Raw genomic sequence first — 57,671 nt, forward strand, 5'->3', positions numbered from 1 at the left:
GCTCGACACGGGCATCGACGTCACACATCCGGATCTGGCAAATAACATTTACACCAACCCAAACGAAATTCCGGACAACGGCATCGACGACGATGGCAACGGTTATATGGACGACGTGCACGGCTATGACTTCGCAAACGGCGACGCCACCGTCTTCGACAGCGCGACAGACGACAAACATGGCACGCATGTGGCGGGCATTATCGCGGCCGAAGCGAACGATATCGGCGTAAGAGGTGTGGCGCCAGGCGTAAGCCTATTGCCGCTCAAATTTATCACTGGCGGCAGCGGCTATACGTCAGATGCGATCGAAGCGATTGAATATGCCCAAACTATGGGCGTCTCGATCCTTAACGTCAGCTTCGGGGGACCAGACAACAACCCGGCACTGCGCGACGCGCTGGCCCAAAGCGGCATGCTCATCGTTGCAGCCGCAGGTAACCATGGCGGCAGCGTCGACACGACGCCGGTTTATCCGGCTTCCTACACGCTTGCGAACTTAATTTCGGTTACCGCCATTGACAACCAAGGCAAACTGGCGTCCTTCGCGGGTTATGGCAGCACGGTGGACGTCGCTGCACCGGGCGTGGGCATCGTGAGCACGCTCCCGAACGAGAGCTACGGTGCACTTAGCGGGACAAGCATGGCCGCGCCATTTGTAACCGGCATTGCCGCATTACTCAAAAGCAAATACCCTGACCTGACGAATGCCCAAATTTTCTCCCGTATTCGAGCCAATGTCACGTCGGCAACAGCCCTGAAAGGCAAAGTGTCTTCCGGTGGCTTCGTCAGTGCCTCCGCAGCGCTGACTGGACAAGCTGTTGTTACACCGCCAGAACAGCCGGAAACACCGGAACCGGACAAAGGGAACACCAAAGGCGGCAGAATGGTCGTCACGCTAGCGGCGGACATCTCGGCGAATCTGTTAGAACAACTGCACTATGGTGAAGAGGGCGTTAACCTGTTTACCGGTAACTACGGCAAGACGGTCACTGACCTGAGCGTCTCTTCGCCTGGCTTTATGGTCAACATCAGCCGGACGTATAACTCTAAAGACGACCGTACGTCAAGCTCCATGGGTCGCGGCTGGACGTTCGGGTTTGAAGGCAGCGTGAAAGACGACACGACCAACCCGTCGGGACTCAAAGTCGTGAAACTGCCAAATGGCGGCGCGCAAGTGTTCGTCAAAAACGGCAACCTCTATACGGCCAATGACTCTCACAGCACGCTCGTGAAGCTCGCGGATAATACACATGTGCTGACGACGAAAGATCAATATACGTACGGTTTTAACGTTGCCGGTTTTTTAAGCTGGATGCAAGATCGCAATGGCAACCGACTCACGATTGAGTCTGACGCACAAGGCAAAACGCGTAAAATCACAGACACGGCGGGCCGCGTGTATACAGTTGGCTACAATGCGACGGGCTACATCACAACAGTGACTGATCCCATCGGTCGCGTTGTCACCTACAGCTACGACGCCCAAAACCGTCTGAGCACCGTCACCGATCCTAACGGTAAAGTGATCAGCAAATATGGATACGACAGCTCGAACTATTTGACGAGTGTACAAGATGGCTCTAGCACAGTACTGGAAAGTGTCACGTACACCCATGCAGCAGGCGTCGATCAGCACAAAGTCACCACTGCGACAAATACGACGGGCAATGTGCTGGTTTACACGTACGATGCCGCCAATCGCAAAACAACCGTCAAAGATGTGGCAGGACTCACCACTATCAAATGGTACGATACGGCGGGTTATGTCATCAAAAGCCAAGACCCGGAAGGAAAAATAACGCTTGCCGAGTATTTCCTTGATGCGAACAGCTACAACAAATTTGGCGAAGAGAAGAGCATCACAGACCGTTATGGCAATAAAACGCAGTACGAACGCGACAACAACGGCAACATCACAAAGATCATCAACCCGGATAACAGCTTCCGTGCGTATGAATACGACAGCAATAATAACCTCATTGTCGAGAAAGACGAACTTGGCAAACGCACCGAGTATATTTATGACACGAGCAAAATCAGACTGCTGAAAAAAGTACAACCACTCAACGGCACGGACGTGTACAGCGAGTCTGTGAATCAAGACGCTTTTGCGATTACAGCTTATCAATACGTCTCGGACGCGGATGCAGCAAAGCTTGGCTACAAAGCAAAAGGGCTGCTGCAAGCTGAAACTGACCCGGAAGGCGGCTTGACGCAGTACGGCTATGACGCCGACGGCAACAAGACCTCCATTACAGACCCGGCAGGCAATGAAACGACTTCGACTTTTAACGGCATCGGGTGGAAAACAAGCGACACATCGCCGCTTGGATTTGTGACGACGTACGACTACGACAAAAACGGCCGCCTCGTCCGAATCGTTGAAGAAGGCGGCGAGACAACGGTAAACGTGTATGACAACTATGGCCGTGTCATCCAAACCGTATCGCCGCTTGTGTACAACGCAGCCGATGATGGGCTGAACGATGCATCACCGACAATTGTCTATCGGAAAACGAATGTCGGCACAAGGATCACCTACGAGGCGAATGGTCTCGTGAAATCGAAAACGGATGCGCTAGGCAATGTGACTGCGTTCACCTACGATGTCTACGGCAATGTCGCTTCGGAAACGAAGCCAAACGGCGCTGTTTATCTCTATCAGTACGACGTGATGAACCGCCTGAAAAAAACGCAGTTTAAGACCGATGAAGCCGCCATTCCGGCGACGCTGGATACAACGGTGTACGTCGCGCTTGCTGACGGCAGATCCCAAAAGAAACAAACGGTTTATGCCAGCGACACGAACACGTCCACAACCACGTGGACGTACGATGCACTGGGCAGAGAAGAAAGCGTGCTTCGTGCGGACGGCACGATGACGTCGACCGTGTACAATGCAAACGGAACGATCAAGTCTACGAAGGACGCGCGCGGAAACGCGACGCTGTACCGCTACGATGGACTAAATCGCGTAACCGGAACGTGGACACCGCTGGAAGGGTCCAAGTTTACGTACAAGGGCATTTCGTACGATCGCACTGGACGCAAAACAGGCGAGCAAGTGGGCAAAGACGCGGTAAGCGCCATGGCTACGCCAAGCGTCGATCGCTTGATCACGACGCAGACGAGTTATACGATAAATGGACTCATTGCGCAGACACTAACGAGCGCAGGCGGTAAAACCACATTTGAATACGATGCATTAGGCCGTGTGACTCGGGAAGACGTGTATACGTCAAGCAGTGAAGCCATCACAACCGAATATACTTATGACTACCACGCAAAGCCGATTGAAGTGAAGAAACATGTGCGTAGCGGCGACCTCGCCGGAAATGACTTTACCGACGACAGCGATACGGTGCTTGTTTCGTCGTACACGTTCGATTCTGCAGGCAACATCGTAAAAGAAGTGCGTCCAGATGGCGTTGTGAGCCAATCGACGTACGACTTGCTCGGTCGCGTACTTTCAACGACCACCGAGGGCATCGATGAAAAAGGGTTGCCGACAGAACTGAAAACGTCTCAAACGTATGACAGCATGGGCAGTATCACCACAAACACCGATGCGATCGGGAATGTAACGACGTTCGCGTACGACAAACGCGGCCAACTGCTTACGCAAACGGACGCGCTCGGAGGCGTGACGGCATATGCGTACGACCGCGCAGGTCGCAAAACGCTGGAAGTGTCGCCGCAAAACTACGACGCGACCAAAGCGCTCACGGAAGTGAGCCGTACAGAATACGTTTATGACAGCATGAACCGCGAACAAGCGGTGAAGACATTCTTTACCGACAAAAATCTGAACCCAACCACGTTTGCTTGGAGCGATACGCCAACGGAGCGTGTCACGAAAGCGTACGCGTACGATGAGAACGGCAATATCGTCAAAGAGCTAGACGGCGAAGGCTATGCCGCAGGTACAGGGGCGAGCCTCTCGGCACGGATTCAATCCGGCTATGGCACAGAAATGACGTATAATGCCGCCAACTTGCCGGTGACAGTACGGGATGCGGTATCCAAAGAGCGTGGACTCAAATTCACGACGAAAACGCTCTATGACGGCGCAGGCCGCGCGATTGGCGTGATCAATGCAAACGGCAACGTGAACGGCACGCGTTATGACGATGCGGGTAACGTCACGGCACAGACGGTGCGCGTTTCTTTGAACGCGCCGGAGAAAGTGCTCAAAACAAACGTCTACGATCTTGCAGGACGTGCGATCAGCGAAACCGATGGCAACGGCAACACGACAAAGATCACCTACAACGCCTTCTCTCAAGTGGCGCGTAGCGAAGACCCGGGTGATGTGTCATTGCCGGCGTACAGCGTAACGAAGCAATACGACCTGATGGGGCGCCTCATCCAAACCGAAGACGTTGAAGGTGCCGTAACACTATACACCTATGACCCCCAAGGGAAAACGCTGAGCATAACCAATCAGCAAAAAGACGGTTCGCAGGCGATTACCACTTCGACGACGTACGATAAGAACGGTCATGCACGCTTTGTGACGGATGGCAACGGCAATGTCAACGAGTATGTATACGACGCTCTGGGTAGAGCCGTCGAGTCGAAAGTGAAAGTGACGAATGCGTCCGGCACCACATCTTCGCAATCGACGAAAACCGGCTACGACAGAAACGGTAACAAGCTGTGGGAAGAAAACTGGTTCGGTAACCGAACAACGTATACGTACGATGAGCGGAATCGTCTGGTGGCAACGACGGATGCAGCAGGTGTAGTCATCTTAAAAGCGGTCTACAACGCCAACGACGCGCAAATCGCTTCTTATGATGCACTCAACCGCGTAACGGCGTTTACATTTGACCACAACAACCGGCAAATCGGCAAAACCGATCCGGAAGGGCATACAACTGCACAAACGTATACGAACAATGGACTACAAGCGAGCCAAACCGACGGCCGAGGTAACACAACGCGTTATGCGTACGATGAGCGTGGCCAACTCACCTCCGTTATGAATGCACTCGGTGAAGTCACTTCCTATACGTATGACTTAAACGGCAACAAGCTGACGCAAAAAGACGGTAGAGGTTTTGTGACGACGTTTGAGTACAACGTTGCAAACTTGCTGCTTCGCCGGATCGACCATGGCGGACGTACAGGTAAACCAGGTAACTATCAGTACAATTCATCGAAAGTAGAAAGCTACGCGTACACCGCAAGCGGACAACTCAAAACCCAAGTCGACCGCAACGGCAACACGACGACGTTCCTCTACGATGCGCATAACCGCCTCATTTCGAAGTCGGTTGACGGTAGTGGTCTAGTGCTGAAAGACAATGCCATTTTCTATACGTACGATAACAACGGCAACCAGCTCAGCATGAAGGATCCTTCGGGCCTGACGACACGCTCGTATGATGAACTAAACCGCGTCATTACGAAATCCGTACCGGGTCTGGGGACAACGACGTTTCAACTGGATCAAACGGCGGGACTGACATCGGGTTTTGTTGCAGAAATATCGACCGATCCGAAGAACAACGTCACGACCAAAGTGTATGACAAAACGAACCGGCTCGTGGAAGTGAGAGACGGTGCGGCGCTGCAAGCGTCGTACACGTACTACGCGGACGGCACGCAGCAGCAGGTGACCTATGCGAGCGGCGCGAAGGAGAAGTACACGTACAACAAAAACAACAAGCTGACGAAGCTCGAAAACTATCAAGGTGCGACGCTGCTCGACGTGTACACATATGACTATGACAATGCGGATAACCAGAAGTGGAAGAACGAAACCGTAAACGGTGTCGTGAACGGCAAGACGGACTATACGTACGATGCGCTGAATCGTTTGCAAATGGTGCAAGAACCAAGCGGAAAGAAAACGGAATACACGTTTGACGCCGCAGGCAACCGTTGGAACGAGAAGACGATGGTAAGTGGCAGCGTGTCAATGATCTCGTATACGTACAACGAGCAGAACCGTCTGCTGAACACGGTTGAAGTGAAATCGAATGGCGAGACACAGCAAGTGAACTACGCCTACGACAACAACGGGAATTTGATCAACAAATCAACGGAAGTACGCAAAAAGATAGACCCGAGTAACTTGCCGACACCAACGTTTGGCCTATTTATTTACGGCCAGACGAACCCGAACCCGCGTATCTCGGATGTGCTGGAAGGCGTAGCACGCTATGAGTACGACGGATTTAACCAACTGATTAAAGTAGCGACAGGGAACAGCGGGGCGACTTACCAGTACAACGGTGACGGGCTTCGCGTGAAGAAAACGACGAGTGATGGCATTACGACGAACTACTTGTACGAGTACGACAAAGTGGTGCTGGAGACGGACGGCAAGAACAAGCAAACGGCACGCCATTTGTATGGGCTCAATCTTATCTCGCGTACGATGGGGTCTGAGACGTACTTCTACTTGTACAACGGCCATGCGGATGTTACGGCATTGTTGACGCCAACGGGTGTGGTAGCTTCCTCTTATGTGTACGATGCATATGGGAACATTACGAATCAAGTTGGTACGGTGAAGAATCCAATTCGCTACGCAGGGTACCAGTACGACGAGGAGAGCAAGCTCTATTACTTGAATGCTCGTTACTACGATCCGAAGTTGGCGCGGTTTCTGACGGAGGATACGTATAGAGGGCAAGGACGCGATCCGTTAAGCTTAAACCTATACACCTATGTGCATAACGAGCCGATTATGTATTGGGATCCTTCGGGGCATGCGGAAACAAATGCAACAGTGGCCTTACGAAATGTAGTTGAAAATGGCTACGGTGGATCCATACAGTCTTGGAATAATACAACCAAGACTGTTACATTTGAAATCAATGGACAATCTGTTTCAATCAAAGCGGATGGTGTTAATGCGGGAATTGTAAACGGAAAAATTATTATTAAACCCGAAACCTTAGATAAGATCTTCAATAATAATAACGATAAGATTAAGGGAAATACACTAATAAGCACGTCTGCTAATAAAGAGACCATTGACACGAAGCTTATGGTAAAAGGTGAGAAAACAGAGAAGAAAACGATAAGTAATGACTACAAGCCTACCAATGAACTGGTAAGTATAGCGAAGGAGGTCATTGCATCAAAGAGTATTAATTCAGATCAGATCAGTTCTCTTTATACGATCTTAAAGTTTGAATGCACAGGATCTGCTTGTGTTCAAGCCTCGAATATGACTACGGCACAATTTGCAGATTATCTGCAAACAACAGATAATAAAGTGAATATTAAACTTGAATTGACCAGTGCGGGAGCAGACCTAACGCCATTCGTAGGGAATGGAAAGTCAATCATAGAAGTGCTTTCCGGTCATGATCTAATCACCGGAGAGAAATTAAGCACGACGGATCGCTGGATCGCCGCAGCCGGGATTATTCTCCCTGAAGTGAAGCTTATCAAGAGAGGCAAAGCTGCAAAAAGGCTTCTAACAGGTGCAGAGGATGTAGCTAAGGGTGCGGGAGATATTCCAAAAAGGATTTATGAGCCTAGTCCTAAGCATGACCCTCAAAGTGGATGGGGAAGCCCTAATCCAATACCTGATGCGAAAACTGGGCAAGAGCTACTAGATGGCGCTTATTCGTCCTCAAAGAACAAACAACTTTACAATATTTATGAAGGCAAGTTAGTTAAGTTTCAACCTGATGGTGAAGCAGGATGGCATCCTTATGAAGTTGTTAATCCTGCTAAGGAAGTACCTGCTGATGTGCTGAGACAAATGGTTAATGACGGAAAAATTTCTAAAGCAGATTATAATAAAATGATAAAAAATAACAAATGAGGTGATTAGGCTTGAGAGTGTTTGGCGATACTCGTATATTTTCAATTAAATATGACTTTACAAAGAATCCTTTTAACGAAAAGGGATTGCTTGCTGAATCGTGGGGGAAGTTTGAGCTCTGGGTCAATGGGAAAGAACTTTGTAAGTTTTCTAGGAACAATCAAGATACCACTTATGAATGGAACTTGATTCACTTAGTAGAATGGTTAAGTGAGAATCTGCCGACCATTTTAACTGATGAAGAGTTTCCTTTACCTGTTCAAGGTAATACCTCGATAGAACTATTAGCTAGCAGTTTGGAATTTGATTCAGACAACGATGATGAATTTGATGAGTGGTTTAGCACAAAACAAGACTGGGAGTTCAAACATTCTTGGTTCTCTAGTAGGGGAGGCTCATATCTGTCTGAGGTTTATTTCAGGAAAATTGGTAATCAAGTGGAAATATCGTGGGATAATGAAGGTGTATATTCAGAGGAGATTTCTTTTCAATATTTGACTGGATTAGAATATGTCCCAATTCATGTGTTTGAATCAGTCCTTAAGGATTATATTCATGACTTTTTGCAGACACTGGGATTAAAAACTGAATGTAATGATGAATATGTGAAATTTTCGGAACAAGTATTGAAAGTTAGATAATGTATTTTGCTCTCTTCCTTACCTTGATTGGCTTCGTGCCTTTCAAGGTTTTTCTTTGGTGGTCACGAACGAGAACGAAACGGTAAGCAACCCGATCCGCTACGCCGGCTACCAGTACGATAAAGAGACGAAGTTGTATTATCTCAATGCGCGTTACTATGATCCGAAGCTGGCGAGGTTCTTGACGGAGGATACGTACAGAGGGCAGGCAAATGATCCACTGTCACTGAATATTTATTCATATGTCAGCAATAACCCAATTAAGTATACCGATCCGACCGGTCATGTTCAGAAGGGGGATGAAAAGTACAATAGCCTTGTACAAGCCGAGCTAATCGCACTAACAAATGCCTATTATAGTGCGGCAAGCCCTGCGGAGAGGACAGCAATTGCCGAACAAGCGAAACTGATCAGAAAAGATGCGGATAAAGCACCGAACGCCGTGGTCGTTACCCCTTTAAATGATGAAAAAAGCAAAATGCAAAGCCTTATCACAAGTGCGACGGCTGGTAAGTCATTGTCGGCAGACCAGTGGAGCACAGAACTTGCAAAAGTTAATATTACGACGCCCGTAGCGCCAAAGATCAATTACGATGGCAGAACCGGCAGCACTGCAACAACGACAGTGATCACAATCGGCAGAACGAATGTGGAAGTAGCCACTAAAAACGAAGTTTCGACCAATAAGCAGACGAATGAAGTAACAAACAATGCAACATCAATGATCGATTTTTCGTACAATGTCAACAAGAAGGAAATGAAGTTCCTGACGTACACTGCTGACATTTTCCCATCCGTAGAGGTTGCAATGGTAGCCATTGATATGATGGAAAAGGGTAAGGGCAAAGTTACAGAAGCACAGTTAAAAAGTATTGGTATGGAAGTTAGTGGGGGTGGTTTCTTTAAGATTTCGACGGTAGACTGGATGAAAACGACATACCACTGGAGCTTCGATTTAGGAATATCCGCTTCTGAACTAAACAAGATGTACCAAGAGCAAGTGAATGCACGAATGGCGGAAGGGTTTGGTCTCTTAGTCGCCGGCTACGTGGCTGGCTCGCTCCGAATAGGGTCTGCTCGGGGGGCTTTAGCTACTGAGGTTGAGGTTAAGGCTGCTGAGAAAGGTAAAGTTCCAAAAGTACAGGTTATCACTAATGGAGGTGAATACCTGTCTAGAAAGGCACTCAATCAAGTTACCCCTGGTACCCGTGAATTGAGTGGGCAATATATAGACGATTTGGGGCGAGTTCAGCCGTGGAAAGCTTATTATGATGAATATGGTAGGCTAATTGCGAGAACTGGCTATAATGCCGGTAATAAAGCACAAGGAATACCCGATACCCATTATCATACCTACCAATGGGGACCTGGAAAAACTCCGTATGAATCAGGAAGTCACATTGAAGGGGAATATAAGCCATGAAAAAAGCTGAGGATTTCATATTTAATTTTAACCAAAGACAAAGAGATTTTGGTTATTTACAATCCCTCCATGTAAGTCGCAATATCGGCAGTGAAGATGGTTTGCTCAGAATACTTGTTAAACATCGTTTTGTGTAATTATCTTTTCATGAAGGAGATCAAAAGTTAGTAATTTCCTTTTTGGGTGTAAGAAATTTGAAAATTGGCGAGTTAGAGGGATTGTATAAATTGTTAATAAATATTAACGATGTATCAGAAAATCAAATCGAGGGTATCAACTATAAAGTAAAAGAGGATGAAAATGAATTATTTTCTTTCTACTGTGCTGAGTTTGATTTTCAAATTATGTAATACAGGTATTGGAACGTTCGGCGAGAACTGTATCACGATTGAGCGGCATGTAAGTCGCAGTATGTCTCCTCTCGTGTGAGATGGACTGACGTCGTACCCGACATTTTGCCCTACTGATTTCATTGCCTTGCGGGCCCAACCCTGGTTCGCCAGCGTCACCGCCAACCGTTCCCCGGCTTCTCCATTCCTTCTTGGGGATTTCGCTGCAGAATGAGAGGATGTGCCCGGGCATGGATGCAGAACTTTCTTTACCGGAAGAGGTTGCCGATAGTCACACCAATCGGTGGATATGACGAGGAACCGAATTACCTGTGAACGAAGTCAGGACTTATTCGCCGCTATCTATTTTTCCTGTCGCTGCTGCCTACAGTAAGTGAGTTCGGGAAGGTGAGGATAGCGACAATAAGCCTGTACGTTCTAATCGGGCAAGGATTCGGCTTCTTCATGCCCCTTGAATGGTAACAGGACAAATATTAACTATGAACGGAAGTCAGGACTTATTTTCGCTATCTTTCATTTTTTACTGTTCGCTCCTACAGCAGCGTGATCGGGAGATGGAAGATAGCTGGTGATAAGTCCTTTCGTTTTGTTTGGGAAAGGGTTTGTCCTGTTTCCGTTCAACACCGATTGGCGTTCCTAGCGACAAAGTCTTGGTAAACCGGTATTAAAAGCTGAACATCCATCAGGCTTTCAACACCGCCGTCCGACACCCCCAAAAAAGTGCCAATGGTTTTTCCACCCCCCCATAAGACGTCTTTCCTCTTTTCGAATTAAGATACTCCATGCCCTGGATGGCTTGTTCTTCTTGCTTCTTTTTTGGAGTGGTTAAACCGCTTGCCCTCTTTTCGATTCAATAGCTATCCTGACGATCTTGTCTTTCAAAGCGATTTTTTTATTCCCCGAGTGGCTGCCAATTGGAGTTCCGAGGTGAGGAGCTAGTGCCGAAAGTGCTCATCATTCAACCAAAAACACATCTAACCCATGTAATAACCGTATAACGATTTTTCTATCTTGTTTGTACGCACGTCAATGCTGCTTTACTTTTATAACCTAAATAACGCTAAGCGGATGTAATCGTCAATGTCACTCTTAACTGTCTCTCTTTAACTGCTCAAAGGTACGGTGAATGTGTAAATAATAATTCTCGCATTTTTCGTTCCCCAGAAGGATTCCATGGGTCCGTTATAAATGCAACGGAAAATTCTAGACACCTTTGCTTTTGATTAGACTTGTCCAATATCTCCTAAAGCCTAAGTGACGTGTATTGGTATCCCCGATCGCTGTTACCTTCCGATTGTCTTGTTTATGAGCGAAGCAAAAAAGAGTGAGGTCGATTCGTTTCTGTAAATTTTCGAAACGCCGAAAATACTTACTGCAGATTTCACACCAATATCTCCGCGCTCAAACTGCTAAATTATTGCGAACTTCTCAGATGTCGTATGCTCAGTTTTAGAGTGAAATGCTCCCCTCACGCAAAATAGGTTTTATTATCCACCTGTCTACCGGATGGGGAGTATAACAGAATCTCGACATTCTGGGTTCTTTTATTTTTATTAGAACGGTCATTATAAATACAGATTTTGAGAATGTGATATCTAAAATGTAACTTTTTTGAAAAAATAAGCCCTGGATCAGCGGATTCGACATTATGTGACATTTTCAAACAAAACTTGTCAAGGACAAGTACCTCCATAGGTAATATGATGTGTAGTGGATTTTGTTGAAACATGATAAAAGTCACTAAACTGAGGGAGCGTTTGTCGAATGTTTCAGAAGAAACGTAAATGGATTCTGCTCATGATTTTCAGTTTGATTATTCAAGGATTTGGGGGATTTGCATGGTCAGCACGAACGGTTGAAGCCGCTTATGATCCTGCGCTTCAGCCGGCTGTTATTGCATCGGGAAATTATCACACCTTGTTTGTGCAGACAGATGGAACTGTCAAGTCTAGCGGGTACGATGGCGGAACAGGTGCTTTGGGACTAGGGAGTACGACATCAAGCTACGTTACGCCAACTGTAATTAACGGGCTAACAGGTGTCAAGCAAGTCACGGCCTATGGATACAACTCGTATGCCCTATTGCAAGACGGAACAGTCAAAAGCTGGGGGCAAAATGCCAACGGTCAGTTAGGTCTAGGAGGTACTTCGAATACATACACGCCTACCCTTATTTCTGGATTGACCAATGTCAAACAAATTGCGGCAGGGAACGGGTTTGCCATTGCCTTGTTGACGGATGGCACGCTTAAGGGATGGGGAACCAATACGTACGGGGAACTTCTGGGCGCTGGGGTTTCCACGACACCTGTTACATTATCCGGGATTTCGAGTGTTAAGCAGATTGCCGTGGGGGATAAGTTTGTCCTTGCTTTGTTGACGGACGGCACCGTTAAGTCGTGGGGTTATAACAATCTCGGGCAACTTGGCTCTGGAAGTACGGTGAATAGTTCGATAGCGACTACGGTTACAGGTTTAACGAATATCGTTCAAGTCGCAGCTGGGCAATCTCATGGACTTGCTTTAAATAAAAATGGTGGAGTTCAATCGTGGGGATATAACGTCTTTGGCCAGTTAGGCGACGGCAGTGCCATGGATTCGAGAATTCCAGTAGTAGCTTCCTCTCTGACAAATGTAAGATCGATCGCGGCAGGGTACCATGGTTCAATGGCTGTTCTGAAGGACGATAGCCTAAAAGTATGGGGATACAATGGTAATGGACAACTCGGAACCAACGATGTAGTCAACAAATTACTGCCAACAACCGTAAACGTAGACTTTCGAATTGCGCATGGCTATGTTGGCAGCAATGGAAATGCTTTTGTAGTGAGCTATGAAAATAAAGTGTATGGCACAGGTCAGAACAGCAACGGTCAATTGGGGATAGGAGATTCCTCGAATAAATCGGTGTTTACTTTAGCTTCGACGCTTCAAACATCGGCTTACCAGATGGATATGAATTTATTGGTTGATGCAGTCAGTTTAAAGGTAGTCACAAATCCTACATCCAGCTCATCTTTCCTGATTCAAGATGGGCGGGTTTGGTCCTGGGGCTATAACGTTTATGGTCAATTAGGCTTGGGAGACACGACAAACCGAACGACGCCAACATTAGTGCCAGGGCTAACCGGTGTGAAGCAACTTGTTGCTGGCCAGTATCATACGTTAGCCCTGATGGAAGACGGAACGGTGAAAGCCTGGGGCTATAACGTTTATGGTCAATTAGGCTTGGGAGACACGACAAACCGAACGACGCCAACATTAGTGCCAGGGCTAACCGGTGTGAAGCAACTTGTTGCTGGCCAGTATCATACGTTAGCCCTGATGGAAGACGGAACGGTGAAAGCCTGGGGATTTAACTATTATGGACAATTAGGCTTGGGAGACACGACAACTCGAACGACGCCAACGCTGGTATCGGGGCTAACCGGTGTGAAGCAACTTGTTGCTGGCCATTCTCATACGTTAGCCCTGATGGAAGACGGAACGGTGAAATCATGGGGTTACAACTATTATGGTCAATTAGGCTTGGGAGACACGACAAATCGAACGACGCCAACGCTGATATCGGGGCTAACCGGTGTGAAGCAACTTGTTGCTGGCCAGTATCATACTTTAGCCCTGATGGAAGACGGAACAGTGAAAGCCTGGGGATATAACAGTAATGGTCAATTAGGCTTGGGAGACACGACAAATCGAACGACGCCAACAATAGTGACGGGACTAGCCGGAGTCAAGCAACTGGTTGCTGGGGGTTCTCATTCATTAGCCCTGATGGAGGAAGGAACGGTGAAAGCCTGGGGCTATAACTATTATGGTCAGTTAGGCTTAGGAGATACAACAAACCGTACGACGCCAACACCAGTGCCGGGGCTGACCGGTGTAAAACAACTTGTTGCTGGGGCTTCTCATACGTTAGCCCTGATGGAAGACGGAATGGTGAAAGCCTGGGGCCATAACGGTTCTGGTCAATTAGGCTTGGGAGACACGACAAACCGAACGACGCCAACATTAGTGCCAGGGTTAACCGGTGTGAAGCAACTTGTTGCTGGACAGTATCATGCGTTAGCCCTGATGGAAGACGGAACGGCAAAAGCTTGGGGCAATAACGGTTCTGGTCAATTAGGCTTGGGAGACACGACAAGCAGAACGACGCCAACGTTGGTATCGGGACTAACTGGTGTGAAGCAACTTGTTGCTGGGGCTTCTCATACGATAGCCCTGATGGAAGACGGAACGGCAAAAGCTTGGGGCAATAACGTTTATGGTCAATTAGGCTTGGGAGACACGATGGACCGAGCTGCGCCAACGCTGGTATCGGGACTAACCGGTGTAAAGCAACTTGTTGCTGGCGGTTCTCATACGTTAGCCCTGATGGAAGACGGAACGGTGAAAGCCTGGGGATATAACAGTAATGGTCAATTAGGCTTGGGAGACACGACAAATCGAACGACGCCAACACTGGTATCGGGACTAACCGGTGTGAAGCAACTTGTTGCTGACCAGTATCATACGTTAGCCTTGCTGGAAGACGGAACGGCAAAAGCTTGGGGATATAACGTTTATGGTCAACTAGGCTTGGGAGACACGACAAATCGAACGACGCCAACGCTGGTATCGGGACTAGCCGGTGTAAAGCAACTTGTTGCTGGCCAGTATCATACGTTAGCCCTGATGGAAGACGGAACGGTGAAAGCCTGGGGAAATAACCTTTATGGTCGATTAGGCTTGGGAGACACGACAAATCGAACGACGCCAATGCTGGTATCGGGGCTAACCGGTGTAATGCAACTTGTTGCTGGGGCTTCTCATACGTTAGCCCTGATGGAAGACGGAATGGTGAAAGCCTGGGGATATAACAGTTTTGGTCAATTAGGCTTGGGAGACACGACAACCCGAATGACGCCAACACTAGTACCAAGACTATTAAATGTGAAGGAACTGGTCACGGGTTATTATTACTCGTTAGCTCTGATGAACGACGGAACGGTGAAAGCCTGGGGAAATAACGACTATAACCAACTCGGATTTCCTATGCATCCATCTACCCCGACGCAAGTGGATCAATTCTTTTACAAGGGAATTGGCATTCAAGCAACTGTTAACGGACCTGTTGGAGAAACACTGAATGCAAAGTACTATTTAGATACTGAACCTGAACCTAGAGAACAACAAACGATTAAGCTCACAGATGGTTCTGCCTTTGTGAAATTCCAATCTATCGCCAATGCTTCGCTTACGAAAGGATCGCATACAGTCCGTGTTGTCATGAACACCATGTATCAATCAATCGAGAAAACAGCGACGTTTACAGTACAAGACAGCGCAATCAATCCAGATACATTGGAGGTTACGCCGGGGACCACAAGCATCCAGCTTAAAGGCAGTACGCCAGACTCGTCTGCCCAGCTAGCTGTAAGCCCGTATCAGTATTCGCTGAATGGACAATCGAGCGGCTGGCTCGTGCCCGGGACGCAATTAAGTGCAGCGGTCAGAAGCCCGAGCCTTGATATGCCCGGCGCAGCGGACAACAAAATCACACTCCTTTCCAATGGGTGGTGGCTCGTTGCTGGATATTCGGGATCTTCGAGTACTGGCGTTCTCTTCTATGTCTCCAAAGACCAAGGCAAAACATGGACACAACTTGCAAGTTTAGTAGATGCATCTAATATTCAATCTGCACCGGTCATTACGGCGAATGGCACGAAAATCACAGGTCTCGTGCGCTACGGTGCAACCACCATACGCGCATTTACTTTTGATGCTGTCACACAAAGCAATGTGAATCTTATTAACCAAACCGTTAACGTGACAACCGCCCACACAGACATTCCGTTAACGAAAAGTTTGGCGATCGCGGCAGATAGTAGTGGCGTTGTGCATGCGGTATGGACTGGGAAAACGGCAACCTATTCTCTTTCCAACGATCTCTATTATGCCAAGAGCACGGACGGCGGTTTAACGTGGTTGACGGTTTCACAATTAACGACAGACAACACAGCAGCCTATCAATCGTCCAACCCGTCGCTTGTGCTCGTGAACAACCAACCGGTCATTTTTAACGAGTACGTAGATGGCTCAGCTTACTATGTTTATAACAGAGTTTGGAACGGTAGCAGTTGGGCGGCCTATGCCCCAGTTGCCGTGTCGAGTTATCCGCAACTAGACCCTAGTGTCTATGCGGAAGGCAGTAATTTGTATTTGGTATGGTCTGGTACGGATAGCGGCGAGCCATCGGCCAGAAATATCCGATATCTGAAATCGACAACGGGCGGCACGTCATGGTCATCTGCCGTGAAGCTGACGACAGGCAACACGTATCATCAGGATTTCCCTGTTATGACGTCAGATGCGTCGAATAAACTCTTCGTTGTCTATAGCGGCATTGATTCCGCAATCAGCACAACGACGAAAAATATACGTGTTCTCACCTCGACAGACGGTACGTCGTGGTCAGCGCCTGCTTCACTCACAAGTGCAACCACGGGGCAAATGGATCAGCCCATTGTTCTGGTGGATAAGCAATTAAAAGTACTGAATAACAAACCGGTTGTTCTGTACAAAGATACGGCAAATAACAGAACCTCAGTGCTTGGCAGTTTTGAATCCGGCACGTCCTACACGGCGACGGGCCTTACGCCAAACACAAAGTACACCGCAAAGTTTGAAGTCAAAGACAGCAGCGGCAACGTACGTGCCACGACGAAAGACGTGTACACGTTAGCAACTGTCCCGACAGTCGCGCTGCAACAAGTCACAGATCAACCGGCGAAACTGGTCATCACAGACAGCAACCCGAATGAAACGAAATACCAAATCACCACTGGTAACAAGTATCTCACCGCAGAAGGCCAGCTTGTGAATCAGCCGGTTAACCTGATCCTGTCTAGCAAGACAGTTTCGCTAGTCAAGTTGGACAGGAAGAATACGTATAACTTCAAAGTCCGTGCCGCCAACGAAGAAGGCGTGTATACGGCTTGGTCAACAGCTATTCGTGTCGGCCCGCCTGCTTTGCCGCCTGCGATGCCGAAAAACGTCAAAGCGCAGCCAACAAGCAACAGCATTACGCTGAGTTGGTCGCCGGTATCGGAAGCGACTACTTATGAAGTTGAAGTGGACAATCAGGTCGTACCGGTTGCGGTAGGCAGAGTGCTCTCGTATAAACATAGTTCACTTGAAGCTAACACCCTGCATCAGTATCGCGTTCGCGCTGTTAAAGACGGCACACCAGGCGCGTGGAGCACGCCCATCATTTCACGCACGCTTATGCTCGCACCTGTGTACCCGAACACCATCGTGCCTGCGACTACCGCGAAGACGGTCTCAGTGACATGGAATGCCGTAACGGGCGCAGTTGCTTATGAAGTCGAGTGGGATGGGCAGCTCTTCACTGTAGGCAAACAGCTCACGTTTAAGCAAACGAACTTGCCGATGGGCAGCCGTCATACGTTCCGCGTGCGCGCGATTAACGCTGGGGGCAAGAGCCCGTGGAGTCCAGCGCAGCTCATCAGCACGACAAACACGCTGCCAGACGTACCGGTACCAAACGAACCGCTCGTAGGCGACAAATCTGTCTCCTTAAGCTGGCCGCTTGTAGCGGACGCTCTAACGTACGACATTGAAGCAGACGGCGCAATTGTACCACTCAACGATACGACAACGGCTTCGTTCAGTGGCTTGACGCCAGGTTCATCGCATACGTATCGCATCCGTGCAGTCAATGAACTAGGCGAAGGGACATGGAGTGCTCCGGTCGCCATTACTACGTTTAAGCTAGCGACACCGGCAGGCCTTGTCGAAACGCTATCGGACACGTCAATCGCACTTCAGTGGGAAGCGGTAGTTAACGCAGCCTCCTATGAAGTCGAAGTAGACGGGCAAGTGACGGGCGTGTCATCGCCAACTTTCACGAAGACGGGACTCACTCCAGAATCGGCCCATACGTTCCGGATCCGTGCGCTTGGCGTTACAGGAGAGAGTGCGTGGACGAAGCCGTTGCTCTTCACGGCGCTTCCAGTGAAGCCTGCTGTACCGCTCAATGTGTCGGCGACCGCATCCAGAGACCAAGTGTATTTGAACTGGAGTGCAGTAAATGGTGCGCTCGGGTATGACGTGGAACTCGACGGCGTCGTTATCGTGGATAACTTCGATGGGACCAGCTACGTCGATACGTTGCTGAATCCGTTTACGACGCATCAATACCGAATTCGCGCTAGAACGGACGCCATCGAAGGGGATTGGAGTGCGGTTGTAACACTGCGTACATTGCCGGATCGCCCAACGATCCCAAGCAACATCGCCGTCACTTCTACCGCCAACATCGTCACGTTGAAATGGGACTGGGATCCAACGGCGACGAAGTACGAAGTCGAAGTGGACGGACAAGTGTTCAGCACAAACCTGAAAAACGAGTACAAACACCGTCGGGTAGAACTCGGTTCAGAGCATAAATATCGCATCCGTACAACCAACGTTAGCGGTGTCGGCGATTGGAGCGGTTATATCATTAACAACACACTCGTCGCGAAGCTTACAAAAGCCAAAACAGTCGACATGGGTATGGTCGGCAAAGACATTATGGACTTCAGCCGTTATACGCTCAAAGTGACCTATGATCCGAACGCCATTGAAATTGTTGACTTGTCAACTTTAACAAGCAAGAAGGAACTCACAACCGGTCGCATCGCAGGTACGGATGTCGTAGTCACTTCTTTCCGCCCAGGCGAAGCCGTGTTCACGTGCGACAAAGCGATTGCACTTGATGAATCGTGGACTGGGGTCATTAACAGCATTCAAATGAAAGCCAAAGTATCCGGGGGTTCCTCGATCACGTACAGCGTGGTCGAGCGCCCGGAGACGGCTATTATTCTGCAACCGTAACAGATCTCGTCATGTTAATAGATTAATTGATTCATAGATATACCAATAGCCGATTTTATCCATTACATTTTCCTTTGGAGGCCCTTATGCGCCGATTGATGCGATATGTGGCAGTGTTCAGCTTACTGACACTGCTTGCCAGCACCTTGCTTTCCGATTTTAGCGTGTACGCCGCGCAAAATGCACAGCAGCCAAAAGCCGCACCTCGCCACAAAACCGAACTGCTCGTCAAATACAAGAGCGGCGCGCAAAGCCAGACGATTAACAGCAAAGTGAAAACAAAGCTCAAGCTGGGGAAGCTTGAGTCCAAGCGTAAGTCGAAAAAGAACCGCATCGAAGTGCTGCAAGTCGGTGACGGAGACAACCTGGATCAGACGATCGCAGAACTCAAAAAAGACCCGAACGTGGAGTACGCACAACCCAACTATCAGCTAACGATCAGCGAAGCGCCGCAAGATGAGCGCTTTGCCGATCAGTGGGGCTTAGCGAATGTCGGGCAAACGGTAGGTTCGCAAGCCGGCACAGCCGGTGTCGATATCGATGCGAACACGGCATGGGGGCTGACGCTGGGCTCACCGTCCGTGCTCGTAGGTGTCTTGGATACGGGCATCGACATCACGCATCCGGATCTAGCAAACAATATCTATACCAATCCAAACGAAATTCCGGACAACGGCATCGACGACGATGGCAACGGCTATATCGACGACGTACACGGTTATGACTTCGCGAGCGGCGATGCCACCGTCTTTGACAGCGAGACAGATGACAAACATGGGACGCATGTCGCGGGTATTATTGCTGCCGAAGCAAACGACATCGGCGTAAGAGGTGTGGCGCCAGGCGTAAGTCTATTGCCGCTCAAATTTATCACTGGCGGCAGTGGCTATACGTCAGATGCGATCGAAGCGATCGAATATGCCCAAAGCATGGGCGTCTCGATTCTTAACGTCAGCTTCGGGGGACCAGACAACAACCCGGCGCTGCGCGACGCACTTGGCCAAAGCGGCATGCTCGTCGTTGCAGCCGCAGGAAACCAAGGCGGCAGCGTCGACACAACGCCGGTATATCCGGCTTCCTACACGCTTGCTAACTTAATTTCGGTTACCGCCGTCGACAACCAAGGCAAACTGGCGTCCTTCGCGGGTTATGGCAGCACGGTGGACGTCGCTGCACCAGGCGTTGGTATTGTGAGCACGTTACCTAACGAAAACTACGGCGCACTTAGCGGGACAAGCATGGCCGCGCCGTTTGTAACCGGCATTGCCGCATTGCTCAAAAGCAAATACCCAGACCTGACGAATGCGCAGATTCTCTCCCGTATTCAAGGTAATGTCACGTCTGCAGCAGCCCTTAAAGGTAAAGTTGCTTCGGGCGGTCTCGTCAGCGCATCAGCAGCGTTGACCGGACAAGCCGTTGTTACAACTCCGGATCCGCAAGAAACACCTGCACCGGACAAAGGGAGCACCAAGGGCGGCGGAATGGTCGTAACGCTTGCGGCGGACATCTCGGCGAATTTGTTAGAACAATTGCACTACGGTGAAGAGGGCGTGAACCTGTTTACCGGTAACTATAGTAAAACGGTGACTGACCTGAGTGTTTCTGCACCGGGCTTTATGGTCAACATGAGCCGAACATACAATTCCAAAGACGACCGTGCGACCAGTTCCATGGGGCGCGGCTGGACGTTTGGGTTTGAAGGCAACGTTAAGGACGACACGACCAACCCATCAGGGCTTAAAGTTGTGAAGCTGCCAAACGGCGGCGCACAAGTGTTTGTGAAAAATGCCAACGGAACGTATACCGCTAACGATTCGCACAGCACGCTCGTGAAGCTGGCGGACAATACGCATGTGCTGACGACAAAAGACCAATATACGTACGGCTTTAACGTCGCTGGCTTCTTAAGCTGGATGCAAGACCGTAACGGAAACCGGCTCACGATTGAAACAGATGCGCAAGGCAAAACACGTAAAATCACAGATACTGCGGGCCGTATCTATACGATGGGTTATAATGCCACGGGTTACATTACAACGGTCACTGACCCGATTGGCCGCGTAGTGACGTATGGCTACGACGCGCAAAATCGGCTGAGCACGGTTACCGATCCCAATGGCAAAGTGATCAGCAAGTACGGATACGACAGCTCGAACTATTTGACGAGTGTACAGGATGGTTCTAGCACGGTGCTGGAGAGCATCACGTACAACCACGCCGCAGGCGTAGATCAGCACAAAGTTACCACAGCCACAAATGCGACGGGTAATGTGCTCGTTTACACTTACGATGCTGCAAACCGTAAAACAACCGTCAAAGACGTGGCAGGACTGACCACGATCAAGTGGTACGACACGGCTGGGTATGTCATCAAAAGTCAAGACCCGGAAGGGAAAGTGACGCTAGCGGAATATTTCCTCGACGCCAACAGCTACAACAAATTTGGCGAAGAGAAAAGCATCACGGACCGCTATGGCAACAAAACGCAGTATGAACGCGATAACAACGGCAATATCACGAAGATCATCAATCCCAACAACAGCTTCCGCACGTACGAGTACGACAGCAACAATAACCTCGTCCTCGAGAAAGACGAGCTCGGCAAGCGCACCGAGTACATCTACGACTCGAACAAAATCAGACTGCTGAAAAAAGTACAGCCAACCAATGGCACGGACGTGTACAGCGAGACCGCGAACCCTGATTTGTTTGCCATCACGTCCTACCAATACGTCTCAGACGCGGATGCTACGAAACTTGGCTACAAAGCCAAAGGCTTGCTGCAAGCTGAAACCGATCCGGAAGGCGGCCTAACGCAGTACGGCTATGACGCCGACGGCAACAAGACTTCCATAACGGACCCGGCGGGTAATGAAACGACGTCGACATATAACGGCATTGGTTGGAAGACAAGCGACACATCACCGCTTGGATTTGTGACCACTTACGACTACGACAAAAACGGCAGACTCGTCCGTACCGTCGAAGAGGGCGGCGAGACGACGGTAAACGTATACGACAACTACGGCCGGGTTATCCAAACCGTTTCGCCGCTGGTGTACAACGCTGCAGACGATGGACTGAACGACGCATCACCGACCATTGTCTATCGGAAAACGAGTGTCGGCACCCGAATCGCTTACGAGGCGAATGGTCTCGTCAAGTCGAAAACGGACGCACTGGGTAATGTGACTGCGTTCACCTACGACGTCTACGGCAATGTCGCTTCGGAAACGAAGCCTAACGGCGCTGTCTATCTCTATCAGTTCGACGTGATGAATCGCCTGAAGAAAACGCAGTTCAAGACGGACGAAGCCGCAATCCCGGCGACGCTGGACACAACGGTTTACGTCGCGCTTGCTGATGGCAGGTTCCAAAAGAAACTAACCGTTTACGCCAGCGATACGAATACATCTACAACAACGTGGACGTACGATGCACTCGGCAGAGAAGAGAGCATTCTTCGCGCGGACGGCACGACGACGTCGACTGTGTACAACGTAAACGGCACCATCAAGTCCACGAAGGACGCGCGTGGAAACGCGACGTTATACCGTTACGATGGACTGAACCGCCTAACCGGAACGTGGACTCCGCTTGAAGGCGCTAAGTTTACGTACAAGGGCATTTCGTACGATCGCACTGGACGCAAAACAGGCGAGCAATTGGGCAAAGACGCGGTAAGCGCCATGGCTACGCCAAGCGTCGATCGCTTGATCACGACGCAGACGAGTTATACGATAAATGGACTCATTGCGCAGACACTAACGAGCGCAGGCGGTAAAACCACATTTGAATACGATGCATTAGGCCGTGTGACTCGGGAAGATGTGTATACGTCAAGCAGTGAAGCCATCACAACCGAATATACTTATGACTACCACGCAAAGCCGATTGAAGTGAAGAAACATGTGCGTAGCGGCGATCTCGCCGGGAATGACTTCACCGACGACAGCGATACGGTGCTTGTCTCGTCGTACACGTTCGACGCGGTAGGCAATGTCGTAAAAGAAGTGCGTCCGGACGGCGTTGTGAGCCAATCGACGTACGACCTGCTTGGTCGCGTACTTTCAACGACCACCGAGGGCATCGATGAAAAAGGGTTGCCGACGGAGCTAAAAACGTCCCAGACGTATGACAACATGGGGAACGTCCTCACAAGCACGGATGCGATTGGGAACTTGACGACTTCCACCTACGACAAACGTGGTCAACTGCTGACTCAAACGGATGCGCTCGGTGGTGTGACGGCTTACGCCTATGACCGTGCAGGCCGCAAAACGCTTGAAGTGTCGCCGCAAAGCTATGACGCTACCAAAGCGCTCATGGAAGTGAGCCGTACAGAATACATTTACGACAGCATGAACCGCGTACAAGCGGTGAAGACGTTCTTTACGGACAAAAAGCTGAACCCAACCACGTTTGCCTGGATCGATACGCCAACGGAGCGCGTCACGAAAGCGTACGCGTACGACGAGAACGGCAATATCATCAAAGAACTGGACGGCGAAGGGTATGCTGCAGGCACAGGTGCAAGCATCTCGGCACGCATTCAGTCGGGTTACAGCACTGAAATGACATACAATGCGGCAAACTTGCCTATAACGGTAAGAGATGCGGTATCCAAAGAACGCGGACTTAAATTTACAACGAAAACGCTCTATGACGGAGCGGGCCGCGCGATTGGCGTGATGAATGCCAACGGAAACGTGAATGGTACACGATATGACGATGCGGGTAACGTAACGGCACAGACCGTGCGCGTTTCTTTGAATGCGCCGGAGAAAGTGCTCAAGACTACGACCTATGACTTAGCCGGCCGCGCCATGAGCGAAACCGACGGAAACGGCAACACGACGAAGGTTACCTACAACGCCTTCTCTCAAGTGGCACGCAGCGAAGAGCCCGGCGATGCGTCGATGCCGGCGTACAGTGTGACGAACCAGTACGACCTCATGGGTCGCCTCCTCAAAGCCGAAGACGTTGAAGGCATGGTAACGCTATACACCTATGACCCGCAAGGGAAAACGCTGAGCCAAACGAACCAGCAAAAAGACGGTTCACAGGCGATTACCACTTCGACGACGTACGATAAGAACGGTCATGCACGCTTTGTGACGGATGGCAACGGCAATGTCACCGAATATGTATACGACGCTCTGGGTAGAGCCGTCGAGTCGAAAGTGAAAGTGACGAATGTGTCCGGCACCACATCTTCGCAATCGACGAAAACCGGCTACGACAAAAATGGTAACAAGCTGTGGGAAGAAAACTGGCTCGGTAACCGCACAACGTATACGTACGATGAGCGGAATCGTCTGGTGGCAACGACGGATGCAGCGGGTGTAGTCATCTTAAAAGCGGTCTACAACGCCAACGATGCGCAAGTTGCATCTTACGATGCACTCAACCGCGTAACGACGTTTACATTTGACCACAACAACCGGCTAGTGAGCCAAATCGATCCGGAAGGCCATGCGACTGCCCAGACGTATACGAATACGGGCTTGCAAGCCAGCCAAACGGATGGACAAGGCAATACAACGCGTTATGCCTATGACGAACGCGGGCAACTCACCTCCGTTACGAACGCACTTGGTGAAGTCACGTCGTATACGTATGACCTAAACGGCAACAAGCTGACGCAAAAAGACGGCAGAGGTTTTGTCACGTCATTCGAGTACAACACCGCGAACTTGTTATTGCGCCGAATCGATCATGGCGGACGTACAGGTAAACCAGGCAACTACCAGTACGATTCATCGAAAGTAGAAAGCTATGCGTATACGGCAAGCGGACAACTCAAAACCCAAGTCGACCGCAACGGCAACACGACAACGTTCCTCTACGATGCGCATAACCGCCTCATTTCGAAGTCGGTTGACGGCAGTGGGTTGGTGCTGAAGGACAACGCCATTTTCTATACGTACGATAACAACGGTAACCAACTCAGCATGAAGGATCCATCAGGTCTAACGACGCGTACGTACGATGAGTTGAATCGTGTAACGACGAAATCAACCCTCGGCCTAGGCACAACGACGTTCCAACTGGATCAAACCGCGGGACTGACGGCAGGTTTTGTTGCGGAAGTGACGACCGATCCAAAGAACAACGTCACGACAAAATTGTACGACAAAACGAACCGGCTTGTGGAAGTAAGAGATGGCACAGCGCTACAAGCTTCTTATACGTATTACGTAGACGGAACACAGCAGCAAGTCACTTATGCGAGCGGAGCGAAAGAGCAGTACACGTACAACAAAAACAACAAGCTGACGAAGCTCGAGAACTACCAAGGCACGACTCTGCTTGATGTGTACACGTACGATTATGACAATGCGGATAATCAGAAGTGGAAAAACGAAACCGTAAACGGCGTCGTGAAAGGCAAAACCGACTATACGTACGATGCACTGAACCGGCTGCAAATGGTTCAAGAACCAAGCGGGAAGAAAACAGAGTATACGTTTGACCCCGCAGGCAATCGCTGGAATGAGAAGACAACGACAAACGGTAGCGTGTCGATGATCGCTTACACGTATAATGAGCAAAACCGTCTGCTGAACACCATTGAGGTCAAGTCTATCGGGGAAACCCAGCAAGTGAACTACGCGTACGACAACAACGGGAACTTGATCAACAAGTCCACAGAAGTACGTAAGAAGGTAGACCCGAGCAACTTGCCGACGCCAACGTTTGGACTGTTTATTTACGGCCAGACGAACCCGAACCCGCGCATTTCGGATGTGCTGGAAGGCGTAGCAGTGTACGAGTATGACGGCTTTAACCAACTGATGAAAGTCGCTACAGGGAACAGCGGTGCAACGTACCAGTACAACGGCGATGGCCTGCGCGTGAAGAAAACGACAAGCGAGGGCATTACGACGAACTACTTGTACGAGTACGACAAAGTGGTGCTGGAGACGGACGGCAAGAACAAGCAAACGGCACGTCACTTGTATGGACTCAATCTCATCTCGCGTACGATGGGGGCGGAAACCTACTTCTACTTGTACAACGGCCATGCAGATGTGACGGCATTGCTGACGCCAACAGGTGTAGTTGCTTCCTCTTACGTGTACGATGCATACGGAAACATTACGAATCAAGCCGGAACAGTGAAGAATCCGATCCGCTATGCGGGATATCAGTATGATGAAGAAAGCAAGCTATATTATTTGAACGCTCGTTACTACGATCCGAAGCTGGCGCGGTTCCTGACGGAGGATAGCTATAGGGGACAGGCGGATGATCCGCTGAGTCTCAACTTATACTCCTATGTACACAATGAACCGATCATGTATTGGGACCCAACGGGACACTACGTTGCTTCCGACAAAGAATATAACAGTGTTGCCCAAGCGCAAATTATTGCGCTGACGAATCAATACTATGCAGCCACTACGCCACAAGAGAAAGCTGCCATTTCTCAACAGGCGGAAGCTATTAGAAAAGATCCCGCGTCAAAACAGGCTGTGGTTTCGCCGTTGAACTTTCAAAGCGGTTCGATTTCGGCTGTATTATCAGCTGCAGCAGCGCAGGCAGCGGGGCCTAAAGGTACGTCCGGAATGACGTCAACACAATGGACTACGTTAATTAATAGTGTAGGCATTACAGCGACTCCGTCCAAAGCCACAAATAATGTGGTAATGTCGAGCCCCAGCATTACAGTGACACAAACTACAGTTGTGACGACAATTGGAAGAACGAATATTAGCACGAGTTCCACAGCGACGGTTGTGAATGGAGCGGTTGCTGCTGCATCTGCATCCGTTTCGAATAGCAATGATTTCAAATATAATCTATCTGCAAATGAACTAAATTTTGTTAAGGATGTCATTCTGACATCAACCGATTTAACGAAGAAAAAAACCTATTCGATGGCGGAAGCTATTTTTATCATGGATACGATGATACTACATGCGGCTGAGCCGGGCGGGTATGGAGAAATATCTGTGAGTGAATTAAAAGCGGTCAATAAAGATATCTTGGCTAACGGAAGAGCAGCAGACTTTATAGAGTTAGCGTATAAGACGAACTTCGTTGCCGGTATGTCAGTGAGTGAAGCCAACGCCTACTATGCGTATGAACACGATCCGATGATGGCTGCAAAAGCGTTGTTGGCACTGGGGATATCAAACATCATTGTCACTAAATCTTCTCCAATTGAAGTGAGAGGCAGAGAAATTAGACAAAGAACCAGCGTGGCTGACTGCAACTGTTTCGTCGCCGGTACTAAAGTGATGACAGACGAAGGGGAGAAGAATATCGAAGACATTCAAGTCGGAGATAAGGTTCTCTCTAAGGATGAAGAAACTGGTGAGGTAGCGTATAAAGAGGTTACAGCTACGTTCAACCACGAAACGGATGAGATTTACAAGATTCATGTGGGCGGTCAGATGATTGAATCAACCTTCAACCATCCATTCTACGTGAAGGATAAAGGATGGATATTCGTTAAAGACCTCAAGGTTGGAGACTTGCTTGTACAGAGTGATGGGAATACTCTAAAGATAGACAGTATTGAACTGTTGCACAAGCATGTCACGGTTTACAACATGACGGTAGATGAGTTCCATACGTATTTTGTTAGTGACCTTGGGATTTGGGTGCATAATACTGGAAAATGCAATGTTGAATTCAGCGATAAATTTAGCAAGCCTCAGTACAAAAATCAAGTGTCTGAGCGAGGATGGACTAACGATTCAATCGCTAACGCAATACAGAACCCTGTGAAGACTGGTACAACAACTAACAAATATACTGGGAACTCTGTCACGCTTTATTACGTTGATGATGTTCATTATGTAGCAGTAGATAACGGAACGGGAAAAGTAATACAGGTAGCCGACTTGAATAAAGCCGACTGGAAAATGGACTTAACAAAGTAGAGGAGAAGGAGATACATGGGAGACAATTTTGTAAATAACATTATTGTTGATTACACTTCATATTGCGGTGGGAAGTACAAGCACTATCCAACGCTATCAGAGTTACAAAGATTGGTTCAGGAGATTATTAAGTCAGAATTAACTTCTGACTATATAAAAATTACTCCATTTTATGTGAACTCGAAGTTAGACCAACAAGTTGAGTTTGATGACTATATGTTTTACATGGAGTGCAGAGAACAATATAACGAAACAGAATTAACTAATCATTTTAGTGCCTGTATTGGTAAAGAGTATAATGCTATGAACGATGAAGAAATAGAGAAAGTACACCTTCTGTTCCCGTTGTGTAAATATGATGATAAAGAGGCTTTCAAAAAGAGACTTGAAGAGTATTTAGGATATTTGGATGGATTACTTCCAAAGTTGTTGGACTATTGTAAACATACAATAGGTTTAACTGATGTTGATGTGGCATTTGGGTATTTTTGTTTCGAAATACATTCAGGTTAAATTCTCATTGACCTTGGGGGCTACAAATCCTCAAGGTCTTTCTTTTACCCCCACCCAGTGCCGAATGAATCGGGCGGCTGAGTCCAATCATGGTAACCCATGTAATACCAGTATAAGAACTTCTTTAATTCCTTGTACGCACATCCATGCTTGAGAAAGTATACCTAAATAAAGCAATGCAGTTACACGATTCAGGTCAATTATGGTCAGATACCACCATGATTGACCTGTTTTTTATTAGCTTCGTTATCTGCGGTTTTTCCAAAATCCATCGCAACTGTAGAATACCCTGTCACGATAGAAAGGGTGAGAAGGTAAGAAGACGCACCTTTTCAGATGGATAGCACGACAATTCTTAGTAGGGGCTGCAATCTTGAAGGATTTTGATGTTGTCCGCAACTGAACTGACCTATACAGCGATTGTTACTGCGAATAACGACAACTATTTTGACAGAGGGGGATAAAAGAACTCTGCTGACGAGCAGTTGACATAAAGAGGTAAGGCAACGTAAAGGTTAGCCGCCTTCCTCACATCATAGCCGCCGCAGGGCGGAACACTCAAGAGGAGGACAACGAAAGTGAAAGACCTATGGTTGAAAAAGAACAATCAAGCTGCCAATACGTACATGGATGAAGTAAGTCGAGCGAATCAGTTCACATCCCATCACAACGGTTACATCAAAGCACCAGTAAAGATTCTACGTTGCATTGGCTTGAGTGCCTTTGAGAAGCTGATTCTGATGGATTTAATCGCTTATATGAGCGATAAGACGTTGTGCTACCCTACCATTGAAATGATTGCACGTGATGTCGGATGTAGTTCCAAGTCGATAGAGCGGCATATCAAGGAACTAGAAGACAAGAAGATGATTCTAGTCAGTCAAGACCGAAAGAACAACACGTATTATCTGCCAAACTATCTACACTACCACCCGTATTTGCTGATGAGCGAGAAAACGCATGAGTTTATCGGCAGTGTGCGGAAGCAAGTCAATGAACGAGAGTTGACGCTATGGGTGCGAGGGATTGTAAAACGTGACGAGTTCAAGGCGTTTACCGCCCGATTGCAAAAGCTACATGAGTTCCGCTTCCCAACGGACAAGTTTGCTGAGAAAGAGATACTGGACAGCTATGCCCAGTTCTTGAGATTGGAATTAGCAAAGCGATTTCCGTCCGATGTGAACGTGCAATAATGGACTGTCTGTTATTTCAACCGACTTTGTGTCCTGATAACCGTCAACGAGTCTGTTGAAGGATACAAAACAGCCGTGGTAGACAAGTTGTCTTCGTTTTTGACAGATTGTCGGTTATCGTGGACGGATTGTCTGCAATGAGGACACAAAGTCTGTCGTAAACAGACTGGCAGTCTCACTAATAAGAATCATTAACAATACTCAATAAACAAGAATCAAGAGAAAAATCATTTGAATAAGAAACAGCAGACACGCCGTGGGCGGTCTGCATTTTCAGGGAGATTCTTGATTCTTGGAGGGTAAAGAGGGCGGACTTCACTTCTCTTTACATGAATAGATAGATATTCCGCTGTTGCCGCTGTGAGCGGTATGACAACTCAATCAATCTCTATTAGTTCTTCAATCCTGACGTTCAGGGTCTTACAGACGAGTTCCAATGTCTCTAAGTAGACCCTGTCAACATTGTCAGAACACAGATGGTTGATTGTGCTAGCTCGTAATCCTGTTAATCGTGCCAGTTCCCGTTGAGATATTCCTTTCTGCTCTAACAACTGGCGCAACTTTACTCGAATTGCCATGCTTATCCTCCTAACGAGTAACGCTTAACCGTACTGAATTAATGATGCAATTATATCACCGCACATGTGGAAAGTCATTGTGTGTTTCGGTTAAGCGGTATATAATGAAATTATTGATTCGGTTAAGCGTTACGATAATCTCGATTATCGTAACGGAGGGGGATATAAGGCATGAATGTCATCGGATACGTTCGAGTTTCAACAAGCGGACAAGCCAAAGACGGTTACAGTTTAGCTTACCAACAGGATGAAATCCGCTCCTATTGTCAGGAACAAGGATGGAACTTGCAGGACATCTTTACGGATGAAGGTATCAGTGGGGCAAAGGTGGATGAGGATGCTCTTGAAGTGGACAGAATCGGCTTTCAGAGCATGTTGTCAGCCCTAGCCACCCGAACCTATAACGCTGTTGTAGTCCTCAATACAAGCCGTTTATGGCGGTCTGACATCGTGAAGGTATTGGTTCATCGGGAGTTCAAGAAGTACGGCGTGGATGTGAAAAGCATTGAGCAGCCGACTTATTCCATCCACAAGAAAGACCCAAGCGATTTCCTTATCAACGGTCTCATGGAACTACTAGACCAGTATCAAAGGCTAGAAATCGCCCTCAAGCTAGGCAGAGGACGCAATAAGAAAGCCCAACAGGGCGGTTATGCAGGAGGTCGGGCGGCATTTGGTTACAAAGCCCGTAAAGGACACAAGGCAATAGAAGTGAATGATAGGCAAGCCCAAGCAGTCAAACGGCTCTTTGACATACGGGAACAGAACCCGAATTGGACGTTATCCGAGATTGCATTTCAACTGAATAAAGAAGGCTATACGACACAGCAAGGCAAGCAGTTCACCAAAGTACAAGTCAAACGGGTACTTGACCGCAGGGAGTTCTACGAAGGTCAGTATCAGTATGGTGGCATTACAGCAACAGGACTACATCAAGCCATTTTATAGCGTTTATAGAGGAAGAATAGACACGCTTACCCTTCAATGTACGCCTTCGGGTGAATACTAAACAGACGATGCGGCTATTCTTTTTCCCTAAACGCTATAAAGGCCAAGGGGGATACTCAAAATGAGACATCGTAAAGAGCAGTTTATCTATGTTGGCGTTGATTTACATAAGCGGACGCATACCGCAGTTGTCATCAACTGTTGGAATGAGAGGTTAGAGGTCATTGAGTTCGAGAACAAACCATCGGCTTTCCCTGCGGTGGTCAATAAGGTCAAGAAGCATGTTCAAGAAGGCATGACGGTTGTATTCGGGCTTGAGGATGTGGGCGGCTACGGGAGGTCGTTAGCCGTTTATCTAGTCGAGAATCATTTCCTTGTCAAAGAGGTCAATGCCGCTTTATCGAACTGGAAGCGTAAAAGCTATGCCATGACGGAGAAGCATGACAGTTGGGATGCGGAGAACATCGCCAAGCTGTTACTCGATGAACTGGACAGGTTGCCAAACGCCCACCCACAGGATGATTACTGGATTCTAAAACAGCTAGTCATGCGGCGTTACAGCTTACGAGATACGCTTGTCATGCTCAAGAATCAGCTTCACACGCAATTAAGCTACAACTATCCAAGCTACAGCAAGTTCTTCTGTGAAGTGGATGGACAAACGGCATTAGCCGTGTGGCATGAGTACCCTTCACCATATCTGTTGGAGGGCGTGACAGTCGAAGTATTGGCAGAGTTCTTACGGAAAAACAGCCGTAATGTGTGTTCCACTAAGAAAGCTACTCTAATCCTTGAGTCTGTTCAAGCTGACGGGAATACGAAGCGGAACGGGCAGGAGTATCGGGATTTCCTTGTACGAAGCCATGTAAACCAAATTCGTGACGTTCAACGTGAGATGAACGATGTGGAGGACAACATCCGTCACATCATGCAGAAGCTAGGCTTTAAGTTGAATACGTTCACTGGCATTGATGACGTTACCGCTTCGGCTATCATGGCTGAAATCGGAGACATAAGCCGTTTTACGAGTGCTGACAAGCTAGCTAAGTATGCAGGGCTTACACCAAGCCAAATGAGTAGCGGCGGCAGGGGTAAAGACCGCAACCAACGGCAAGGCAACCGAGCCTTAAACAAGATTTTATGGGGGCTAGCCGTGAGACAAGTGCATACCGCAAGAACTTCCAGTAAGCCGCTCAATCCAATATTCCGTGATTATTACGAGAAACGATTGTGCGAAGGTAAAAAGAAGAAACAGGCAATCATCTGCATTATGAGAAGGCTTGTCACCATTCTATATAGCATGTTGAAGAACAAAACCGAATACCGACTTGACGCTTTACCTGAACGGGCGGCAAGCTAATGATACAATGGTGGTAACTGAAACAGTTGCCACCTTCTTTATTCCCTGAATCAAAGTTCTAACTAACGAAGGGGAGAAGAATATTGAAGACATTCAAGTCGGAGATAGGGTTCTTTCTAAGGATGAAACGACTGGCGAGGTAACTTACAAAGAAGTTACGGCTACGTTCAACCATGAGACGGATGAGATTTACAAGATTCATGTGGGCGGTCAGACGATTGAATCGACCTTTAATCATCCGTTCTATGTGAAGGATAAAGGGTGGACGTTCGTTAAAGACCTCAAAGTCGGGGACTTGCTTGTTCAGAGTGATGGGAATACACTCAAGATAGAGAACATCGAACTGTTGCACAAGCTCGTTACTGTTTACAACATGACGGTAGATGAGTTCCATACGTACTTTGTCAGTGACCTTGGGATTTGGGTGCATAATACAAATCCATGTTGGAGTAAGATGAGTGCGGATGAATTAAAGAAGTTAGCACAAGCTGACCAAAAGGATATTAAACAAATTAAAGGGAATGCAAATGACGCTTGGGATTTCTTTAATGCACAGGTAGATAAGTCAACAATCAATGAAGTCAAGCCTGGAGTATTCGTTGGCAAAGACTCGAATGGTGTTACGTTTACTTATCGATCTGAATCGACATATGGTAATCAAGAACCCACAATTAATATTAATGGAATTAATGGTGTCAGAAAAATTAAGTTTACTGATTGAGAGGAATGAAATATGCTTACGAAACCTCTAAGTTATGGGGAAATGGAAATCATCAGAAGTCATTTTGGTGAAACATTCAAAAGTAACCAGCCCTTTGGTCAAATGTTTCAGCACGATGTTACTAGCAGACTACTGATCTATCCAACCGATGGGACATATTTAGATGAACAACAGTTTATAGCATTAATCGAATCAATTAAAGCAATAGGAGAATCAGGCTTTTATATTTCTGAGGTTGAGGCAGAACCAGACCCATTTGTTCTTCCGAATAACAATGAAATGTATCATCCTGCCCATTGGATTTGTGATTTTCCGATCACTATCGATGAATATCGAGATTTAACAATTGTCCTAGATAATGCGTTATTCTCGAAGAATGGAAAGTGGGGGATGCTCATTTCTAATGAGGGGCATGCTGTGCTAGGTGGTACTAATGAATTTATTAACCACTTTAAACGGCTATATCCTAGTTGGGTAAACTGTTTCACAGAGTTTGAAAAGATGTGTGAATACAACCGCAATAAATACAATACCAATATGCATTGGTACGATGATTTTGTAAAACATATATTTAATTGATTTTTTGTCTTGACCTTGAGGGCAGTAATCCTCAAGGTCTTCCTTTTATCCCCACCCAGTGCCGAATGAATCGGGCGGCCATGTCGTAACCCGCTTTATTTAATAATTCATAGCGACTTCTCTCGGAATCTGAACTCATATGATGCCAGTCGTCCGTATATCTCGTCGTGCTTGGGCGTGGTGAATCATTCAAAACTAAGAAGCACTTATTCGAAGGGAATTGACTTCTACTGAAACGAGGGGATGTCTAATGGCAAACAAATCAATAAGTGTACCAGCTGGTATTAAGACTTTTCTGGACGGACTTCCGAATGCAAGCAGCTACGTAGTTGATCTGATTAACCGAGATCGCGGAAGCGGCGACGCGAATCTGGAGAATTCGATTCGGAAGGTGTTAACTGAACTGCTCTCCGAGCTGAAGGGTCCTCCTATCCCTCCTGATCCACAATGGCACGTACTGGAATCACAAGCTTGCTTGGAACTAACGGTAGCCGCCGATGACCCGTCCGACCTCGTTGATCCCAATGTCCTTGCGGAGATTGACCGTCTGGCTGGGCGAGAGGGTTACTTGACTCGCGTTCGGATGGACGGCGTTATGACCTTTGGGCAGAACGAGCTGGCTAGAAGGAAGTTGTACTATGAGCGAAACGAGCCTATTTTCTAATCGTTAGCGAATGAACGAAGCCTGAGGATGTGAATTGGACATATGACGACCAGAAACCGTGCAAGCTGGGCTGCTCGACGGCTTCTTGAGTCTTTATTTGGGTATGGCGGTAAAATGGACGAGAGGGCGATTGCTGGAACCTGTAACCAAGGGCGGAGGAACGAGCGTGGGAGAATCCTTAAAGGTAGCGTTAAGTCGGAAGCTTATCCGCTTGGAAAATCGCGAGCGGAAGCCTGTGGTGTATGATCCTGCTGGAAGATCGGAGACGGATGTGCTCCGCTCGTTGCTAGAGAATGGGACGTGGGTTAGACCGGGGAATGATACCGGGAGCGACGGGAATGAGAAGTAACGAGGTGCTGAAAATTCCCGATAGAACTTTCCTATCGGATTCGTTACTACGATAAGCTTTTATAATATTGTGGTATATCTATACCGAGTAGCGAATGAATATACCGCCGATCGGCTACGCTATGGGCTGATTCTATGGAGAACGTGCCATGTGCTCCGATGTGGAGAATACAGGAGTCGGCTGTGCTGCTATGGGAAATCTGGTCTTCTCCAAGCGAGAAGAGACTGTAGGGAGTTGTGGTATACGACGTATAAAAGCGGTGGCGATATTCAGAAGTAGAACATGATTCTACACCTGAACATCCTGCTCTTCCCGAAGACCGAAGGTAAGAAGGCGGACGAAGCGAAGCGGAGTCTTTCGAGCGAAGCGAAGAATGGTTAAGCGGAACGAGGAAGAACGTGAAGCCGCCTGAATATCCGTGGGGAAGGTCTGCCCAATTAAGCCTGAGCCGCTTCGCGTATGGAAGCTTCAAGGAACTTGATGTGCTCTACTCCTCGCTATCGCTCGGAGAGGACTTCGCTTCGCTCGTCCTTTGAAGTCTTACGAGATGGTATCGAGGTAGCTGGATGAATGGGAATGCGCTGGAGATTCGCTGTTCTCTGGAATTGAATAGCTCTCACCTGCCCCCGATGGCGACTGGAGGACGCTACGCGTCGAAATGTCGCTGAAGGGGGTTCTTTGCGTACTGCCTGATTTATTGGAAGCGTCGTTGTCCCGGTTTCCCGATTCTGCCGGTTGAGCTTGGAGATGCGCTGGATGCTACCGGGTTTCCCAGACTTGGATGATACGATATGTGTCGTATAATCCGAATAATGATACGATTTCCATACATCACGCGTTTCGTTTTGGAGCCGCGATGACTGTATGCTTACGATAACCCCGCTGGTGACTGAATGGACGTTGATCGCCCTGAAGTCGCTGATGGGGTTTTCTCTATGTTTGGAGCTGCTCATGCCTATCCTACGTTGACCGAAGGAAAAAGTTTGTTCTCCATGAGCACAACGTGGAGTGGACTTAACACTGTCTGGTTCATTTATCGTATCTGAACAAGAAAGGTGGAAGAAGAATGTTGGACTACAATTCGAGTAACGAAAACGACGGCTGGGTGATTGCTGATATGGAGAAGACAATGGGCGGAGCGCTGCTGTATATCACCTTGACTTCGAAAGATGTCGAGATACTCCTACGACCGAAGACGACGATTGCCATTGCGAGATTGGCAAGATCAGAAGGATATAACACCCTATGGGACATGGACTGGCCGACTTTTGAAAACGGAATATTCGAACGAGTGTTTTGTTTTCGTGGAAAGCAGATAAGTGGGTGAGTCAATGAACAGCTATAACTGTCAGATGGTGAAGATCGGTAATTGTCTTCGTACGAAGCGCTACGGACGGACGATCTACGAGGGAGGGAAGAATCCACGGAGATCGAAAGTAGAACGGAGCGCGGAGATAGCGGAAATCATGGAAGACCCGTCGTTGTCGAAGCTAGAGAAGCTAATTCATACGGCGATTCTGGAGCCGTCGAATAAGGAAGAACGTGCCGGAAAACGTCCAGACCGAACGCCGAAGCCGGGACGACTGACGCTATCTGAGCGTGAACGCTTCTGTCATCTTATGGATCGGAACTTCAGCGAAGGCCATAAGTTCCTTACTCTGACCTACGAGAAGGAAGACGTATCGTTGGATGAATCGGCCAGAGACTTTGAGAACTGGGTGAAGCGGATGCGCGAGCGGTACGATGATTTTAAGTATCTCGCCGTCCGTTCCTTTCAGCAGCGCGGAACGCTTCACTATCACCTGCTCGCTGATCTCCCGACGATTCCGAGAGCGGAGTTGGCGGATGGGACGTTTAGCGCCATCTGGGGGCATGGAAGCGTCGATCTGAGGCGGATTTATTGCCTGCCGATGGAGGAACGTCGAAATCGCTTGAAGCAAGACCTGTTAAAGAATCTACGGAACTTTAAAGAGGACGAAAGATCGTATGGGAAACGGCTGTTCCTGCAAAGCAAGAACCTCATCGTGCCACCGACGATTAAAGGTGACTTCGACGAGCTGATGGAACGCTTGAAAGCGAATGGCTACGTCCCGAAGCTAATGGATTCCTATAGCTTCGAGACAGAGTTCTTAGGGACTATCCAGCTCGGGACATACTGGCTAACGAAGCAAGAAGCACTTTAATATAGTAAAGCATTAAAGTTGTTCGATAAGCCCTGAAACCGCTGTGGAATTACTGTTTAAATGTGCTGATGACTTTAAGCTTTAAATCGCACAATCTTAAATTCGATGCTTGAACTCCCCCATCTGCGCGTAATATGCTTGCCGCAGAGCAGTAATTACCAGTTATTAGGAGTATAAAGATGAGGCTCCGTTACGGTAATTTTAATTTACGTTGCGATGGGGTGAGGAAAACTTGAACGTAATTGGTTATATTCGCGTTTCGACACAAGGGCAAGCGAAGGAAGGCTATAGTCTCGCTTACCAGCGGGATGAGATTGAAGCGTACTGCAAGGAGCAGGGATGGAATCTCGTTCACGTCTATGAAGACGCTGGAATCAGCGGCGCGGAGGTGGACGAAGAAGCGCTCGAAGTCGAACGGGAAGGCTTCCGCGATATGCTCGAAGTGCTCACGGATGGCGGTGTAAGCTATGTGCTCGTGCTGAATACGAATCGCTTGTGGCGTAGTGACATCGTGAAAGTGCTCGTTCATCGCGAGTTGAAGCGCTACGGCGTGGACATCAAGAGCATCGAGCAACCGTCGTACAGCATCCACCGGAAAGACCCGAGCGATTTCCTGATTAACGGACTCATGGAACTGCTCGACCAGTATCAGCGGCTAGAGCTCGCCTTGAAGCTGGGGCGTGGAAGGATGAAGAAAGCCCAGCAAGGCGGCTATGCTGGTGGACGCGCCGCATTCGGCTATACGGCGAAGAAGGGACGGAAGGTGATCGAAGTAAACGCGCTTCAAGCGTCTGCTGTGAAACGGCTATTTGAAATACGAAATCGTAATCCAAGCATAACGCTGGCAGAGACGGCACGATGGCTGAACGCCGAAGGCTATACAACTCAACAAGGCAAGCGGTTCACGAAGGTGCAGATAAAGAGAATCCTTGATCGGAAAGAGCTTTATGAGGGCATGGTGTTTATGGGAGTGTGAAGGCTGTTGGGCTACACGAAGCGATTCTGTGTGGCGGCGACAGTGAGTGACGGAGATAGAGCAAGTAACCTAACAAGCCTTGTCGGGCTTACAGAGAATGAATGGATAGGCTTACCCTTCAATGCACATGCGTCGTATGACGGATGAATGCTAAACAGACGATGCTGGCATTCTTTTTCTATAAGCCCGATAAGACGAGGAGGAAACCAGGTGAAGCATAGGAAAGAACGGTTCTGGAGTTGTCAAGAAAAGTGCAGTTTGAAAACACACTCATGCAGAAATCCCGTTACTACGCGGCTTGAGACAGCATTCTTTCGCGATAAATAGCTGGGGGCCAGCCCCCTGGATTCGTGGTGTAGATCCGCCGCCTGTTGTAGTAGACCATGATGTATCTGAAGATGATCGATTTGATATGCGCCATCGGGTAGTGTTCAGTTTTGATTTTGTACAGCTTCTCTTTCTTTAGCGTAGCAAAGAAGCTTTCCATTCTTGCGTTGTCATAACAGCGCCCTGTGCCGCTCATGCTTTGAATGGCACTGCGTTTAGCTAGACACGCTCGGAATGCCTGGCTTGTGAATTGGCTGCCGCGATCGCTGTGATAAATCATGCCGCGCGCATTCCTTGCCTTGCACGCGTTCTCAAAAGCTTGGATACAGAGCTCCTTACGCATGTTGTCGTCCATGGCGAGGCCGACGATCTCTCCGTTGAAACAATCCAGTACCGCGGACAAATAGAGCTTGTCGTCTGAACAAGGGATTTCGGTGATATCCGATAGCCACTTTTGGTTCGGTGCCGAGGCACTGAAGTCTCTGTGGATCAGGTTCTCACTCTTTTGAGCTGCGGCATCCTCGCGGGTAATGCCGTTTGGACGACGCTTCGCTTTCTGCAGCAACCCGTGCTTCTTCATGAGGCGATAGACGGTGCTGTAGCTGGTGTGGATATCTATTTGCGACAGCGCCAGCAGCATACGCCGGGCACCGTAATTCCGATTGTCCTCATGTTCACTGATGATTGCTTTCATGTTGACCAGAAGCCGTTGCTGCCTCTCCTGCATGGGTGCAGGTCTCAGGCTACGGTAATAGCCCGACTCGCTGACCGCAAGTGCTTCGCACATCTCCTTGACGGTCCATCGATCCCGTCGTTCACGGATGTAGGCATAGAGCCGGCATGCCTTTACCGCTTCCGGTCTTTTGCGAAAAAACCGAGTGCGTCCTTGAGAATATCATTCGCGCGACGCAGCTCGCCTATTTCTCTTTCCAGTTCGATTTCCCGCGCCGTCTTATCGGCGGATGCATAAGCCCGTCCGCTCCCGATATGCGCACCATCGCCATGCAGGGTTCGTTGCTTTCTCCATCCTTGTAGGGTGTAGTAAGCTACGCCTAACTGCTCGGCAGCTTTTTGCAGTCCAATCTCATCGCTTAATCGTACGCTTCTTCTTTGAATGCTTTGTCGTACCGTTTCATTGTCTCCCGTCCCCTCGTTTGCTTTCATTTTATTTCATACGAGGGTGTTTTTCGACTGCATTTTTATCGTAGCACTCCATTCATTTATGTCGGTGTCGATTTACATAAACGAACGCATATGGCGGTTGTCATCAACTGCTGGAACGAGAAGCTTGCGGTCATTCCATTCGAGAACAAGCCCGCCGCTTTTCCTGCGATGGTGGAGCAAGTCGTCTGCCATGTCGGCGAAGGTCAAACGGTTGTGTTTGGTTTGGAAGATGTAGGCGGCTACGGGCGAGCGCTCGCTGCCTATCTCGTAGAGAACGGTTTTACGGTGAAGGAAGTCAATGCGGCTTTATCGAATTGGAAGCGTAAAAGCTACGCGATGACGGAGAAGCACGATAGCTGGGATGCGGAGAATATCGCCAAGCTGTTGCTCGACGAACTCGACAAATTGCCGACCTCCGCGCCGCAGGATGCCTACTGGATACTGAAACAACTAGTCATGCGACGGTACAACTTGAGGGATACACGTGTTGCACTCAAAAATCAGCTTCACACGCAATTGAGCTACAGCTATCCGAGCTATGGCAAGTTTTTCGTAGCGGTAGACGGGCAAACCGCGTTAGCATTTTGGAAACAGTATCCCTCACCACACTTGCTAGATGGATTAACGTTAGATGAATTGGCTGAGTTTCTACGAAAGGCTAGCCGGAACGTCTGCTCGACGAGAAAGGCGATGATGATTCTTGAGAGCGTTCAATCGGACGGGGATACCAAGCGCAAGCATCAGGAGTATCGCGATTTTCTGATCAAGAGCCACGTCAATCAAATCGAGGATGTTCAACGAGAAATGAGCGACGTAGACGCTCAAATTCGCGAACTGATGGAGCAACTGGGCTGTACGCTCAATTCCATGCCAGGTATTGATAGCGTGACCGCTTCCGCGATTGTTGCCGAGATTGGCGATATTGCGAGGTTCGGCCATGCTGACAAGTTGGCGAAGTATGCTGGATTGACGCCAAGTCAGATGAGCAGTGCCGGACGGGGTAAAGATCGCAATCAGCGGCAGGGCAATCGCGTACTGAACAAAATACTATGGGGACTAGCGGTCAGACAGGTGCATCTTGCCCGAACGTCCGAGAAGCCGCTCAATCCGTTGTTCAGAGCCTACTACGAGAAGCGGCTGAGTGAAGGGAAAAAGAAGAAACAGGTCGTTATATGTATCATGCGAAAGCTTGTGAACATCATCTACGGCATGTTGAAGAACAAGACAGAGTATCGGCTGGCTCCGCTTCCTGAGCGGACGGCGAGCTAATCGGAGGGCGGTAGCGGTTGCCGTTCTTTAGTTAACTAAGGTCAAGGTTTTAACTAACGAAGGGGAGAAGAATATTGAATACATTGAGGTCGGAGATAGGGTTCTCTCTAAGGATGAAGAGACTGGCGAGGTAGCTTATAAAGAGGTTACGGATACGTTTAACCATGATACGGATGAGATTTACAGCATCCATGTTGGCGGTCAGACGATAGAATCCACCTTCAACCATCCATTCTATGTAAAAGACAAAGGATGGACGTTTGTTAAAGACCTCAAAGTCGGTGACTTGCTAGTTCAGAGCGATGGGAATACACTCAAGATTGACAGTATCGAACTGGAACATAAGCACGTCACAGTTTACAACATGACGGTCGATGAGTTCCATACTTACTTCGTTAGTGACCTTGGAATTTGGGTTCATAATACGAATTGTAAGGTAAACTATAACGGTGCTGATGTAAATGTTTATCGTGGTGGCAATAGCTTTACAGTAAAGTCTAATGAAATCAAGATTGACCCTAAGACTGGAATGGTAAAAACAACTCACGGTGTTTCGTTAGATGTTAATCCCGATACAGTCTCTAAATTTGGTGGGGCGTATCGAATTGATTCACTTCCCGATGGATTAAAGATAATTCAAAGGGGTGGCAGGGCTGAGCATTTTGAAATTGTTCCTGCATACGATATGCCTTTAGACCAGTTCCAAAAGTTATTAAATCAAATTACTGTTTCACCAGTTAAATAGGAGGTAGGACGTGAGTAATTTTACAGTTATATTTACTGATGATACGGAATTAGCCGAATATGAAGCAATAAATAAAGGCTATCGCAATGATGTTTTTGTTAAGATTCAAGAGGATTACTTCAACTTGAGAGTGTATGATATTGTACGATTAAAACAGGATTTTGAAAGTGAAGTTGAAGAATACGGATATTATTCTGCTGAACCCAACTTAGTATTGGTCACAGAAGTAACAAAAGATAATGTGTTGAAAATCATATCTCAACTTTATGAAGATGGGTATTTTAATCATCTTAAGTCCGTAGACAAGAAAATGTTTAATGTAACTTAACCATACTCTTTGACCTTGAGGACGAGTGCCTCAAGGTCTTTCTTTTACCCCCACCCAGTGCCGAATGAATCGGGTGGCTGAGTCCAATCATGCGTAACCCATGTAATACCAGTATAAGAACTTCTTTAATTCCTTGTACGCACATCCATACTTGAAAAAGTATACCTAAATAATGTAATGGAGTTACTCGATTCAGGTCGATTATGGTTAGATATCACCATGATAGACCTGTTTTTTGTTATCTTCGCTTTCTCACGTTTTTTTCAATATGTCTCGCAACTGTAGAATACCCTGTCCCGATAGAAAGGGTGAGAAGGTCAGCAGTCGCACCTTCTTGGATGGATAGAACGACAATTCTTAGTAGGGGCGACAAACTTAAAGTCTGTCCGCAACTGAACTGACCTTTACAGCGATTGTTACAGTGAAAAAACTCTGGGGGACTTTGGGTGAAGGCCCCTACCAGCCACATATCGGTTATCAAACACCTGGAAAAGGTGCAAATAGAACGAGGGGGCATATATTTGTAGATGATGTCCCTGCTACGAGGTGATGCATATGAACAAACTCAATAAACAAGAGTTAGTTCAAGTGAGTAGCAAATTGGGTGTAGAAGTAGAAGCTTTGGATGACTACACTGCAAGTGATTATATTAAGAGAGTACTTAAAAAGTTTAAACCATTTAAGACCACTGGTCACTTGGCGATTAGAGGAGATTCTCATACTTTATCATTAGAAAAATTCGAATTTTCATACTCAAAATATTTAAATAGTGAACCTGCATTTATATTTTTTGATCAAGAAGGTCTTGATAGAAACACTGTTGTTGTTAAAGATGCTAAATTAGTCGGGGACTTAATGGAGAACTCTTATGGAATGGAATACTTTTTAAGCAACGAAAACTTGGACTATCTTATTGTAGTAAATTGGTATGTGATTGAAGTTTCAGGTTCTTTACCTCTCCTTAAAAATCTGAATCTTAGTTAAAAACTACGCAATTAATTAGGGCTATTTGGTGACCTTGAGGGCTGCAATCCTCAAGGTCTTTCTTTTACCTTCACCCAGCGCCGAATGAATCGGGTGGCTAAGGCGAGATGGACTTAACGATCTGTCCTAAATAGAAAAACCGTCCGAGATGGACGGTTAAGGTTCTTCCACGAGATCAATGATGTCGCGGATGTCAGTAATATTAAGCGCTTCGGCGATCTTTTCTATATGCTGAAAGTTGATGTTCTGACGCTTGGAATTGGAAAGCTCGCTAAGTGCGGCGTGACGAATGTCTATAAGCCGGGAAAGCTCTCTCAAGGACATTCCCCTGCGGCTCGTTTGTTCCTTTATCTTAATCTTTACTCTCTTCGCCATTGTGCTCCTTCGAGGAAAAAGGAATTAGTTGACTATACGCAAAAAGGTCTTTCTCTCAGTGATACCCAATTAAAGTATCAGCAAGAGGTTGTTGACCGAAACATTGAAATGGCTTATGGAGTTGTTGCGTTTGGTATATTAGGCGGAGGGTTAAGGATAAACTCAAGTAGATCCTTTAAACCAAGTTCACTTAATAGCGCTCAAGAAGTAAGTATGCAGAGGGGGTTAAAACATACCTCGATGGCAGTGTTAGGGATGCCAAAGGTAGGTTCGCAGGTAAATCAGGTACTGTTCCGGGTACTCCAGGAGTTGATAAGGAAGTCTAGCATCACCGAAAACTAATTTCAGCGAGTAGGAGAACAGTGGGAAAGTAAGCGTCAAAAAGATCCCACCTACATCGGTCCCTGGAAACGTGAGATACTGAGCACAATTACGATGTGGGAGGTCTTCACATGGAAAAGAAGCAACAGGGTCAAGCTACTTCGTGGTCGGAACGGATTGCGACGTACGAAGCCGGCGGACTGACCATGGCCGCATGGTCAGCGAAAGAGGGATTTACGATTCATCAACTGAAATACTGGCTTAAAAGGTACCGCACGACGCAACCGAAACCGCGATTGGATACCAATGCTCTAATTAGAGCGCTAGATAAAGGTGAAGTCCAAGCAATAGATAATGCGATAGCAGGGCGAACTCCAGTTGTCTCAATTACTGCTGCTAAAGTGTACTTATCCAAGGGCGATGTTAATGTACTTCGACAATTCTTGAGTCAAAGAGGTGGTAGAATTGGAAGCGCGGCAACAGAACAGGAAATCCAACAATTAATATCTCAAGCTAAGGTTCTTGGAAGGATACTAAAATCTTCTGATGCATCTGTCGCAGGTTCAGCTATCAAAGAAGGGGCTACATTAATTACCAACGATGCAAGGTTTGCGAAATTTCTTCAACAAGCAGGATTCAAAGTGGAGGGACACTAAGTTGAGTGCATATAATACATTATCCTAAATTTCGAAAGCGCATTAGGTCAATGCAAAATGCTAATGGCGGTTTGAGATGTAAAAATAAAAATGCTGCATGTCCCGTTACGAGCATATTCGTTATCTTCGCGCAGAGGCTTAGCTGGCTTCATTGGAATGGGCTTACGGGATTCATCCAGCAGTTGATACGGTTTCTCGTCTATACAAATGACCGGGCAGTCCGATCATAGGGCAATTGGTAACCATCCAGCAGATCTTCCATCGCGGCGAAAAAAGCGGCATTCTGCTCGGGAGGAATGCACCAGCATTTACGAAGGAGTGGCTCGAGTTCGTTTTTTTTAGACTTGTCTGACCGTTTCATAAGAAATGCTGTCGACGTACTGGAGTTCAACTGCCCGTTCGGCCAGCAGGTTAAGCGTCCAACCCGTTCTACCGTCCAGAAGCGCACTGTAATTAAGTGCGGTAATGGTCAGTTAGGATTAAGAGATAAGACAAAACGGACGACACACTATTCCAGGCTCGCCGTTTTGAATGAATAACGTGTTCAGAGTCGGGGCTTGTGCTTTCAAAATGAATACGTGAGATTGTCACAAAATAAAGAAAAAATTAGAAAGACCTTAGGAGATTTCATCTCTTAAGGTCTTTCTTCATCCTCAATACTTCAACTTAATCCGAAGAAGCTTATCATTCTGAGGAGTACGCGGAAAATCTTCGTACGTGTAGCTGAAGCCTTTCAGGCCCTTTTGCGCGTTAAACGCTTTTTTCATATCCGATTGGACGGTTGCGCCACGTTCGTAACGGAGGGTGAGCTCCTTCTGCTTAAGCTTGGCGGCAGCGGCGATTTTCTTTGTCAATTCATCTACGGTTGCAGCAGAGTAGGTGCTTGTCAAATATGGGAAGCCAAGCGTCGTATACATCTGCGTATAGTAGGTTTTACGAGCCGCGTCTTTCGCCGCAAGGGATGTTAACGTGGCATCGTAACCGGTAACGGCGAGCGGGTAAGCGGCTTGCGCGTTCCAACGGTGATCCGCCTTGATTTGCGCGTCGGTCAAATTGTAGTAAGCATAAGTCGAACGTCCGGCGACATCGGGAACCGGATCGTCCCACGTCGAATCGAGATGGTACCACTTGCCGCCGATTTGAACGAGGTTCCATGTATGGGCGATGCCTCTCGACGTGCCTTCGACGATTTTGACGGGAATGCCGGCTTGTTTCATCATCTCGTAGGTGATCAACGCATAGCCTTGGCATACGGTGGTGCCGTTGAACAAGCCGTCGTAAGCGGAATGAGAAACGAGACTTTTGTCATATGCGATATGGGTGACGATCCAGTCGTGAATCGCTTTCTCTTTCTGGTGATCGTTCATGCCTGGCTTGATGATGCTGCGTAGCGCTTCGGCGATTTTATTCTTGACGCTTGCCGTCTGAGCAGCCGTCTCCCAGTACGTGAACTCAAACGTTATCGTCGCTGTCGAATCTTCGATAGACGCGTTGTAGCCGTATGTTTTTACGGTGAAATGCAAGTAATCGTCGGAAGCGACTGCGGCTTCGAGCGTCGATTTTATCGTGCTTTTTAGAGTAGAGGCGGTGTCTGTAAAAGTGACTTCGAATGTGGAAAGGCGCTGGCTAAGGCCATCAACGATCTGTTTGCGCAATTGATCCGAGGTTGAAGCCACGGCAGCCGCTTGGGCATAGGGGCTGTTGGCGCGAACTGTTCCCCAGAAGGAAGCGAGGACGAGTGCGACGGCTAATGATGCATTCAGGATCTTGTTCATGGTGGGCGCAGCCTCCTTATGACGATTCGTCCGCTAGCGTTTCTCTGAATATATCATATTATTAGGGGGGGCCGCCCATGCCTGAGGTCACGGAATAAACATAGGACAAACTGTCGAGATTGCAGGTTGACATTTTCCACAAAGGACCATATATTAGTTGTACATACAAAATAAAAAGGCGATGAGACGAATGAACGATTCGTTTTTGCGAGATTGTTTGTTTTTCACCTCGAACCGATTGACTCGCGATATTACAAGGCTGGCCGAAGAACAATTCGCGACGACTGGACTTAGTCCAAGTTACGGTTATTTGATATTGCTCGTGAACGGGACTCCGGGCATTACGCAGAAGGAACTGGCCGAGAAGCTGGGGCTGGCACCGTCGACATTGACGCGGTTCGTCGATAAGCTCGAAGGGAAACGTCTGGTCGAGCGCAAGGTGCAGGGGAAGACGGTTCTCGTCTATCCGACGGATAAAAGCCTGGCGATGGAAGAGCCGATTCGTCAAGCATCCCGGAGGCTCCACGACGGATACGAGGAACTGCTTGGGAAAGAAGCGTCTTCGATGTTGTCCGATGCGATTAAGAATGCGAGCGAGCAGCTGAACAAGCGTTAAACAGTTGCTTTCACAGATATAATTGTATGTACAAGCAAAATGAAATAAGACTGGGTGGAGATACGTGGAGAACGCTAAAAGGTTGTCAAAGCTGCATTACGGCTGGATCGTCCTAGTTATTACTTTTGTTACGCTTCTTGTATCGGCTGGCATCCGTTCGCTGCCGAGCATTCTCATGCTCCCGCTGGAGAAAGATTTCGGATGGAGCAGGGAAGGATTGTCCGGCGTCGTATCCGTCGGTATTTTCTTGTACGGCTTGACCGGTCCTTTCTCCGCGGCGCTGCTGCTGAAATTCGGCATTCGAAGGGTCATGATTGTCTCGTTGATCGTATTGGGCGCAAGCCTTGCGATTACTCCGGTTATGACGGCGTTGTGGCAGTTTCAATTGTTGTGGGGCGTTGTCTCGGGCCTTGGCACGGGGATGATGGCCAACGTGCTCGGCGTTACGGTCGCTAATCGGTGGTTCGAGAAAAGAAGAGGACTAGTCGTCGGCATTCTGACAGCGAGCGCGGCGACGGGCCAACTGCTGTTCATGCCGCTGCTTGCGAAAATAACGGAGGACGCTGGATGGCGGAATGCAATGTATACGTCAGTCGGGGTAGTCGCGGTTGTGATCGTTATCGTAGCGATCTGGATGAGAAACCACCCTTACGACATCGGCAAACCGGCTTACGGGGCGGATCGGGCGGTCGCACCGATAGCATTTCGCGGGAGTATTTTTCTGACGCCGCTGAAGGTGCTTGGGGAAGCGATTAAAGACAAAACATTTTGGCTGCTGGCAGGCACGTTTTTCATTTGCGGTTATTCTTCGAACGGCTTGATCGGCACCCACCTGATTCCGGCTTGCGGCGATATCGGCATGACGACTGTCGTGGCGGCGGGTTTCCTCGCGTTCATGGGGATGTTCGATCTTGTCGGCACGACGCTGTCGGGCTGGTTGTCGGACCGATTCGATAGTCGGTGGCTGCTGTTCTGGTATTACGGCCTTCGGGGGCTTTCCTTGCTATTCTTGCCTCAAGCGCTAAATATGGGCTATACGGAAATGATGATCTTTACCGTGTTCTACGGGCTGGACTGGATTGCGACCGTGCCGCCAACCGTCAAAATCTCCTCGAACGTCTTCGGTAAAGAGAAATCGGGCATGGTTTTCGGTTGGATCGTTGTCGCTCACCAAGTCGGCGCATCGACGGCGGCTTATGGCGCGGGGGCAATGAGGGAGGTGTTGGGCACGTATACCGTTCCGTTCGTGTCGGCCGGTTTCGTCTGCTTCTTCGCCGCTCTAATGGCGATTCGCGTCGCCAAAGTTCACGCAGCGAAGAAGGCCTGATCTACTTGCGCGGAGGGGATATGCGATACCGGTCGTTCTCGCCGAGAATTTCACGCACGACGTTACGTACCATTTTCACCTGATCCGGCCGTTGTTCGCGCAGCGCCGTCACGATCTCCCGCACGTCGGCTTCGGATTCCGTCAGTTTCTCTTCGACGTCCACATAAGAGAATAGTTGAGCCATGCTGACGTTCAGAGCGTCTGCGATTTTGGCCAGATTGAGGAGGGAAATATTTTTCTCTCCTCTTTCGATTTGTCCGATATAGGAATAATGGAAGCTGCCCTTCTCCCCGAGCTGTTCCTGCGACATTCCCTGAGCTTTCCTCAACCCGCGAATGCGCCGCCCGACAAGCTTCAAAATATCGTTTTCCATCGTCCACACCTCTTTGGCTTTCAGTGTAGACAAAAAGCGCAAATGCCAACACAAGCGTATTAATCGCAAAATGGATGAGGATAGTATTCAAAAATCTTATTTTGAATTATAATCAGGATAAATAAATACCTTTTCATATCCAAAAGCGATTCAGAAATAAGATTCTGCGATGCGAAAATGAAGATGAATCCAGCACAATGAGCGATCGGGGGATAACTGCATGCTGCTTGGACTCGTGAACGATCAAGGACAATGCCGCCTTCTCGATGTGAAAGAAATCGTGTACATGCAGACCGATGGGGCGGGGGACTTGACCATTTATTCCTACGACGAGAAATTCCGGACAATTTCGTCGGCGCAAGACTTCGCGGAGTACTTGAGAGAAGTGGATTTCGTTCGGACGGACCGGGGCACGCTTGTCAATATGAGACGAGTCGAGACGTACGACCCGGCGCATAACGTACTCCGCCTTCGAACGAAGGAGGGGGAAGTGCTCGTACCCGCGGCCCGGAATCGCAGGCGCGTATTACGCGAATATTTTTGGGACAAACAGGTCTAAAACGCGTGCCTTTGCCCATTCTATTAATAGGAGTTCTTAGTAGAGTGGGTGATGGTGATGTTATTGCTGGGAATAGCCGGCATGCTGACATCGATGGCATGTGTTGGAAGTTTCAGGATGGGAGCAGCCTCCGCAACGGGCAAATCGATCGCGGTCGCAGCGGCAGCGCTCGGCGTTGTGCTTGGCATGACCGCAGGCACGGTTGCAGCGGGCATCGGCGCAGGGGCGATAACGGCAGTGTCTGTCGCGCTGATCGGAGGCTCGACGCTTGTAATCGCCATCAGCGCCGCAGCGAGCAAGCGGATCGCCAAGGCGGAGGCTAGATAGGCGATAGTGAAGCGTAGGCGTAAAGAAAGGACACCGTTGCGGACGGTGTCCTTTTAAATGTGAGATTGCAAACCTGCCTCTCAGTAGCACGCTCTCAGCGTACTGCATGCAGCAAATTGCCGACAGCCAGCCCATTAGCACGTTCTCAGCGTACTGCATGCCACAAACTACCGATAGCCTGTCCATTAGCACGCTCCCAGCGTACTGCATGCAGCAAATTGCCGATAGCCTGCACGGTAGCACGCTCCCAGCGTACTGCATGCCACAAACTACCGATAGCCTGTCCATTAGCACGTTCTCAGCGTACTGCATGCCACAAACTACCGATAGCCTGTCCATTAGCACGCCCTCAGCGTACTGCATGCAGTAAATTGCCGACAGCCTGTCCATTAGCACGCTCCCAACGTACTGAATACCACAAACTACCGAAAGCCAGCCCATTAGCACGCTCTCAGCGTAGAAACTAGCCTGCCTGGTGGGCATTTGTTGTATTTTGCTACGATGGCATAGCGACCTGACGCCCGGGCAAGGGGCAGCGGTGAAAAATCAGAAGCGGTTTAACCTGACAGCAATGGGCCCTTCTGAACCGTTCAGCCCGCGAATTCGCGGCGAAGCGTAAACAAGTCTTTGAGCTCATCCGTCGACAGTTCGGTAATCCAACCTTCGGAGGAGGAGATGACATTGTCGCTGAGCTGCATTTTGCTTTCAAGCATCTCGTCGATCCGCTCTTCGAGCGTGCCAAGCGAAATGAACTTATGCACTTGAACGTCTCGGGTTTGACCCATCCGATAGGCGCGGTCGGTCGCTTGGTTCTCGACGGCCGGATTCCACCAACGGTCGAAGTGGAATACGTGATTCGCCGCGGTTAAATTGAGGCCGACCCCTCCGGCCTTGAGCGACAGGATGAAGATGGCGGGCTGCCCGTCTTCCCCGGATTGGAACTGCTCGACCATGCGATCTCTCGCTGCCTTGGGCGTGCTTCCATTCAAGTACATCGCGGACTCCCCGAGTTCCCGCTCAAGCACGTACTTAAGCATTTCGCCCATGCCGATGTATTGGGTGAAAATCAAACAGCGGTCGCCTTCCTCGCGCAGCTCCTTCACCATCGCAAGCAAGCGCTCGAGCTTAGCCGAACGAGTGACGATGCCGGTGACGGTTGCAGAACCGGCATCCGACTCTTCGCCGCCGCTAAGGCTGCCTTCAACTTCGATGTGTGAGATCGCGTCCCAATCATCCGAATCGCTGCCAACCCCGCCACCATCCTCCGGTAGTTTTTCTCCGGTCAATAACATCGGATGGTCGCACAGTTGCTTCAGCCGGGTAAGTGCGGCGAGGATAGCGCCTTTGCGTTCGATGCCTTCCAGCTTCTGCATTTTCTCCATCAGTTCCTTGACAGTCTGCTCGTAGAGCACGCCTTGTTCGGCCGTCAAGTTGACGTACGTCTTCATCTCGTTCTTGTCGGGCAGATCGAGCTGAATAGCCGGGTCTTTCTTCTTCCGGCGCAGCATGAACGGTCTGATGAGCCGCTGCAGCTCCGATGTATGCCTTTCGTCTCGGTCACGTTCGACAGTCGAGGCGAATTTTTCGTTAAAAGCCCTCAAGCTGCCCAAATAGCCCGGATTCATAAAATCATATAACGACCAAAGTTCCGACAGCCGATTCTCGATCGGCGTGCCGGTAAGTGCGATGCGGTGCTTCGCCGGCAACGTACGAACGACCGACGACTGTCTGGTCTGGGCGTTCTTGATGTTCTGCGCTTCGTCAAGGCTCAGAGATGCCCATGTCACGCTTTGCAATGTCTCTTGATCGAGAGAACAAGTGGCATATGAAGTCAGAACGACATCGGCTTGACGAGCCGCTTCCGCGAAAGCTTCGCCGCTAAGCCGCCTGCTGCCATAATGCAGCATTACTTTCAGCGACGGGGCGAAGCGGTGAAGCTCCTTCTGCCAGTTGCCGAGTACCGACGTCGGGCAAATAATGAGCGATGTCGAACGCGCTGAGTCGTCATCCGCGGCGGCATCCGAGCTGCCTGCGGATTCCCGCAAGTGAAGCAAATATGTGATCAGTTGCACCGTCTTGCCGAGTCCCATATCGTCGGCAAGGCAGGCACCGAGCCCGAACCGGCGCAGCAGGCCGAGCCAGGAGAAGCCTTCGCGCTGATATTCGCGAAGCTCGGCGCGAAGGCCGTCCGGCACAGGCAATCGTGGCGGGCCGTCCTGCTGGTTCAATTGCCCGATCAGCCGCGTGAGATGCTCGTTCAACTCAACTTCGAGCCGGACGCGATGTGCCCTTGCTTCTTCGTCTTCATCAGAGTTGGATGAGTCGTCCGGGTTCATGTCGGAACCGCCGAGCAGGTGAAGCTGAAGTACGTCCTGGAACGACAAACCCGCTTTCCGGTCTACACTGTCCATTGCTTTGCGAATTTGCGATAACAACGCCGGATCGAGTTCGATCCATTGGCCGCGGAAGCGGACGAGCCGCTCGTTACGGGCGACCAGGCGGATAAATTCCGCTTCCGTTAAGTCGATGTCGCCGATCGCGATGCGCCAGTCGAATTCGATTAACGAATCGAGCCCGAACAGCGAGCCGCCGGCCCGTCCGGTCTCCCCAGACCCTGCCGCATCGCCGATCTTCGCCCGTAAACGCGGCTTTTTGCGGCGTACCGCTTCCCACCATGCGGGCAGCAGCACATGCCATCCGGCTTCCAGCAGACGCTGACTGTCCGCAGTCAAGAACAGCCACGCTGCCTCATCATTCAGCGGATCGGAGAATACATCCCGTCCAACCAGGGAGAAACGTTCCGACGGCAGGACGGCGCGAAGCCTTTCCAGCCAGTTGGCTGCACGGGCGTGCACATTGTCTGTCCACGCGCCCGGCCAGGAGCCGAACGCTTCTCCGTTATCGGAAAGTCGCACGGCGGCAGTGATGGACGGGTCGCGCTTATCCTGCAACAGAAGCCGAACTCGCCAATCTCCGTCCTCTTCTCCCGGTTCCAACAGTTGCAGCACAGGACGGAAAGAGGCGTGATCCGTCTTCCAGCCGATACCGACGAGCCATTCCTTCTCGTCCCAACCGTCGTCGAACGGCTTGTTCCTGGCGAAAAGGAGCGGGTGCTCTCTGCGCAGATCGGCTGCCGCCGCTTCCGAGCCATATTGGTTATGGAAGACGGCGGCGGAAAATGCCGAACGCAATCCTGTCATGAAGTCGCCGTTCTCGTCCAGAGTTTCGTCTTCCGGGTCTTCGAGCGCATCGACTTGAAAATCGCCGGCAAGCTCGTCCCACGTCCGAAGCACTGCTAGGTCGCTTGGGGACAGCGTCTCTTCGTCCCATATCCATTGGAGCTTGCCGCGCCGGTACGCATCGTAGCTGGGCACGAAATTTCCATCTTCGACGCAGCCTGAGAGGAACGCCGCCGCTTTGACGAGTTTGGCGGCATTTCCGTCCCATTCCCAATCGATGTGGCGCAGCAGCTTCGGATTACCGAAGAACGGGAGGACCATTTCGGCGGGGAGGAGCACGAGTTCGATGCCTTCGAACCGACGCACTTCAAGTTCCGTACCGTAGAACGACTCCTCATGCCAGGCAAAGAGATGGTGCTTCAAGTCGATTCCCGGCAAAGAGTCGAATTCGCCGCGGTAGCCGTGAATGAGCGCATCTCCATGACCGCCGAGTAAAACCCGGATATGAATCGTATTGTTGGCGCGAATCATGCTCATGACAGCAGATTTCCTTTCTTTATTTCTTCCTGCAAGGCGCGAAGTCGACTATTGCGGCTCACGAATCCGTCCAGAAATAGCTCCCAGCGCTGCTCTTGTTTCAATTTCTTATACAGCTTCGCGAGCCGTTTCAACAGTCGCACCGCGATTTTGTAGCCATCCCTGTTTTTCTGAAGTACGTATCTCTCGATCGCCTGATGGTAAAAAGGCAGCAGAAGCTCCGGCGCCTGTTTCTCCAGCGGCTGCAAGTCGGTGACGCGGAATTCGAGCGGGTCGCTGCCTTGGCTCAGATGATAGTCCATCCATCGCTGTAAGCGCCCGCGAGCGAGCAGTTTCTCCTCGTACAATTGGCGTGACTGTGGAAGACGGGAGGCAAGCACATCCCACATTCGCTCTTCGACTTCAGGCAAATGCTGTGCCGCAGCTTCCCAATATTCAATATAAGGACGAACGTCTTGATTGCGTCTGAAGTTAACTGCCGGAGCAGCCCATTCCAGCCATTCGACAAGCCTTTGCCATTGTTCGTTCTGCGCAGGCAACGCGAAGAAATAAGCGAGCAGCTCTGCGGGGAGGGAGCCGGCTTGAGGCGTGTTCCGCAGCACCTTCCGTGCAGCTTCGTCGTCTGTCCGCTGCAGTATCGAGGCGCGCGCGACGGCGATCGCCAGAACAGCAGAAGGGCTGCCTTCGTGGAGAAGGTCAAGCTCCTGTAATTCGACTGCGCAAGCGCGACGCTCGGCGTCGGGCGCCAAAGAACGATACAGCCAGGCGGCGAGGTAATGTTGAAGGAAATACTTTACTTCATTCGTCTCCTTCAACATCTCCTGCCGCAAGTATGCGATCGTTTGCTCCGCATCTATTTGATCTTGTCCCTCCGAGGCGAGAATGCCTTCCTCGAACGATTTGGAGATCGCCTGGTGCACGTTTTCCGCAGCATGGTGCGTATGGAAGGCGAGATAGGAATATACGTAACCGGATTGATCTTGCGGCTGTTGCGAAAGCTTGGACAGGACGAACATTCGGGCATGTAGCGTGAACAGCTCTTCCTTCCGCTGCGGCATAGCTGGTTTCAGCCGAACGATGGCCGCCAGAACGTCGTCCACGAACTGGACGTTCCTCGCGCCTTGCATCAGCTTCTCGGTCGCTGCAGCGAAATAGCGATGCCATTCTCCGATTCCGCCCGAAGGAAGGCGCGCGGCCAGCTTCTGGAGGGCTGCTTCGTCCTCGGCAGCCTTTTTCGCAGCTTGCAGCTTCGCTTCTTGGTAAGAGCTTGCTTTCGGCGCTGCCTTCGACAACATTGAACTCCTGGCATTGACGAGCGAATGAATCGGGCGGCCGTGTACATCTGCATATTTCAGAAGGGCGGCGAACACATGCTTGCAATTGTAGCTAACGGGACAATTGCAGCGGCTGCGCTCAAGCCATTCGAGATTGGCGGATACGCGATATAACTCGGTGCCTTCCACAAGTGCGGCGAGCTGCCGCGGCTCGGGCATCGTTAGCTTCACGACGCGGCCTTTTTTATAATATTGGAAGCCTCTGCTCGCAGTTACGTCATCAAACACTTTCGCAACATCCCGGATCAACGCGTCCCATTGGTCATCGTCGATTTCGTAAGTCGGTATCATTGGCGTTAAACTCCTATGTTTTCGGTCACTCTAATCTTATTATTATAGCACGATCCGTTCACTGTTCTCGCGTCTGACGTAGCAGCAAGAAACCTGAACGCCGCTTAGCGCGTAATACATCTATAAGAGGTTGTTCCAAGCAAGCTTACGCGAAAGGAAGTTACAACGTGGAGAAAAATCGCAGCCGCTCGATTTGGGCGGGCATTGGCGTATTTGTAGTAGCGAAGCTGAAGTGGGCGCTCGCGCTGCTCAAATGGACGAAGTTCGGCGGTACGTTCATTACGATGATGATCAGCCTCGGCGCATACGCCGCGCTATACGGATGGAAATTCGGCGTGGCGATTGTTTATTTGATTTTCGTGCACGAGATGGGGCATCTCATCGCCGCGAAGCGCAAAGGAGTCAAGACGTCACCTGCATATTTCATCCCGTTCGTCGGAGCGATGGTTAATATGAAGGAGCCTTTAAAGGATGCAGCAACCGAATCCTATGTGGCATACGCGGGTCCGCTTGCCGGCCTTATTTCTTTTTTGCCCGCCGTGGTGTTGTACGAGTATACGGGAGAGCCGTTCTGGGCGCTAGTCGTGTTCCTGGGCTCGTTGCTCAACTTGTTTAACCTGATCCCGGTTACGCCATTGGACGGGGGGAGGATCGTATCGGTTCTGTCTACGAAAATATGGCTGATCGGTTTGCTCATTCTTGCCGCGTACGCGGTGTATACGATGAGCCCGCTTATTTTCCTGATTCTGATCATCGGCGCCTTCGGTTGGTGGAATCGCGGCAAGGAAAGCTATCGCAACGGATTGCTTTCGTACGAGAAAATAAAGCTGGAAACGCTCCGTGAGCAGATCTCGCAGTGGCCATCATTGACGAGCACATGGGACTTAAAGCAAGCGATGCAGGCTCAGCTCACTTCAGCGAAGGAGAGAATGGGCAAGGAGAACGCACGCTTTATACCTTTCTGGGACGACGATAAGAAGCTCGTCCGGGAGCAGGCGAAGTTGGACGAGCATTACGCGAACCAGACATTGACGTTGCTGCAGCAATGGGAGCATCAGCCGGTCATGTACGAGGATGGAGATCCTGATCGTCCGATTCCGTCTCCATTGCTGACAGGCGTCACGCAACAGTGCAGCGAACGGCTCAAGCAAATCGAAGAGGCGCTCAGCTATAACCGCGCGTATTACGAAGCGCCGGCGAAGCTGAAGTGGAAGGTACTGATCGCTTACGTACTGTTGGCGGCCGTACTGTCCGCCTTTATGATCTATGGCCACAATATTATGGATGCACGGTTGTAGAAGACGAATGCCGCCGCCGATGGTACAATAAGGAAGCGGACGGGCGAACGGACAGTATACAATCGACAGGGCGTGCCGACATGGAATTGGTGAATTGCAACCGTTGCGGGAAACTGCAAGTCCAAAGGCCGGATACGCTATGCCAAGATTGCAAACAGCTTTATTTGGCAGAGGCGCAGATCGTCAAGGACTACATTAAGGCGAACCCGGGCGCGAACATTATGGATGTTGCTCGAGACACAGGATATTCGATTAAGCGGATTAAAGAGATGATACAAAATTAGCTGATGATGCACCGAAACCTTCCGGAAAGATGCGGATTTCTCGCTCTTTCTGGAAGGTTTTTTGATTGCAGCGAAGGGTGGGAGGCGATTGTAGGCTAGGCGTTTGCCCGGTCGTACAGGTTAAACATGAAGTTATATAGGATGGCGGAGACAATAGAGATTCCCGCCAGAATGCCGAACGTCCAAGAGAAGCCGATGGCGCTCGCGAGCGGAATCGACAACGGCGCAATTGTGCGACCAAGCGTGAAACGCAGGCTGGACGCCGCGAAATATTGCCCTCGCACATGCTCCGGCGCTAGCCGCGAGACGAAAGCTTGCTGCGGTCCTGCTGACATGAGCTCGGCCAGCGTGAAAACAATGATCGCAGCGGAGAAGCCGAGGAACGTGTTCATCTGCCCGAACATGAAGATGCCGACCGCATAGAGCAGGGCGCCGCCGATGAAGATGATGCGGTCTTTGAATCCGATCAGCCAACGGGTGACTGCGACGGTGAATAGCGCGACAAGAAGTCCGTTCTCAGAAACGATCAGGCCGAACAGCTTCTCTCCGGTCATTTGCCAGTGCCAGTCTCCGATATGGAGGACGGTTGCGATCGGCACCGTTTCTTTCAGGAACACGGGGAAAAGCAGATCAAGCTGCATGAAAGTCTGGGATAGCAGTACGCCGGCGATGACGAACAGCAGAAACGTTTTGTCGGCGATGATGACCCGATAGTCCCTGAATTGGGCGGCAATGGCACGGTGCCAAGGCACTTTGCTGGCTGTATGCATGCGGTCGGCGATCGCTTGGGGCAGCGTCTCACGGGTGAAGCGGACAAGTAGCAGGGCAAGAGCGGAGCAGAACAGCGCCGCGACCGTCAGGACGACGGACGGGGCGCTCAGGAAAAACGCCGAGCCGATAAGAGGTCCGATGACAACGGCGATGTTGACGGCCGTGTAGAATACCGCAAATACGCCGGAGCGATGTTCCTCCGGCACAACGTCGGCAACCATCGCCTGGCTGGCAGGATAGTAGAAGGAGCCGGCCATGCTGGCGAAAGCGAAACCGGCGAACGCGAGGCCGGGCGCGGGAAGCCAGGATGATGCCGAGAGCGCGAAGACGCCGTAGCCTAGCGCTTGTCCTGACGCGGCGACGATCATCATTTTTTTTCGCCCGAACCGATCCGCGCAGTAACCGCCCGACAAGTTCGCAACGACGGCAAGCGCCTGCGAAAGCACGAGCAGCGCTCCTGTCGCACCTTTGCCGAACGACTCGGCGAAGTAGATGGGTAAAAACGGGAAGAACGCCCACAGTATCACGTTAAACGAAAATTCGCCTCCGAGGCGAATTTTTAAGTTGAAGTCCCAGTCGCGTATTTTCATAGTCGGAAGATCCTCTGGCTGTAAGGTGTTCACTCATCATAGCGTTTCAGCGGAGCTTTCCGCAAGGCGGGTCCGGGGCGGGGGCGTGGCTGGTCGGTGCGAATAGCCGCGAAAAACCCGGCTACAGAGCGCCGGAGGCCGCGAGCGGTGCCAATAGCCGGGAAAAACCCGGCTACAGGGCGCCGGAGGCGGCG

At 49.4% G+C, this 57,671-nt stretch carries 36 protein-coding genes and 2 pseudogenes; 29 read left to right on the forward strand and 9 right to left on the reverse strand.

The annotated features are described in order from the left end of the window. From ACFPOF_RS16815 to ACFPOF_RS16850, 8 genes are all read left to right on the forward strand, one after another. A partial coding sequence (locus ACFPOF_RS16815) for a S8 family serine peptidase (RefSeq protein WP_378134675.1) occupies positions 1–7,795 on the forward strand: 7,795 nt, incomplete at its 5' end. Positions 7,796–7,812: 17 nt separating this feature from the next. Beyond that, positions 7,813–8,436, forward strand: coding sequence for a hypothetical protein (locus ACFPOF_RS16820; protein ID WP_378136007.1), 624 nt, complete (start codon positions 7,813–7,815; stop codon positions 8,434–8,436). A gap of 58 nt (positions 8,437–8,494) precedes the next feature. Further along, positions 8,495–9,859 (forward strand): RHS repeat-associated core domain-containing protein, encoded by a 1,365-nt coding sequence (locus ACFPOF_RS16825; RefSeq protein ID WP_378134677.1) that lies wholly within the window; start codon positions 8,495–8,497, stop codon positions 9,857–9,859. Further along, positions 9,856–9,996 carry a hypothetical protein gene (locus ACFPOF_RS16830; protein WP_378134679.1) on the forward strand — a complete coding sequence of 47 codons (141 nt, stop codon included), beginning with the start codon at positions 9,856–9,858 and terminating at the stop codon, positions 9,994–9,996. The genes ACFPOF_RS16825 and ACFPOF_RS16830 overlap by 4 nt, the downstream gene beginning before the upstream one ends. 1,977 nt (positions 9,997–11,973) lie before the next feature. Then, a complete protein-coding gene (locus ACFPOF_RS16835) occupies positions 11,974–19,089 on the forward strand; it encodes an RCC1 domain-containing protein (protein WP_378134681.1) in 7,116 nt (2,371 codons plus the stop codon). A gap of 86 nt (positions 19,090–19,175) precedes the next feature. After that, a complete protein-coding gene (locus ACFPOF_RS16840; RefSeq protein ID WP_378134683.1) occupies positions 19,176–27,983 on the forward strand; it encodes a S8 family serine peptidase in 8,808 nt (2,935 codons plus the stop codon). Between the two features lie 15 nt (positions 27,984–27,998). Then, positions 27,999–28,496 carry a hypothetical protein gene (locus ACFPOF_RS16845; RefSeq protein ID WP_378134685.1) on the forward strand — a complete coding sequence of 166 codons (498 nt, stop codon included), beginning with the start codon at positions 27,999–28,001 and terminating at the stop codon, positions 28,494–28,496. Between the two features lie 578 nt (positions 28,497–29,074). Then, positions 29,075–29,689: a helix-turn-helix domain-containing protein gene (locus tag ACFPOF_RS16850; protein ID WP_378134687.1), complete on the forward strand. Its 615-nt coding sequence runs from the start codon at positions 29,075–29,077 to the stop codon at positions 29,687–29,689. 377 nt (positions 29,690–30,066) lie between these two features. Here the strand turns inward: ACFPOF_RS16850 and ACFPOF_RS16855 are convergent, their stop codons facing one another. Then, positions 30,067–30,267 (reverse strand): helix-turn-helix domain-containing protein, encoded by a 201-nt coding sequence (locus ACFPOF_RS16855; protein ID WP_138754418.1) that lies wholly within the window; start codon positions 30,265–30,267, stop codon positions 30,067–30,069. 171 nt (positions 30,268–30,438) lie between these two features. Here ACFPOF_RS16855 and ACFPOF_RS16860 point away from each other — a divergent pair, with 171 nt between their 5' ends. The 10 genes and pseudogenes from ACFPOF_RS16860 to ACFPOF_RS16905 all read left to right on the forward strand — a co-directional run bounded on the left by ACFPOF_RS16860 (position 30,439) and on the right by ACFPOF_RS16905 (position 38,097). After that, positions 30,439–31,215, forward strand: coding sequence for a recombinase family protein (locus ACFPOF_RS16860; protein WP_378134689.1), 777 nt, complete (start codon positions 30,439–30,441; stop codon positions 31,213–31,215). A 121-nt stretch (positions 31,216–31,336) separates the two neighbouring features. Next, positions 31,337–32,575 carry an IS110 family RNA-guided transposase gene (locus ACFPOF_RS16865; protein WP_378134691.1) on the forward strand — a complete coding sequence of 413 codons (1,239 nt, stop codon included), beginning with the start codon at positions 31,337–31,339 and terminating at the stop codon, positions 32,573–32,575. 91 nt (positions 32,576–32,666) lie between these two features. Next, positions 32,667–33,296: a polymorphic toxin-type HINT domain-containing protein gene (locus ACFPOF_RS16870; protein ID WP_378136009.1), complete on the forward strand. Its 630-nt coding sequence runs from the start codon at positions 32,667–32,669 to the stop codon at positions 33,294–33,296. A 12-nt stretch (positions 33,297–33,308) separates the two neighbouring features. Continuing rightward, positions 33,309–33,875, forward strand: a complete 567-nt coding sequence (locus ACFPOF_RS16875; protein ID WP_378134693.1) for a hypothetical protein — start codon at positions 33,309–33,311, stop codon at positions 33,873–33,875. A gap of 250 nt (positions 33,876–34,125) precedes the next feature. Then, a complete protein-coding gene (locus tag ACFPOF_RS16880; protein WP_378134695.1) occupies positions 34,126–34,539 on the forward strand; it encodes a hypothetical protein in 414 nt (137 codons plus the stop codon). 58 nt (positions 34,540–34,597) lie between these two features. Then, positions 34,598–34,888 carry a hypothetical protein gene (locus tag ACFPOF_RS16885; RefSeq protein ID WP_378134697.1) on the forward strand — a complete coding sequence of 97 codons (291 nt, stop codon included), beginning with the start codon at positions 34,598–34,600 and terminating at the stop codon, positions 34,886–34,888. A gap of 398 nt (positions 34,889–35,286) precedes the next feature. Next, entirely contained in the window at positions 35,287–35,424 is a 138-nt protein-coding gene (locus ACFPOF_RS16890; protein WP_378134699.1) for a hypothetical protein, read from the forward strand. A gap of 530 nt (positions 35,425–35,954) precedes the next feature. Next, a complete protein-coding gene (locus tag ACFPOF_RS16895) occupies positions 35,955–36,215 on the forward strand; it encodes a hypothetical protein (RefSeq protein ID WP_378134701.1) in 261 nt (86 codons plus the stop codon). 4 nt (positions 36,216–36,219) lie between these two features. Beyond that, a complete protein-coding gene (locus tag ACFPOF_RS16900; RefSeq protein ID WP_378134703.1) occupies positions 36,220–37,071 on the forward strand; it encodes a rolling circle replication-associated protein in 852 nt (283 codons plus the stop codon). Positions 37,072–37,303: 232 nt separating this feature from the next. Next, a pseudogene (locus tag ACFPOF_RS16905) lies at positions 37,304–38,097 on the forward strand (recombinase family protein). Between the two features lie 239 nt (positions 38,098–38,336). Here the strand turns inward: ACFPOF_RS16905 and ACFPOF_RS16910 are convergent. Then, entirely contained in the window at positions 38,337–39,197 is an 861-nt protein-coding gene (locus ACFPOF_RS16910; protein WP_378136011.1) for an IS3 family transposase, read from the reverse strand. Between the two features lie 23 nt (positions 39,198–39,220). Then, the gene (locus tag ACFPOF_RS16915) at positions 39,221–39,538 is read right to left on the reverse strand and encodes a hypothetical protein (protein ID WP_378136066.1); all 318 of its coding nucleotides are present in this window, start codon (positions 39,536–39,538) and stop codon (positions 39,221–39,223) included. Between the two features lie 27 nt (positions 39,539–39,565). On the opposite strand from ACFPOF_RS16915, the gene ACFPOF_RS16920 reads away from it, so the two are divergent. From ACFPOF_RS16920 to ACFPOF_RS16940, 4 genes and pseudogenes are all read left to right on the forward strand, one after another. Continuing rightward, on the forward strand, positions 39,566–40,807 hold the full coding sequence (locus ACFPOF_RS16920) for an IS110 family RNA-guided transposase (RefSeq protein ID WP_378136013.1): 1,242 nt from the start codon (positions 39,566–39,568) through the stop codon (positions 40,805–40,807). A gap of 58 nt (positions 40,808–40,865) precedes the next feature. Next, a pseudogene (locus tag ACFPOF_RS33570) lies at positions 40,866–41,552 on the forward strand (polymorphic toxin-type HINT domain-containing protein); the annotation flags it as partial. A gap of 10 nt (positions 41,553–41,562) precedes the next feature. After that, positions 41,563–41,880 (forward strand): hypothetical protein, encoded by a 318-nt coding sequence (locus ACFPOF_RS16935; RefSeq protein WP_378134707.1) that lies wholly within the window; start codon positions 41,563–41,565, stop codon positions 41,878–41,880. Between the two features lie 555 nt (positions 41,881–42,435). After that, positions 42,436–42,864 (forward strand): hypothetical protein, encoded by a 429-nt coding sequence (locus ACFPOF_RS16940; RefSeq protein ID WP_378134709.1) that lies wholly within the window; start codon positions 42,436–42,438, stop codon positions 42,862–42,864. Positions 42,865–43,020: 156 nt separating this feature from the next. On the opposite strand, the gene ACFPOF_RS16945 is transcribed toward ACFPOF_RS16940, so the two are convergent. Continuing rightward, complete coding sequence (locus tag ACFPOF_RS16945; protein ID WP_378134711.1) at positions 43,021–43,239, reverse strand: helix-turn-helix domain-containing protein; 219 nt, start codon at positions 43,237–43,239, stop codon at positions 43,021–43,023. Positions 43,240–43,691: 452 nt separating this feature from the next. Here ACFPOF_RS16945 and tnpA point away from each other — a divergent pair, with 452 nt between their 5' ends. Further along, positions 43,692–44,216 carry an IS66 family insertion sequence element accessory protein TnpA gene (tnpA, locus tag ACFPOF_RS16950; RefSeq protein WP_378134713.1) on the forward strand — a complete coding sequence of 175 codons (525 nt, stop codon included), beginning with the start codon at positions 43,692–43,694 and terminating at the stop codon, positions 44,214–44,216. A 653-nt stretch (positions 44,217–44,869) separates the two neighbouring features. Here tnpA and ACFPOF_RS16955 read toward each other — a convergent pair. After that, positions 44,870–45,991, reverse strand: a complete 1,122-nt coding sequence (locus ACFPOF_RS16955) for a transglutaminase domain-containing protein (protein WP_378134715.1) — start codon at positions 45,989–45,991, stop codon at positions 44,870–44,872. Positions 45,992–46,181: 190 nt separating this feature from the next. On the opposite strand from ACFPOF_RS16955, the gene ACFPOF_RS16960 reads away from it, so the two are divergent. Both ACFPOF_RS16960 and ACFPOF_RS16965 read left to right on the forward strand, forming a co-directional pair. Then, a complete protein-coding gene (locus tag ACFPOF_RS16960) occupies positions 46,182–46,607 on the forward strand; it encodes a MarR family winged helix-turn-helix transcriptional regulator (RefSeq protein WP_378134717.1) in 426 nt (141 codons plus the stop codon). A gap of 64 nt (positions 46,608–46,671) precedes the next feature. After that, entirely contained in the window at positions 46,672–47,934 is a 1,263-nt protein-coding gene (locus tag ACFPOF_RS16965; RefSeq protein ID WP_378134718.1) for an MFS transporter, read from the forward strand. A gap of 1 nt (position 47,935) precedes the next feature. Here ACFPOF_RS16965 and ACFPOF_RS16970 read toward each other — a convergent pair whose 3' ends face one another. After that, positions 47,936–48,307 (reverse strand): helix-turn-helix domain-containing protein, encoded by a 372-nt coding sequence (locus ACFPOF_RS16970; RefSeq protein WP_378134720.1) that lies wholly within the window; start codon positions 48,305–48,307, stop codon positions 47,936–47,938. 220 nt (positions 48,308–48,527) lie between these two features. Here ACFPOF_RS16970 and ACFPOF_RS16975 point away from each other — a divergent pair, with 220 nt between their 5' ends. After that, positions 48,528–48,866 (forward strand): LytTR family DNA-binding domain-containing protein, encoded by a 339-nt coding sequence (locus ACFPOF_RS16975; RefSeq protein WP_378134722.1) that lies wholly within the window; start codon positions 48,528–48,530, stop codon positions 48,864–48,866. Between the two features lie 117 nt (positions 48,867–48,983). Continuing rightward, the gene (locus ACFPOF_RS16980) at positions 48,984–49,193 is read left to right on the forward strand and encodes a hypothetical protein (protein WP_378134724.1); all 210 of its coding nucleotides are present in this window, start codon (positions 48,984–48,986) and stop codon (positions 49,191–49,193) included. 590 nt (positions 49,194–49,783) lie between these two features. On the opposite strand, the gene ACFPOF_RS16985 is transcribed toward ACFPOF_RS16980, so the two are convergent. Both ACFPOF_RS16985 and ACFPOF_RS16990 read right to left on the reverse strand, forming a co-directional pair. After that, positions 49,784–52,903, reverse strand: a complete 3,120-nt coding sequence (locus ACFPOF_RS16985; RefSeq protein WP_378136015.1) for a DEAD/DEAH box helicase — start codon at positions 52,901–52,903, stop codon at positions 49,784–49,786. Positions 52,904–52,905: 2 nt separating this feature from the next. Then, the gene (locus ACFPOF_RS16990; RefSeq protein ID WP_378134726.1) at positions 52,906–54,534 is read right to left on the reverse strand and encodes an SWIM zinc finger family protein; all 1,629 of its coding nucleotides are present in this window, start codon (positions 54,532–54,534) and stop codon (positions 52,906–52,908) included. 167 nt (positions 54,535–54,701) lie between these two features. Here ACFPOF_RS16990 and ACFPOF_RS16995 point away from each other — a divergent pair, with 167 nt between their 5' ends. Next, entirely contained in the window at positions 54,702–55,832 is a 1,131-nt protein-coding gene (locus ACFPOF_RS16995) for a site-2 protease family protein (RefSeq protein ID WP_378134728.1), read from the forward strand. 80 nt (positions 55,833–55,912) lie between these two features. Continuing rightward, the gene (locus ACFPOF_RS17000) at positions 55,913–56,116 is read left to right on the forward strand and encodes a hypothetical protein (protein WP_378134730.1); all 204 of its coding nucleotides are present in this window, start codon (positions 55,913–55,915) and stop codon (positions 56,114–56,116) included. A 95-nt stretch (positions 56,117–56,211) separates the two neighbouring features. Here the strand turns inward: ACFPOF_RS17000 and ACFPOF_RS17005 are convergent, their stop codons facing one another. Next, entirely contained in the window at positions 56,212–57,477 is a 1,266-nt protein-coding gene (locus ACFPOF_RS17005) for an MDR family MFS transporter (protein WP_378134732.1), read from the reverse strand. Positions 57,478–57,671: the final 194 nt, after the last annotated feature.

Source organism: Cohnella soli, assembly GCF_042655525.1.
Classification (GTDB): domain Bacteria; phylum Bacillota; class Bacilli; order Paenibacillales; family Paenibacillaceae; genus Cohnella; species Cohnella soli.

Coding starts and splice junctions, on each gene's coding strand:
- ACFPOF_RS16945 (WP_378134711.1), bottom strand. CDS start 43,239: ATGGCGAAGAGAGTAAAGATTAAGATAAAGGAACAAACGAGCCGCAGG.
- ACFPOF_RS16865 (WP_378134691.1), top strand. CDS start 31,337: ATGAGACATCGTAAAGAGCAGTTTATCTATGTTGGCGTTGATTTACAT.
- ACFPOF_RS16980 (WP_378134724.1), top strand. CDS start 48,984: ATGGGAGCAGCCTCCGCAACGGGCAAATCGATCGCGGTCGCAGCGGCA.
- ACFPOF_RS16900 (WP_378134703.1), top strand. CDS start 36,220: ATGAACAGCTATAACTGTCAGATGGTGAAGATCGGTAATTGTCTTCGT.
- ACFPOF_RS16880 (WP_378134695.1), top strand. CDS start 34,126: ATGGCAAACAAATCAATAAGTGTACCAGCTGGTATTAAGACTTTTCTG.
- ACFPOF_RS17005 (WP_378134732.1), bottom strand. CDS start 57,477: ATGAAAATACGCGACTGGGACTTCAACTTAAAAATTCGCCTCGGAGGC.
- ACFPOF_RS16845 (WP_378134685.1), top strand. CDS start 27,999: ATGGGAGACAATTTTGTAAATAACATTATTGTTGATTACACTTCATAT.
- ACFPOF_RS16835 (WP_378134681.1), top strand. CDS start 11,974: ATGTTTCAGAAGAAACGTAAATGGATTCTGCTCATGATTTTCAGTTTG.
- ACFPOF_RS16855 (WP_138754418.1), bottom strand. CDS start 30,267: ATGGCAATTCGAGTAAAGTTGCGCCAGTTGTTAGAGCAGAAAGGAATA.
- ACFPOF_RS16915 (WP_378136066.1), bottom strand. CDS start 39,538: ATGAAAGCAAACGAGGGGACGGGAGACAATGAAACGGTACGACAAAGC.
- ACFPOF_RS16830 (WP_378134679.1), top strand. CDS start 9,856: ATGAAAAAAGCTGAGGATTTCATATTTAATTTTAACCAAAGACAAAGA.
- ACFPOF_RS16860 (WP_378134689.1), top strand. CDS start 30,439: ATGAATGTCATCGGATACGTTCGAGTTTCAACAAGCGGACAAGCCAAA.
- tnpA (WP_378134713.1), top strand. CDS start 43,692: ATGGAAAAGAAGCAACAGGGTCAAGCTACTTCGTGGTCGGAACGGATT.
- ACFPOF_RS16955 (WP_378134715.1), bottom strand. CDS start 45,991: ATGAACAAGATCCTGAATGCATCATTAGCCGTCGCACTCGTCCTCGCT.
- ACFPOF_RS16960 (WP_378134717.1), top strand. CDS start 46,182: ATGAACGATTCGTTTTTGCGAGATTGTTTGTTTTTCACCTCGAACCGA.
- ACFPOF_RS16975 (WP_378134722.1), top strand. CDS start 48,528: ATGCTGCTTGGACTCGTGAACGATCAAGGACAATGCCGCCTTCTCGAT.
- ACFPOF_RS16875 (WP_378134693.1), top strand. CDS start 33,309: ATGCTTACGAAACCTCTAAGTTATGGGGAAATGGAAATCATCAGAAGT.
- ACFPOF_RS16895 (WP_378134701.1), top strand. CDS start 35,955: ATGTTGGACTACAATTCGAGTAACGAAAACGACGGCTGGGTGATTGCT.
- ACFPOF_RS16985 (WP_378136015.1), bottom strand. CDS start 52,903: ATGATTCGCGCCAACAATACGATTCATATCCGGGTTTTACTCGGCGGT.
- ACFPOF_RS16970 (WP_378134720.1), bottom strand. CDS start 48,307: ATGGAAAACGATATTTTGAAGCTTGTCGGGCGGCGCATTCGCGGGTTG.
- ACFPOF_RS17000 (WP_378134730.1), top strand. CDS start 55,913: ATGGAATTGGTGAATTGCAACCGTTGCGGGAAACTGCAAGTCCAAAGG.
- ACFPOF_RS16990 (WP_378134726.1), bottom strand. CDS start 54,534: ATGATACCGACTTACGAAATCGACGATGACCAATGGGACGCGTTGATC.
- ACFPOF_RS16940 (WP_378134709.1), top strand. CDS start 42,436: ATGAACAAACTCAATAAACAAGAGTTAGTTCAAGTGAGTAGCAAATTG.
- ACFPOF_RS16840 (WP_378134683.1), top strand. CDS start 19,176: ATGCGCCGATTGATGCGATATGTGGCAGTGTTCAGCTTACTGACACTG.